Below are 56,662 nucleotides of genomic sequence, written 5' to 3'. Positions count from 1 at the left end.
CGAGAAGGCTGGCTGAAACTGTTCGGAGATATGGGAGCCTGCTGTATGCTGCTCCCATTATGAAGAAGTTTGTGTGCGGCTTTCTTCTGGCGTCTCTCTACAGTTATGCCCAGCAACCGTCGGAGGGCAGGCATCCGGTGGTTCTGCATGCGGCACGTCTGCTTGACGTTGTGGGCGGAAAGATCATTAGCCCAGGCGAGGTTCTGGTCGAGGGCAACAGAATACTTGCCCTGGGCAGCACCGTAACGCGCCCTGCGGGAGCTGAGGTGATTGACCTTGGCGATAGGACCCTGATGCCGGGGTTGATTGATGCGCATGTTCACCTTTTCCTGCACCCTGGCGCGGAAGATCTGCAGACGGTAGAGGAGAGCGTTCCGGAGCGGACGCTGATTGCTGCCGATGCTGCAAAGCAGGATCTTTTTGCCGGCTTTACCGCCGAGCGCGATATGGGAACCGAAGGCGCGGGCTGCGCCGACGTCGCGGTTCGCGATGCGATCAACAAAGGCTTGATTCATGGGCCGAGAATGCGTGTGAGCTGCAATGCCGTGGATCTTCTTGGCGGGCACGAGGATGCGATTGGCTATAACCCTGCGCAGAAGGTTCTTTCCAATGCAGACTATGCGAACTCCGCCGAAGAGCTGGTGCGCGTGATTCGGGAGCAGCGAAAAGGCGGCGCTGACTTCACGAAGATCTATGAGACGGGCAAGGATTCGATGGAAGACGGGCAGTTTCGAACACCCTATCAATACACGACGGAGCAGCTCAGGGCAGCGGTTGCGGAGGCGGAGCGTACGGGCGGGGATAGAAACTCGGGACGAGGCATTGCGGTGCATGCGACGGGAGAGCCCGGGGCCGGATTTGCCGTGTCCGCGGGAGTGAGCTCAGTGGACCATGCCTATGTGTTGAGCGATGCCACCATGAAGGCGATGCATGAGAAGGAGATTTACGCCGTGCCGACATTCGCGATAGGGGAGTACTTTGCCGACCATGCGGCGACTCCAGAGCGCGCCGAAAGGCTGAAGGCGGAGCAGGCCCTGCATGCGGCGGAGTTCAAAAAACAGATGGCTGCGGGAGTTCCTTTCGCCGTAGGCAGCGATGTTGGACCGTTTCCGCATGGGACGCAGGCTAGGGAGATGGAACTGATGGTCCAGTTCGGTATGAAGCCTGTGGAGGTGCTGCGAGCAGATCTGCTGAACGGCGCGAAGCTTCTTGGATGGTCAGGGAAGATCGGTGAGCTTAAGCAAGACTACTTCGCCGATATCGTTGCGGTGCAGGGGAATCCGCTTGAAGATATAGGCGCGCTAAACAGAGTGCAGTTTGTGATGAAGGACGGCGTGGTCTATCGCCGTCCCTGAGTTTATTTCGGTGACCACTGCTCGTCCGCGGACGGACCATACAGCGCGGGTACAGGAATATCGTTGAGTCGCAGGTAGACGCCCAGTTGAGCCGTGTGATGAACCAGATGGTTGAAGCACATCTGGCGGAACGCCAATGAGCGAGGGCCATGCGAGATGATGTGTTCGCCGTAACTGAACTTCCAGGGAGCTGCGAGAGCTTCGTCGGAGGAGGCGGCGATGGCATCCCGACAGGCTTTGGCGCTCTCGTCGAACTGTTGAAGACAGGTATCGCGCGATGTGAATTCAAGCGGCGTCTTCGGCCGTTTCGGAGCGGCCATATCCATGCCGTCGTCGAGGATGATGTAGGAGCCGAAGAGGGGAAGCGTGGCGCAGTGCATGGCCAGCTTGCCGAGCTCCATGGACTTGCCGTGACACTTCCAGTCGTTTTTGCCCTCGGGCACGCGCTCGAGAGTGCGGCGGGTGTTGGAGATTTCGACGTCAAAGTCCTGAAGCAGAAGTTCCGAGATCTTCATGGTGGTTCCTTCCTGTCAAAAGCGCTGTCTGTTTTGCGAAGGAAGCCATGGTAAGACCCTGCCGACTCTCCTGTCAGCAGGGAAGATCGCGAAGAGATATTAAAGTCCGGTTACGTTGTAGCCGCAGTCTACGAAGGTAATCTCGCCGGTGATTCCGCTGGAGAGATCGCTTGCGAGGAAGAGCGCAGTGTTGCCCACCTCGGCGGTTTCGACGTTGCGGTGGAGCGGAGCGCGCTCCTCGACTGCGTTGAGGATTTTGGTGAAGTCGCTGATGCCTCGAGCGGCGAGAGTTTTGATGGGGCCGGCGGAGATGGCGTTGACGCGGATCTTTTTACTGCCCAGGTCGGCGGCGAGATAGCGGACGGCGGCCTCGAGCGCAGCTTTGGCGACGCCCATGACGTTGTAGTTGGGGAAGACCTTCTCGGAGCCGTAGTAGGTGAGGGTGAGGATGGAACCGCCTTCGGCCATGAGAGGAGCGGCGGCACGAGCGAGCGCGATGAGCGAGTAGGCGCTGACGTCGTGGGCGACGCGGAAGTCCTCGCGGGCGGTCTCGAGGACGGTGTTTTTGATATTCGGGGCGAAGCCGATGGAGTGGACGAGGATATCGAGCTTACCGTAGGCGGAGGCGAGCTGGGAGAAGACGGCGTCGATATCGGCGTCGATGGAGACATCGCATTTGAAGGTCTTGGCGGAGGGAAGCTCGGCGGCAAGCTCGTCGGCGTCGCGCTGAAGGCGTTCGTTCTGATAACAGATGGCGAGGGTTGCACCGGCTTCCGAGAGCTTTTGGGCGATGGCCCAGGCGATGCTGCGCTTGTTGGCGAGGCCGAAGACGACGGCGACTTTGCCCTTGAGATCGATCATGTTTCCGGTATATCTCCTGTAATTCCCGTTGCTAAGGATAGCAGCGACGGAGCAGGAGAGGGAGTCTGGGCCGTGAAAGTGACGAAAGGGCAATAAGTTGGCAGGATGCCAGCCATGATCTGTGCAGAGGGTGCGGAGATGGTAGGGCACAAGCGCGCTATGGATAACAAATTCTATTGGATGATAACTGTTATTATTTTTTTCGGGTAGACTAATTCTCATGCGGCGGACCTCCTCAAGCTTTCGCAGACTTTGTGCCGAACATGGGATCGCGATGATCCATCAAAGCCATCGGCCGCAAGATCGAGGAAATTATCAAGGCGGATGAGCTGGTCGCCGCCAAGTAATCTCTTCCTCGAAGTCGAAATTTTTCACCCTCGAAGCGGTACGTTGCAGCCTGGATTCGGGCTGCAGCGCACCGCTTTATTTGCTTGTAAATAATTCAATACATTAGACTTACGATTTGCGCGACGTAGCTCTTCCATGCTAAGATCAGTCATGCGCTTCATTCGCGATTTAAGCCGTCGTGAAGCTACGGAATTGATTAACCGCCAACCCTAAGAGGAGTTATTGAACATGCTGCAAATTGGAGAGAAGTTTCCCGACTTCGAGCTTACTGCCACCGTTTCGACTGAGAAGGATGAGGCCAAGGCGTTCAAGACGATCACCGGCGACACCTACCCCAGCAAGTGGAAGCTCTACTTTTTCTGGCCCAAGGATTTCACGTTCGTCTGCCCGACGGAGATCGCAGCCTTCGGAAAGCTGAATAGCGAATTTGCTGATCGCGACTGCCAGGTTCTCGGCGCGAGCACGGACAATGAGTATGTTCACGCAGCGTGGCGCACTCATCATGCAGACCTGAAAGACCTTCCTTTCCCGATGCTGTCGGATATCAGGCGTGATCTTTCCGGTCAGCTTGGCATTCTGGATGAGAAGGCTGGCGTGGCGCAGCGCGCTACGTTCCTGGTGGATCCTGACAACATCATTCGCTTTATCTATGTGACGGATCTGTCGGTGGGACGCAATCCTCAGGAGGTTTTGAGGGTTCTCGACGCTCTGCAGACCGATGAACTGTGCCCCTGCAACTGGCAGAAGGGTGAAGCCACGTTGAACTAACCGCATCGATGCAAAATTTTCGGGCACGGATGCAGCTGGATCCGTGCCCGTTTTGCGGATGAGGAGGAGACAAGAGATGAGAATGGAAGATCTGATTGGTGGATTGCCACCTTACGCGAAGGACATGAAGCTGAACTACTCTTCGTTGGTCAAGCAGAATACGGAGTTGTCCTCGCAGCAGCTGTGGGGCACGGTCGTAGCTTCTGCCATAGCGACGAGAAATCCTGAGTTAACCGCAGCGACGATAGCAGAGGCTGAAGCTGCCGGGTTGACGCCGGATGCCCTGGATGCGGTAAAGGCAGCAGCGGCGATCATGGGGATGAACAATATCTACTATCGGTTTCATCACCTGACGACGAACGAGAAGTACGCGACGCTGCCAGCGCGATTGCGGATGAATGCCCTGCGGGGACATGGCGTCGACGCGGTGGACTTCGAGCTGTGGTGCCTGGTGGTAAGCGCCGTGAACGCGTGCGAGAAGTGCGTGGATTCGCATGAGCGCGTTCTTCGCGAGAAGGGTGCGAGCGAAGAGCTGATCAACGCAGCGATACGCGTGACGGCAGTGATTCATGCGATTGGAGTGGTCCTGGATTCAGAAAAAGCAGCCCCGACAGCCGTGGCTGCTGTTGCGTAAGAGAGAAGCGGAAGACAGGAAAGGCGCGGGCGTGCTCCGCGCCTTTTTCTTTTAGGGGATTCTTACTGCCGGGTTGCGGGTGGGGAGAGTTTTGGATTTCCTCCGGGATTCCACTGTGGCTTGAATTCGGAGTTGGCGAGCCAGCGAATGGGACCAAGCATCGAAGAGATGGCGTTGGTCATATGGGTAAAGTCGATGGTTCGAATCTCGTCGGAGGGCTTGTGGTAGTCGTGATGGAGCCCGAAGCTGGACACCGTATGGGCGATGATTCCCTGGCGCGCGAGCGCGTAGTTATCCGAGCGCTGGAAGAAGAGCTCCTTCGGACGAGGATCGTTGACGAGGTGGGCTCCGTGACGGACCAGCTCCGGGCCCAGGTCGGAACGGGTGAAACCGGTGAGCCAGAGGGTGCCAGAGGGGACGGAAGGATCGGGGCGGCCGATCATCTCGAACTCGAGGTTGGCGACGATCTGAGAGAGCGGTACTGGTGGATGGGCGAGGAAGGCGCGGTTTCCGAAGCCGCCAATCTCTTCGGAGCCAAAGAGCGCGAACACAATTGTGCGCCTGGGGTGTTTGCCGGTTGCGAGCAGGTGGGCAAGGGTGAGTACGGCCGTGGTTCCCGAGGCGTCATCGTCGGCACCGTTGTAGATCGAGTCGCCCTTTTTATTGGCCGCTACGCCAAGATGATCTAGATGCGCAGTGAGGAGGATGACTTGATCCGGGGCGGAGCTGCCACGGAGAATTCCGATTGCGTTCCAGGTCTCGGTACGCGGTGTGTTTTCGTAGTTCGCGAGACGTTGCTGCAGGGGCGGGGGGAGTGGATTGGGGACTGCTGCCTTTTGCACGTAGGTTCCATTGTCACCTCCAGGATCGAGGCCGAGGGACTGGAAATGCGAGGCGGCGAACAGCGCGGTGATATGTTCATCCCGCGTGGCGGAGCCTCGACCATGCAATTCATCGTCGGCGAGAAAATTCATATCGGAATGGATCTCCCTTTCGAGAGACGCGGATGCCATTTTTGTTTCTGTGGCGTCGAAAGAGTGGGCAGGTTTCTGTCCGGCGATCCAAAAAAAACAGAGAAGCGCTGCGGTGCAGAAGTGTCGGCGTTTATCTGCGGGCATGCGGGCGATTATAGATGAGGGTATTGTTGAATTTAGCGATACTTTAGAGGCGCAAGATTGAGGATGGGACAGGGCGTGTTCAGAGGAAGCTGGACGTTGATTCGAGCGGCGGCGATTCTAGCGGCTGCGATGGGTTCCATAGGCTGCGGCGGCAATTTTTTTGTTCCCCCAGATAACAGCGGTGGCGGCGGTGGTGGTGGTGGTGGTGGAACCGGCACTGGTCGAGTTTATGTAGCAAATGCGACGTCAGGCCCAAACACGACGACGGGTTCGATCGCAGGTTTTACGATTGGTACCGGAACGTTGACGGCGGTTCCGAACTCATCCATGGCAGTTTCCTATCAGCCACTGGCTGCCGTGGTCTCACCTAATAATTCATTTCTTTATGTGACGAGCGGGAGCGCCATCACTGGTTATGCGATCAACTCGGACGGCTCGCTGACTCCGCAGAGCAACGGTGTGGTTATTAACGTTGTGTCCCTGGCCGCATCTCCGGATGGGAAGTGGCTGTTCGGCCTGGATTTTTCGGGCGCTCTGGATAAGTTCCAGATTGATCCTTCCTCGGGTGGACTGAGTGCTCTGAAGCCAGACACCAGCTGTAACATATCGAACGGCGCAACCCCTCTTCCTCAGGATGTCAAGGTATCTCCCGTGGGCAACTTTGTCTTTTCGGCACTGGGAAGTGCAGGAGATTGTGTCTACTCGCTGAATACGGCAACGGGAGACACAAACTCTACCAGCTTTCTCTCCGTGAGCTCCTCGTCCAGCGACAACAGCCTCGCGGTCGATAGTGCGGGAACGACTCTGTACATCGCACGCTCTGGAACGAACGGTGGCGTTGCGGTGTACACGATCAGCGGGGGAGGAATTATCAATCCGATTGCAGGATCGCCGTTCGCGGCAGGGAACCGGCCATTTTCTGTTGTCTTAGACAAGACCGGCACGTATCTCTATGTGGCGAATCGTAATGACAACACGATCTCAGGCTATTCCATTGGTGCAAACAAGGCGCTGACGTTGTTGTCGGGATCTCCGTTCACAAGTGGACAGGCGGTCAACTCGCTGGGAATAGATCCAGGCGGAACCTATCTGCTGGCGGGAGCCAATGGCGGGAGCCCGGATCTTTCGATGTATAGCTTCGATGCGACAACGCCGGGCAAGCTGAATCTGGCGAAGAGTGTGGCCACCGATACGGATCCAACCAACGTTACGGCGATTGCCGTTACCCATTGATCGGGGTGTTTGAGGGGGTAACAGTCCGTTGATTTGCAGCTATGAGCGAGAATTGTTTCGTGAAGTGCCGCTAATATAAAGAGACGCTGTCCTGAGTGGCGCGGCGGAGTACGAGGGTTATCTTTTCATCATCCAGACAGATCGGTGAGTGGCGGCGAGGCATAACCGCGATGCTTTGCATCGTGCTTTTAGGTGGATGTCTTGCGCTTGCTCTAGGTGGATGTTCGAAGTTTCGTCCCGGACCGCCGATCCAATACGTCTACGTTACGGTGAAGCAGACCTTTCTGCGGGATCGTGTGGCGGCGGTCTCGAACCGCACTGGAACGGTACAGAACGGTGACAGGCTCGAGGTTCTTGAAAGAGGCCGGCGATTCTTAAGAGTTAAGACCGGCAAGGGCGAGCAAGGTTGGATTGACGAGAAGGCTGTTGCAACCCAGGAGATCTTCGACCAGTTTGAGGCGTTGAAGCGGGACCATAAGGATGGTCCTGTTATCGCGAACGGGGTTGTCCGCGACGATGTCTATCTGCATACCAAGCCTGGTCGCGATTCCGATCGCCTGTTTCGGCTGGTCGAGGGAGAAAAGCTGAAGCTGCTGCAGCGTGCGACGTTGCCGAAGCCGCTTCCTCCGGGGCAACAGATCGCAAGGCCACCGGTGGCTGCCCGGGCAGATGCTGTGAAACCGGTTTCCGGAGCGAAACCGCCGGCGACGGAAGAACCCGCCGCTCCCTTGATGGAAGACTGGTGGCTGGTTCGCGACTCCAAGGGCGATACGGGTTGGCTGTACAGCCGCATGATGGATGTGGATGTTCCGGATGCGATCATGCGCTACTCCGAAGGCCAGCGGATCGTGGGAGCTTATGTGCTGACCCGGGTCAACGATCCGGAGGCTCCCCAGGATGAGAAAGACGTTCCGGTGTATGTAACCGTGGCCAGTCCTTACAAGGCTGGACTTCCGTACGATTTCAATCAAGTGCGGGTCTTTACCTGGAATGTGAAGAAGCATCGCTATGAGACGGGCTTTCGGGAGAGAAACATCGAAGGATATCTCCCGGTTGAGATCAAGATGGCAAAAGACCCATACGGAACGGCTCCGACCTCGATGGCGGTGGCGCCGACGTTCAGCTATCGAGTGCTGTCAGACGAGGCCGGGCCGGTGATTCCGGATCCAATTACCGGAGCTATCGTTCCGGGAAAGACGAACCTGAAGACCTATCGGCTGGAGGGGAACCTTATTCGGCGGGTTGTGGATCCCACGGCAGCTCCGGCTGGGGATGCGCATCCGGAGCCGGTGACGGAAAAGAAGAAAAAGGCTGCGGCCTCCAAACGGCATGGACGGCGTTGAGCCCGTTTTGAGGCGAGCAAAGCATTGCGGGCTGGGAAGTTGGCGTGCCGGTCGTGATCCTGCAAAAAATACAGGGATTCCCATTCGCCTTCGCTCAGGGCAGGCTTTCGCTTCGCACAGAATGCCGAAGTGTGGCCAAGATTTGAGGACCGTTTGCAGTCTTTTTATCGGTAGAAGGCTCGAATGGCTTCCACTACGGTTTGCTGCTCGTCGTCACGAAGCTCCGGGTAGATTGGCAGCGCAAGCACTTCATCCGCGGCTTGTTCGCTGATGGGGAAGTCTCCCTGACGGTAGCCGAGGTTTGAGAGGCTGGTTTGCAGGTGGAGAGGGAGCGGGTAGTAGATCTCACTTCCAATCTGGCGTTCTGAGAGATGCTGGCGAAGCGAGTCGCGTCGCGGCGCGCGAATGACGTATTGGTGGAAGACGTGGGTGGCACGCGGATCGGTGATGGGCAGAACGATGCCTTCGCTGGTATTGGCTGCGATGAGGCCAGCCTGGGTGAATAGCTGGTCGTAGCGATGGGCGAGGTGGCGGCGTTGCTCGTTCCAGCGGGGAAGATAGCGCAGCTTGACCTCAAGGATTGCCGCCTGCAGCGAGTCCAGGCGAGAGTTCCAGCCCACTTCATCGTGGTAGTAACGACGGCGCATTCCATGGGCCCGCAGTACACGGGCGTGCTCGTTGAGCTCCGGGGAGGCGGTGGTGAGCAGGCCGGCATCTCCGAACGCGCTCAGATTTTTGGTGGGATAGAAGCTGAAGGAGGCCAGATCTCCAAGGCTGCCTGCGGGCTTGCCGCGCCAGGCGGCTCCGAAGGCCTGAGCGGCGTCTTCGATGAGAAGCAGGCCATGGCGTTGCTGCAGGTCGCCGAAGGCGTCCCAATTGGCGCACTGGCCGTAGAGATGGACTGGAAGAATGGCTTTGACCTTCGAACCGCGATGGGAGCGGATGACCTGCTCCACAGAGCTGGCAGAGAGGTTGAAGGTCGCGGGATCGATGTCCGCCAGCAGCGGCTGGGCGCCGCAGCGAAGGATGGAGCTGACAGAGGCGAAGAAGCTGAAAGGTGTGGTGATAACGGCATCGCCGGGGCCTATATTGGCTGCGGCGAGCGCCAGCCAGAGGGCGTCGGTTCCACTGGCGCAGCCGATGGCGTGCGGAGCCTGGCAGGCTAAAGCCGCTTTTTCTTCGAAAGATTCGACTGCGGGGCCGAGGATGAACTGTTGAGAGGCGCAGACCTGTTCGATTGCGGCCAGTACTTCATCCCGAAGGATGGAGTATTGCCGGGAAAAGTCGAGCATGGGAACGGGCTGAAGGGTTTCTGCTGGCACTGAAGCTATGGTAAATCCTTGTGTAAGAGAGAAGAGTCCCAGCGGGAGTTTGATGCGTCTAACGTTTTATGGAGTGGAAGCTGCATTGCTTGCGGTAACCCGCAAGTTGAAAAATGTGGTGGATGCTCGTATCGTGGAACCTCTTGGCTTCAGACTCAGCGAAACGGCTGTCTGGACGTTCGACTGAAGGGCATGAAGTTTGGCGGAATCTTTATTATTTTGGAAATCTACAAGCTAAGGAGATCGGCACCATGGACTCAAAGCCGGCACAGAATATTCAGGATACTTTTCTCAACACGGTCCGCAAGGACAAGAGCCCGATCACAATTTATCTTGTGAGCGGGGTCAAGCTGACTGGAAAGATCCGTTCATTCGATAAGTACTCCGTTCTGCTCGAAAACAACAGCCAGGAACAACTGATCTTCAAACATGCGATTTCTACTGTTGTAAGCGGTCGCATGGGTGGAGGGCATGGAGATGCGAAGGGAGATCTTCGCAGTTCAGCACCATCGCAGGCTGCAGTGGGAACTGCCGCAGTTCCTCCACCTGTCTCTGAGGTCGCTGGGGCATCACCAGCTCGTTGAATTCATCTTGCTGGCGATCTTAAAGACTTTTCATGAAAAGACTCGTGAGGGTGTCCAGATCGCTTCTGTGAAGACCTCGAAACCGAATCGCCGTACGCTTGCGGAGGCACAGAGCGCCTTAACGGAGTTAAGTCGTGCTTCCGCGGAGCGCGCGGTGCTGGTGGCGGTGGAGTTTACCGCTTCCCGGCGTCGGCTGACGGCCACGGCGGCTCAGGCTCGAAAGGCTGCGACTCTGCTGGCCGAAGCTGAGGCGGAGACTTCTAAGTCCGAATCTGAAGCTGACGACGGCGCAGCTTCGGGACTCAATACCGAGCCCATGGAGTTGGACTTCGATGTGTCTCTTGCGGAGTTTCAAGAGCTCACTCGAAGCGCTGGGGCGGAGATCGTCGCGACTCTGGTGCAACGCCGAGCCAAGCCCGACGCCGCAACGCTCATAGGCCAGGGCAAGCTGGAAGAGATCGCTGGGGTTGCGGCCTCGGTGAACGCCGATATCGTTCTCTTCGACCATGACCTGACTCCTTCGCAGATGCGGAATCTGGAGGCGAAGCTCGAGACACGGGTGATCGATCGAACCCAGCTGATTCTGGACATCTTCGCCCGCCACGCGAGGACGCGTGAAGGTCAGTTGCAGGTGGAGCTGGCGCAGCTGGAGTATCAGCTGCCGAGGCTGGCGGGCCGGGGAAAGGCGATGAGCCAACTTGGCGGCGGCATTGGTACTCGCGGCCCCGGTGAGACCCAGCTGGAGACAGACCGCCGCAAGATCGGTTTGCGCATTCATCACGTAAAGGAACAATTGGAGTCAGTCAGGCGTATCCGGCGGCAGCAGCGTCAGCGCCGGGAGGCGGTGCCGGTGCCGGTGGTGGCTCTGGTCGGATACACGAATGCGGGAAAAAGCACGCTTTTCAACGCTTTGACCGAGGCTGGTGTGCTGGAATCGTCACGGATGTTTGCCACGCTGGACCCGAAGCTGAAGCAATTGCAACTTCCATCACGCCGAAAGATCCTGCTCTCGGATACCGTGGGATTTATCCGCAATCTTCCGCACACCCTGGTGACGAGCTTTCGGGCGACCCTCGAAGAGGTACAACGTGCGGAGCTGTTGCTGCACGTTCGCGATGCCTCAAGCCCGATGCTGGAAGAGCAGAAGGTTGAAGTAGAGAAGGTGCTAAGCGAACTGGAGGTGGCCGGCAAGCCTGTTATTGAGGTGATGAACAAGGCCGATCTGGTTTCTCCGGAGGGGCAAGAGGCGCTGCGGCGTAAGGGACGTGTCTGGGTCTCGGGCCTTACGGGAGAGGGATTAGACGAGCTGCTTCTGGCGATTGACGATCACCTAGTTGTCGACCCTGTGATCGAGACGGATTTCAGGCTGCCTCAGTCGGAAGGAGCAATCCTTGCGGCTCTGGAAGCGGGCGCGGTTTTACGGGAAAAACGGTTCAAGGGAAATTTGGTGTATTTGGTTGTGAGAGGACCGGCCTCCCTGCTGAACCGCTACAGGAGGTTTCAGGTACAGCGGGCAGGTTGACTTTAGAGGGTGTTAATTAGCATAGGCCGCCTGATGGGGAGCGGAGGTGGTGTCCCCGATCACGCGACCTATGTGACCCAGAAAATAGGGTCCGGGTGGTGGTTAAAGTTTACGAGATTCAAAGAGAAAGTCAAAGCGAGATCGGCCGGAAATGAAAGGTCGATGAACGCCCATCCGTTCGTTTATCGCCATATCAAGGTTTGACACTCCACCGAACGCTTTGCTAAAACTAGTTGTACCGCAATCTGCATAACAGGCCCCAACCTGTAACGCTTCGAAGACAAAATATGCTTGCCTGAACGGCTTCATCAAGAAAAGACTCGGAGCGGTTGCGACCGAACCCCTACATGGACCAGATACTTAACGAACTCGGTGGACTTGTGCTCGGCGCTGTGCCGACCATGCTCCTCTTCATCCTTTTGGTGATCGCGTATGGGCTGCTAGTTCGCCGGCCGCTGGAGCGCATTCTGACGGAGCGCCACGCGCGCACGGCGGGTGCCATGGAGCAGGCCAAGGGTGCGATTGCAGCCGCCGAGGCGGAGACGGGTGCCTATGAAGAGAAGCTTCGCAAGGCGAAGGCTGAGCTCTTTGAAGCCCGCGAGCGCAGGATGAAGCAGTGGGCCGCAGAGCGCGAGACCGCTCTCGAGCAGGTGCGACAGGCTGCGCAGGAGCGCATCGGATCGGCGCGCCGGGAGGTTGAGCAGGGCGCGGTTGAGGCAAGAACCCAGATTGAGAGAACGAGTGCAGAGTTGAGCGCGAAAGTGATTGCCGCTGTTCTGCCTGCGAACGTTGCCGCTGCGGAGGTGGCACGGTGAAGAGCTTCGGAATTACATGGAAGGCTATTTTCCCTGGGCTGGCGCTCGCTGTTCTGCTGGCGGGGCCTGTACCGCATCTCCGAGCGGTGGAAGCTGCACCGGCTGCGGCGCAGAGCGGAAGTGAAGCCGCGCCGGAGGCTCCTCTTTCCGAGAAGCAGGAAGAAAACAGTGACGAAGAGGCCTTTCGGCACTCTGCCGCTGTGAAGTCGCTGGGTGCAAAGTTCGGCCTCGGTCCAGATCAGGCGGCTACGGTCTTTACGGTTGTGAATTTTGTCGTTCTCGCTCTTCTGGTGGGATGGTTTCTGCTGAAGACTCTGCCCAAGACGTTCCGCAACCGGAATGCGGCGCTTGAGAAGCACCTGGTCGAAGCGCGTGCGGCGAGCGAAGACGCGAAGAGCCGTCTCGGCAGCGTGGAAGCCCGGCTTAGCAAGCTGGACGAGCAGATTGCCGCCATGCGCGCACAGGCTGAGAAAGATGCCCTCGCCGATGAGCAGCGCATGAAGGCCTCCGTTGAGGAAGAGAAGCAGAAGATTCTGGCTTCGGCTGAGCAGGAGATCACAGCAGCCGCCGCGCAGGCCCGGCGACAGATTCAGCAATATGCTGCGGACCTGGCCATCGACCAGGCGGCGAAAAAGCTGGTGGTGACGGCTGAGACGGATCGTGTCCTCGTCCAGGAGTTTGCTCGCAGGCTGGGTTCGGATTTTGAGGGAGGGCGTAACTGATGTCAGTGATTGCACTCCGCTACGCCCATGCATTCGCCTCTGTCGTCGTTTCTCAGAAGGTGGATGCCGAGGCTGCCCAACAGCAGCTTGGCGATTTTCGCGCGACCTTTGAAGGAAGCCGTGAGCTTCGCGAGGTTCTGTCGGACCCGGCGATCGCCCGCGACCAGAAGCTGAAGGTGCTTGACGCCATTGCGGGCAGGATTGGTATGGTTCCGCAGGTCAGGAATTTTATCGCGGTCATCATGGACCACGACCGGCTGGCCGACCTGGGAGAGATTCTTGACGAGTATCATGCGGTAGCCGATGAGGAAGCGGGTTTGTCGGAGGCTGAGATCGTCAGCGCGCATGTTTTGAATGCCGAAGACAGGTCTGCACTGGAAGCGCAGGTGGCAAAGCTGGCCGGAGGCCGGATTCGCGCTACCTACAGCGAAGACGCGTCCCTGTTGGGCGGTGCGGTCGTTCGGATCGGATCGACGGTTTACGACGGTTCCATCCGCGCTCAGCTGGAGCGGTTGAAGCAGCGGCTGGTTAGCGCTTAGTAAGCTGAAATAAAAAAAGATTGATACGAAGGCGAGTAGAAGGAAGACATGGCACAGATCAACGCAGGTGAAATAACAGAGCTGCTTCGCCAGCAGATCGAGAACTACGAGCAGAAGATTCAGATCGACGAGGTGGGTACGATCATCTCGCTGGGCGATGGTATTGCGCGCGTTCACGGTCTCGACAAGGTCATGGCCGGCGAGCTGATCGATTTTCCCCACGGCATAGCCGGGCTGGCGATGAATCTCGACGAAGACCAGGTGGGCGCCGTACTTCTGGGCGATTACACGGTGCTGAAAGAGGGCGACCAGGTCAAGCGCACCGGGCGCATCATGTCGGTCCCGGTGGGCGAAGCGATGATTGGCCGCGTGGTGAACGCGCTTGGCCAACCCATCGACGACAAGGGCCCGATCGATACGGACAAGTTTCTTCCCGTCGAGCGGTTGGCGCCGGGCGTCATCTCTCGGCAGTCGGTTCGGGAGCCGATGGCGACCGGAATCAAGGCCATCGACACGATGATTCCGATCGGCCGCGGCCAGCGTGAGCTTCTGATCGGCGACCGCCAGACCGGCAAGACGGCAATCGCTCTCGACACGATCATTAACTCGGCGAAGAACGATCTGATCTGCATCTACTGCGCGATCGGTCAGAAGCGCTCATCGGTAGCCCAGGTCGTGCAGACGCTCGAAGAGAACGGCGCGATGGCCTACACCATCGTCGTCGCCGCGACTGCGTCTGAGCCTGCTCCGATGCAGTACCTGGCTCCGTTCGCTGCTACGGCGATCGGCGAGTACTTCCGCGACAACGGAAAGCACGCGCTGGTGATCTATGACGATCTCTCAAAGCACGCGGCATCGTATCGCGAGATCTCGTTGCTGCTTCGCCGTCCTCCGGGCCGCGAGGCATATCCCGGAGACGTCTTCTATCTCCACTCCAGGCTTCTCGAGCGCTCCTCGAAGCTTTCCGACCAACTTGGTGGCGGCAGTCTTACGGCGCTCCCGATCATTGAGACCCAGGCCGGCGACGTTTCGGCTTACATTCCGACCAACGTGATCTCGATTACGGACGGCCAGATCTTCCTTGAGACGGACCTGTTCAACTCCGGCGTTCGCCCGGCGGTCAACGTGGGTCTGTCGGTATCGCGCGTAGGTTTTGCGGCTGCGGTGAAGGCGACCAAGCAGGTGGGCTCGACCCTGAAGCTTGATCTCGCGCAGTATCGCGAACTGGCTGCCTTTGCCCAGTTTGGATCGGACCTTGATCCGGTGACCCAGCGCCAGCTGAATCGTGGCCAGAGGCTGACGGAGTTGCTGAAGCAGCCTCAGTTCCAGCCGCTTCCCTTCGAGAAGCAGGTTGCCATCATCTTTGCCGGAGTCAATGGCCTGCTGGATGACGTGAAGGTCTCGGATCTTCGCGCGTTCGAGGATGGACTTTATCCGTATCTCGAGTCCTCGGGATCGAATGTGCTGTCGGATATCGTCACCAAGAAGGCGATCGACGATGACATCAAGGGCCGCTTGATTGCGGGCATCAACGACTATAAGTCGACCTTCCTGGATCAGCGTAAGGATCAGCGCAAGGAGAAAGAGACGGCTCAGGCCAAGTAAACCATGGCAAACGTACTCGATCTACGGCGTCGCATCCGCAGCGTGAAGAACACGCGGCAGATTACGAAGGCCATGAAGATGGTCTCGGCTGCGAAACTACGCCGTGCGCAGGAGCGTGCATTACAGGCCCGACCTTATGCCCAGATGATCTCGAGCGTGCTCGAATCGCTGGTGCGGCGCTCGGATATGTACAGCGATGATGGAGATGTCCGGCACCCTCTTCTGGTGGAACGTGAAGAAAAGAATGTCCTGGTGGTAGTGATCGCCGGAGACAAGGGTTTTGCCGGCGCCTTCAATTCGAACATCACAAAGGCGGCACGGTCTTTTATTCTTGAGCGTCAGTCGCAGGGCCAGAACATCGATATCGAGCCAATCGGCAGGAAAGCTCGCGACCTGGTAGGGAAGAGATATCCTGCTGCGAACTACGAGAAGAAGGAAGAGCACTACGACAACGATCTGGCGACTCACTACGAGGTGATTCGTCACCGGGCAGCGCAGATTGAGACAACGGGCGATCATCCCGGACTTTTGAACAAGGTGGATATCCACGAGGTGAGCGAGATGGCTCACTCCATCGTGGATCGCTACACGCGGGCGGAGATCGATTCGGTTTACATCGTCTACAACGAGTTCAAATCGGTGATTGCGCAGAGAGTCGTGGTGGAGAAGCTGCTTCCGATCCGCAAGCTGGGATCGCACGAGATTACCGTTGCAGAGGAGATGACCGAGGAGCAGAGGGAAGCGGCTGCTCATGCGGCGAAGAGCTCCGGGGTGAGCCTTACAGTTCCCGAGGAGTCTGTAATCGAGTCGGAGGCCAAGAAGTTCGGCACCGCCGAGGTGGATTACATCTTCGATCAAACTCCGGAGAGGCTGTTCCGTCACCTGATGCCGAAGTACGTGACCACGCAGATCTTTCACGCCCTGCTGGAATCGGTAGCTGCCGAGCATGCGGCGCGCATGACGGCGATGGATTCCGCAACCAACAACGCCGGTGACATGATCGACGCGCTCTCGCTTGAGATGAATCGAGTGCGTCAGGCAGCGATTACGAAGGAAATTATTGAGATCGTGAGCGGAGCGGCCGCTCTGTAAGCAAAGAGGCAACCGCGGAAGAGAAAAGAGACCTATGGCAGAGAATATTGGAAAAGTCATTTCGATCAGCGGCCCGGCCGTTGATATTCAGTTCGAAGAGGGAAAGATGCCGGCCATCTACCAGGCTGTGCGCATCGTAAGCGACGGCTTCGACGTTCCCAATCCCATGGACGTGGTGGTCGAGGTGCAGCAGCACCTGGGCGAAGGCCGCGTGCGCTGCATCGCGATGGTGGCGACCGAGGGTATGGTGCGCGGCATGAAGGCAATCGATACCGGTGCTCCCATCATGGTTCCGGTAGGGCGTGAGACGCTCGGCCGGGTTTTGAATGTGCTAGGCCAGCCGGTGGACGAGCTGGGTCCGGTAGCAGCGAAGAAATATCTGCCGATTCACCGGCAGGCTCCGGCGTTCGATGAGCAGTCGACGTCTGAAGAGATGTTCGAGACCGGCATCAAGGTCGTCGACCTGATCCTGCCCTTCTTGAAGGGTGGAAAGATCGGCCTCTTCGGTGGTGCCGGCGTCGGCAAGACCGTCGTTATTCAAGAGCTGATCAACAATGTTGCCTCGAAGCACGGCGGTTATTCGGTGTTCGCCGGCGTTGGCGAGCGCACCCGCGAGGGCAATGACCTCTGGCACGAGTTCCAGGAGTCGGGCGTTATCGATCCCAAGGACTTCAACAAGTCCAAAGCGGCCTTGATCTATGGACAGATGACCGAGCCGCCAGGAGCCCGTTTGCGTGTGGCGCTGACCGGTCTGACCGTTGCCGAGAACTTCCGCGACGAGGAGGGCGCCGACACGCTGCTGTTCATCGACAATATCTTCCGGTTCACCCAGGCAGGTTCCGAGGTTTCGACGCTGTTGGGACGTATGCCTTCGGCCGTGGGATACCAGCCGAACCTCGCGACCGAGATGGGCCAGCTGCAGGAGCGCATCACCTCGACGAAGAAGGGTTCGGTCACCTCGGTGCAGGCGGTTTATGTTCCCGCTGACGACATCACGGACCCGGCTCCGGCGACGACCTTCGCTCATCTGGACGCGACAATGCTTCTTTCGCGTCCGCTTTCGGAGCTTGGAATCTATCCCGCCGTGGACCCGCTGACCTCGACTTCGCGTATTCTCTCGGCGCGTATCGTTGGCCAGGAGCACTACGACGTGGCGCAGGGCGTGAAGAAGATTCTGCAGCGCTATAAGGATCTGCAGGATATTATCGCCATTCTCGGAATGGACGAGCTCTCTGAAGAGGACCAGACGACCGTCAAGCGCGCTCGCAAGGTACAGCGCTTCCTCTCGCAGCCCTTCCATGTTGCCGAGATCTTTACCGGTATTCCTGGAGCTTACGTGAAGGTGGAAGACACGATCCGCTCGTTCAAGGAGATTATCGAAGGAAAGCACGACGATATTCCGGAGCAGGCCTTCTACCTGAAGGGCGGTATCGAAGACGTTCTGGCCGCAGCCGAGAAGATGAAGGCGACTGCGTAATCATTCTGGATACCCACCCGGATTCAAACGGGTGGGTCTTCAACAGATTTACCTTTGTTTCAGTGAATTTCTGGAAGCGTAGAGTTTAGACGAGCATGGCAGATACAAACCAATCCGGCCTCCTTACTGTCCGTCTGGTGACGTCGGACCGAGTACTGGTGGACACGACCGCGGAAGCGGTTGAGCTGCCATCGATGTCAGGTTACCTTGAAGCTCTGTATGGGCATGCACCGTTGCTGGCGGAGCTGGGAGCGGGAGAAGTGCGACTGCACGGCGGCGCCTCCGGGGATCAGATCTTCTTTGTGGCATGGGGCTTCGTCGAGGTTTTGCCGGAACGGGTGACGATTCTGGCGGAGAACGCCCTTCACCCCGAAGAGATCAATGTAGAGAGTGCGCGTACGGAGCTCGCGGCGGGCGAAAAGATGTGGCAGGAGGCGGGCGACGATGGCGAGAAGTATGACGAGGCCAACGCGCTGACTCGTCAGGCAGAGGAAAAGATCGCTTCGGCCGAAGGCCATCACTAAGTTTAGTTTTTTAGTTTCAAACGATAAGCCACCCTGGTCTTGGGGTGGCTCTTTTTTTCGTTTCCTGCGATAGACGTCAGGAGGCCTTCTTACGCTTCGGGGCAGTTGCCTTGGCTGCCACGGGAGTCTCTGCGACCGGGGCTTCTGCCTGTTGACGAAGGGCGTGGATGACGACTCGAAGCATCTCTTCCTCAGGGGCTGGCTTGCCGGTCCAGATTTCGAACTGGCGAGCTCCCTGCTGGACAAACATCTCCACCCCGGTGATGAAGGCGATGCCCTGTTGACGGGCAAGGCGGATCAATGGGGTTTCGAGCGGGTTATAGACCAGATCAAAGACCAGCCTGGTATTGAGGTCCTTTGCATCGAGGAGCGGGGCCGCCTTTTGGCCGGCCATACCAACCGGGGTGGCATTGATGATGACGTCGAAGGAGGATTTGGCCAACGCGTCTTTTTTGATGGACTTGGAGCCGGACTGCCGGGCGAGCTTTTGTGCCGCCTCGGCGGTGCGATTGAGGATGAAGACCTCTGCACCTTTATCGCGCAGGCCAAAGACAGCGGCGCGAGCGGCGCCTCCTGCACCCAACACCAGCACTTTGGCGTCCCGCAGAGACATCCGCTTCTCGAGAGGCCCTACGATGCCGGCGACATCGGTATTGAAGCCGTAGAGCTTGCCATCCTGAGCGCGCAGAACGGTGTTGCAGGCTCCAATCTTGGCCGAGAGGGGATCGGTGTGCTCCAGGTGCGCCATGATCTCCTGCTTGTGCGGCATGGTGACGCTGAGCCCCTGGATCGGAATTTCCTGGACAAGCTTGAGGAGATCGCTCACCTTGGCGGCCTGGAGCGCGAGGTAGACGGCATTGACCGTCTCCCGGCGAAAGGCCGTATTCATCATGATGGGCGAGAGCGAGCTTTTAATGGGGTTGCCGGCGACACCGTAGACTTTGGTGGCAGCGTCGACTTGATCGATTCGATAGGTCTCGATCAGGGTTCGTGCGGCAATCTGGCCCGGACCGGTCTCTTCTCCCTGGGTGGCTGCGGCAAAGGTGAATGCGGAGCCGGCACGCAGTCCAAGCACGCGGGAGATGATTCCAGCGTCGCCCATGCAGATGCCGATGATGTTGGAGTTCTCATTCATGCGCTCCAAAAAGCGCATCAGGGTGACGTTGTCGGTGAGTGTCTTGGCGGTGGGGACGATCTTGATGAAGTCCGGCTGGAACGGCGTGATGCGCTCGTAGATCTTGTCGAGATCCTTGGTCGCCGAGAAATCGTGATGACTGATGATCAGCGCGATCCCGGTCTCCCGTAGTTTCTGCAGCTCGCCCTTTTTTAGGGCTTCGGCGGATTCGAGCTCGAGGTCGGCGATATGGAAGCCGGCCCCAGAGGCTTTGGAGAGAATCTCCATCTCGGCGGCGAGAGGACCGGTGAACTTTCCGCCATTGGCCGTTCGTCGACAGGTGGCGATGCCGGTGGCAGCTGTGTTGTCGGAGAAGAACTGCTTGAACTTCGGCAGCGCGTTGAGGGGTTTGTCAAGATAATCCAGCCGGAATTCCAGAAAAGGAGTTTCTTTGACGACAGCGCTCGCTTTTTCTATCATTTCGGTCGCGGTCGATCCAATAATGGCGACGCAAACCTTGCCGATGCGGGTACGGAGAAGTTGTGTAGCTGCTGTGGGAGTAGGCACTTTCGCTCTCATGTCTGCAATCGCGGTATCTTACAGACCCTTGATCCCAGATGCAAATTTTGTTGAAAGAAAAGGTAGTTAGCCTTCGTGGCGTCAGTCCGATGCATTCCTTCTTTGAGAAGACGTGAACCAGAGGGAAAGGTCATCGCCACTTTCGATTTTAGAATAAAAGAATTATGGCGGAACTAGACATCCTGCAGATTCCGGAGTGGCAGAAGATTCTTTGGCTGCGTCATGGGTTCAGCGCTCGCGCGAATGGGATGTCGGTGGCCTATGGCGGTCAATCCTTGAACCTGGGTTGGACCAAAGAAGATGACCCGAGCGTAGTTCGAGAGAATCGCAGACTTCTAGTGGAGATGATCTCCAGAAACGATCTCGCACGAACGAAATGGAAGCTGGTAACTGCCCGGCAGGTGCACGAGAACCAGGTTGTCCGCATCGAGGCTGAAGATGCATTTGCGGGACGCCTGGAGACGCCGGAGGGCAAGGCGGTCCTGGAAGGAGATGGCTTGGTCACCGACAGGCCTGGGGTGCTGCTGGGGGCAGGCACGGCGGACTGTGTCCCGGTTCTGGTCGTCGATCCGCTCAGGCGGGCAGTAGGGGCGTTTCATGCGGGCTGGAGAGGGACAGCGGCACGGATCGCAGAGCATGGGGTTGAGACGATGCGGCGAGAGTATGGCTCGAGCCCGGAGGATCTGCTGGCAGCGATCGGCCCGAGTATCGGCGCGTGCTGCTATACCGTCGGTGAAGAGGTGAGAGAGACGTTTGAGGCCGAGTTCCCGTATGGGGCGGAGTTGTTTCATGCGAGCAAGGGGCCGGATGAAACAACTCCGGCTATGCGAGTCGATCTGTGGGAGGCGAACAGAAGGCAGTTGCTGGATGCAGGACTCTCATCAGAAAAGATTACGATCGTGGGAGAATGCACCGCCTGCACACGGGATCTCTCAGGAAAGCCCAGATATTTCTCGCATCGGGCCCAGGCGGGAAGGACCGGGCGGATGTTGAATGTCATTGGAATCGCCGAAGAGGATTCGTCATTCGGTCCCGTCACAATAAATTGAGACCATTTGGTTTCTTTATCATCATGAAAGAGAGCCATGAATAAGGGAGAAGAGACACGGCAGAAGATCATTGCAGCAGCGGCCCCTCTTTTTAACAAGCAGGGTTATGCCGGATGCGTGATCAAGGACATTATGGCCGCGACCGGACTCGAAAAGGGCGGCATCTATCGGCACTTCGAAAGTAAGGAGGAGATTGCCGCAGAGGCGTTTGACTATGCCTGGATGGTGTCCACCGCGCTTCGGCGTCAGGGCCTGGATGAGATTCCCGACCACGTCGACAGGCTGAAACATCACGTCGCTGGATTTGTTCATCGATCAAGCATTCCGGGTGGATGTCCCCTGTTGAATACCGGAGTGGATTCCGACAATGGAAATCCGATTCTGCGAGAGCGAGTCCGGAATGCCTTAAAGGGATGGCAGAAGATGTTGCGAACGATTCTGGCAGATGGAATTGCGGCTGGAACGGTTCGAGACGATGTTGATATTGAGAAGGTTTCGAGAGTGATCATCTCCGGGCTTGAAGGCGGGATGCTCATAAGTCGTATTGAAAAGAACGATCAGGCCCTTCAGGATGCGATGGAACACCTCGACGCTTATCTGGAAACACGCGTCCGGGCGCATGCGGCGAAGGGGAAAAGCCTACAGTCCTCAGCGCGATAGAATTCTCGCCGGTTTAATCGAATCCACAAGCGCCTCAATCGCATCACAACTGTGTTCCTAAAGAGACCAATCGGTCTCAATTCTTGAAGCAGAAGGGGCACAATGGGCGCGGTTCAAGTACTGCCTCAGCAGCAGGCTGCGAAAGTCGCTAAGGCGGTGAATCCATGGGTCGTCGCCCTGACAGTTACCCTGGCGACTTTCATGGAGCTGCTCGATACGTCCATTGCGAACGTATCGCTTCCTCACATCGCCGGTGGGCTGGGGCGCAGCTTCGACGAGGTTACCTGGATCCTTACGACGTACCTGGTGGCCAATGCCGTCGTTCTGCCGATGAGCGCTTGGCTGAGCCGTGTCTTCGGGCGCAAGAACTATTACATGGCGTGCGTGGCGCTGTTCACGCTGACCTCTTTTTTCTGCGGAATCGCACCCAGCCTTGGAGTGATGCTGCTGAGCCGTGTCTTGCAGGGGATCGGTGGGGGAGGGCTCGCTCCAGTGGAACAAGCCATCCTGGTCGACACCTTTCCCCCGGCGAAACGAGCTTCGGCCTTCGCGCTCTATACGGTGGCGATCGTGACGGCTCCGGCGATCGGTCCTGTCCTTGGCGGGTGGATTACGGACAACTACAACTGGCGCTGGGTCTTCCTGATCAACATTCCGATCGGGCTTCTGTCGCTCTATCTGACGAACCGGTTCGTCAGCGATCCCCCTGCGTTCAAAGAGGAGCGCGAGAGCGCCCGCAAGGGCGGAAGGTTGAAGATCGATGGGGTGGGGATCGGCCTGATCGCGCTGGGTTCGGCAGCGCTCGAGATCATGCTCGACCGAGGCCAGATCGATGACTGGTTCGGCAGCAGCTTCATCTGCTGGCTATTTGGGATAGCGCTGGTGTGTTTCGCCGTGGCGATCTATTGGGAGTTCAAAGTGGATGACCCGATCCTGGAGCTTCGCCTGTTGCGCTATCCGAATTTTGCGATTGCCTCGGTGTTCTACTTCACCTTTGGCTTCGGGCTGTTTGCGACGACGACGATGATTCCGCAGATGCTGCAATCGCTGTATGGCTATCGCGCTATCGATGCAGGGCTGGTGCTGGGGCCGGGAGCCTTTGTCATCACGCTGCTTGCTCCGGTAGGAGCAATCTTGGTGCAGCGTGGGATCGTAGGTTCTCGAACGCTGCTGACCTTCAGCCTGGTGACGGTTTCTGCTTCGATGATTTATTACAGTGGCCTGACTCTTCAAACGGACTATCGGCACTATGCGCTTGCGCGTGCATTTCAAGGATTGGGGTACGCTTTCTTCTTCGTCCCGTTGAGCATTTTGGCTTACTCTCAATTGAAACCGAATGAGAACAATCGCGCGTCGAGCCTAACCAACCTGTTCCGTAACTGGGGAGGAAGCTTCGGGATCTCCTTTGCAACGACGCTGAGCGAGCGGCGCCAGAGCTTTCATCAGAACGTGATGTCGGCGAATCTACCTGCTTCGGGCGCGTGGTTGCAGGATTCGATTCACAGGTCCACGAACTACCTGATGAGTCAGGGATTCTCCCACGCGGACGCAGTAAGAGCCTCTTACCTCCGTTACTACAATCAATTGACGGCGCAGACCAGCCTGCTTGGCTTTCTGGATGTCTTTCGCGCGATTGGCTGGGTGACCCTGGCGGTTACGCCGCTGGTCTTCTTCATCCAAAAATTCAAAGCCGGCGGCAAGCCCTCGGGAGGACACTGAGCTCGGATTACTCCGTCTCAGTGTCCGCACCGTGCATGGGCGAGCGTCCAGGGGGGCGACGCAGCAGCAGAGGCATCACGAAGAGGATGGCGATGATGGTCGTCGCCATGCCTCCAACAACGACGCGTGCCAGCGGTTGCTGTGCCTGTGCTCCGATTCCGTTGGAGACGGCGGCGGGAAGCAAGCCGAGCCCCGCTGCCATGCAGGCCATGACGACGGGACGCATCTCGTCGACGCAGCCATGCTCGAGGCCGGTTCCGTCGACGCTCTCGCGTTGAGCTCGGCGGACTCCCGACATAAAGACGACGGCTCCCAGCGTGGCTACGCCGATCAGGGATGTGAACCCTACCGCAGCCGAGATACTGAAGGCGGTATGAGTGAGGAAGAGAGACACCGTACCGCCTACGGCAGCGAAGGGAAGGGTGGCGATTACGATGAACGCATCCTTCCATGTGCCAAATTGCATGTAGAGCAGGATGACGATGATTGCCAGTGAGATGGGAATGATGATGGCAAGCCGTGCCTGCTCTTTGCGGAGGGAATCGAACTCACCGGCCCAGGTGTAATCGTAGCCAGTAGGCATCGGAACCTTCTGTTTCAGCTTCGCCTGGAGATCGGTGATTGTGGTCGCGAGATCCCGTCCGCGAACGGAGAATTTGATAGGGATATACCGTCGGCCTGCTTCGCGGAAGATCTGGAAGCTGCCTTGGCGAATGGAGACATCGGCGATCTGAGCCAGCGGAATACGGCTTCCGTCAGAGGTGGGAACAAGAATGGCCCGAATGGCCTCTGGCGTCGAGCGATTGTCCTCGGGATAGCGTACGGTAAGGTCGAAGCGTCGATCGCCCTGGATGACCTGGGTGACTGGAGCACCACCGACAGCGGCTTGTACCACGGCGTTGATATCTCCGGAGAGGATGCCGTAACGAGCCGCTCGTGCGCGATCGATCTGGATAACCAGCGATGGCTGACCGCCCACCTTGAAGACACCCACGTCGGCAACACCCGGAACGGTCTCCATGGTCTTTTCGATCTTGCTTGAGAGTGAGGTGAGCGTGTCGAGGTCGTCACCGAAGAGTTTGAGTGAGTTCTCTCCTTTGACGCCCGACATTGCCTCTTCGACGTTGTCCTGGATGGCCTGGGAGAAGTTGAGCTCGATGCCTGGGAAGCGCGAGAGACGCCGATTCATCTCGTCGATCAGCTTTGCCTTTGTGAGTCCCGGGCGCCACTCTTCCTGCGGCTTAAGCGCGGCGGAGATTTCGATGTTGTTGAAGGTGGAGACGTCGGTGCCGTCGTCAGGCCGTCCCATCTGCGAGACAGTTTGGGTTACCTCGGGAGATCTGGCGATCTCGGCGCGTAGTTGATCGGCGAGGTGGGCTGAGGTGTCGAAGGAGACATCCTGTGGAAGTGTGGCTCGAATCCAGAGGTTTCCTTCTTCGAGAGGAGGCATGAACTCACCGCCGACCAGCATGAAGCAGAGCACGCCGATGCCGAGCATCGCTGCGGCACCGATCCATACCAGACGCGGGAAGTGAAGCGCGTGGTGCAGGGCCTTTTCATAGGTGTTCTTGAGGCCGCGGCTTAGCCAGGTGTAGCCGTCGCCTACCTTCTGTTCAGCCGGTGCGGTCATGTACCCCAGCACTGGAGCAAAGATGAGCGCGAACAACAGAGCACCCATCAGGGCGAATCCATAGGTGACCGACATGGGCGAGAAGATCTGGCCGGCCACGCCCTGCATGGTGAAGAGTGGAATGAAGGCGATCAGAATGATCGCTGTCGAGAACAGCACGGGACGAGCGGCATCGGTGACACCCTCGACGATAAGGTCGCCAGTCTGCTCGCCCGGCAGCCGGCGTGTGAGCTTGCGGTAGATGCTTTCGAGCACGATGATCGACGAGTCGACCAGAATGCCGAAGTCGATGGCGCCGATGGAGATGAGATTTGCCGAGCGTCCGCTGAGCACCATCATGCCGAAGGCAAAGAGCACAGCGAAGGGAATGGTGACTGCGGCGATGAAGGTGATACGCAGATCGCCGAGCATGGAGAGCAGCACCAGCGTGACCAGCACAAGGCCGGTGAGGATGACCTCGCGAACCGTATGGGTGGTGCGGTTGATGAGATTCGTACGGTCGTAGATCGTGCTGATGTGCATGCCCGGAGGAAGGAGGCTACCCGTGTTGAGGCTGGCGATCTTTTCCTTGAGGGCCTTCAACGCTGGAAGAGACTTCTCTTCCTTCTGAAGGAGCACGATTCCGAGAACGATATCGTTCTCCTTATTGCGGCCGACCTCACCGAGACGAGGCTGGGAGCCTTCCCGGACTTTGCCGATGTCTCCTACCGTGATGGGGGCGCCGTTCTTTTCAGCGACTACGATGTGGGCGATGTCGTCGGTACTATGGACTTGTCCAAGGGCGCGAACGTTGACGTTCTGATTGCCGAGCTGAAGGTAGTTTCCTCCTGCGTTGGCATTCGAAGACTGAATGGCGTTGAGCACCTGCGGCAGCGTGACTCCATAGCTGAGCAGACGGTCCGGATCGGCTTCGACCTGATACTGGCGCGTGCTTCCGCCGAAGGTCGTGATATCGATGATTCCCGGAACCTGCTTAAGCTCGCGGCGTACCAGCCAATCCTGCGTGGCCTTCAGCTCATTGAGCGTGTAGCCACGGCCGGTGAGCTGGTAGCGGAAGATCTCGCCGATAGGCGACCACGGAGAGAGCTGTGGTTGCAGGGCATTGGGAAGCTGCAGCGTCTGGAGGCGGTTGAGGACCTCCTGACGGTCGCGGAAGTAGTCTGAGTCGAAGCTGAAGTAGAGCTTCACATCGGAGAGTCCGAAGATCGAGATAGAGCGGACCTGATCGAGGTGTGGCGTTCCGTTCAGTGTTGTTTCGACCGGGACCGTGACCTGCTGCTCCATCTCTTCTGCAGACCAGGATGGGTTCTGAGTGATGATCTCGACCAGCGGTGGCGAGGGATCGGGATAGGCCTCGATGTCCAGGCGCGACAGGGCGAAGCTTCCGGCAGCCAGCATCACTGCGAAGAGAATGAGGATGATGGCACGATAACGTATGAAGAGGCGAATCAGTCCTTGCACGCGTCACTCTCCATTCGTGGGACGGAGGAGTGCTCCGCCGACTGAGACGACTTTTTCGCCGTCGTTGAGTCCGGTAAGGACTTCGATGTTCTTGGTACTGCTGGACTCGAAGCTGCGGCCGATGGTGACGGGGCGCTGCTCATACTTGCCCGAGGCATTCACAACGAACACGGAAGTTTTTTCACCCTCGTGAAGAACAGCAGTGGACGGAAGAATGACGGCACTGCGGTCTGCGCCGGGAATACGAATGGTAGAAAACATCTCTGTCTTCAACGTGTGCTTCGGGTTTGGAAGAACCACACGCAGCTTGAGGGTATGCGTGTTGGGGTCGAGAGCATCGCCGATGTTGGCTATACGACCCGTCAAGGTGAGTCCCGGATAAGCGGGAACAAGGACCTGTACCTCTCGTCCCGGCTTCACGCTGGCAAGGTCGCGTTCGAAGACATCGCCGACGACCCAGATAGAGTCTATGTTCGCAATGGTTGCGATGGGAGTAGCGTTATCAAGCGAGCGTTCCATCTCCCCTGTTGCAGTTCCGATATCGAGAACCACACCGGAGATGGGAGAACGCAAAGAGATCTCATCCGAGGCACTGTCCTCGGAGAAGCCGAGTTCGCGAATGCGTTGACGTGCGCGGTCGAGTTCAGAATGGGCTGTCTCATCGGCCGCCTCGAGTTCGAAGTAGTCCGCCTGCGAAAGGACTTCATGGTCAAGAAGAAGCTTGCCGCGGGTCAGCGCACGGTCGGTACGCATGACTTCGATCTTTGCTTTCTGGAAGTCGGAACGGGCGGCCGCAATATCGCTGCTCTGAAGCTGCGCGATCACATCGCCCTTTTTCACCTCTTGGCCAGGAAGCACGCGGAGTCCCAGCATCCGTCCACTAAGCGGAGGGAAGATTCGTACGACGTGAGATGGATCGGCCTCAACGTGCGCGGGGATCTCGAGATAGTCGGTGCTGTGCTGGACATGAGCCACGGTCGTCTCGATTCCGGCATTGGCGGGCTGCGTGGCCTCGGCGGGTGGTGGTGCAGATGATTTGCACGCGGTGAGCGGCGCCGCAACGAGCGCGAGCAGGAGCAGGGATTCGGTTCGTATCTGGATCGTGTTCATGCGGTCCTTCATGGGAGGATGTCCGTAGCGGCGGCAAAGCTGAGCTGGTGGATGGCGAGCCAGACCTGCGCATTTGCGGCAAGGCTGCTGACTCGAATGGCGCGATAGTCACGCAGGGCGGAGAGGTAATCAAGCAGGGTCGAGTTGCCGTTGCGATAGCTGAACTGAAGATTGTCGCGAACGTGTCCGGCTTCGTCGAGATAGTGGCCGTTGTAGCGTTGAGCCAGCCGTTGCGCAGTATCGAATGCCATCCAGGCCTGGTCGACGTCGGTGACGACCTGATTGCGAGCAGCAGTTACTGCCAGGCGGCTGGATTCGACCTCGTAACGAGTTCTTTCCTTTTCGCCCTGATTGCGATCGAAGATGCGGACCGGTATAGCAACGCTGACGCCGAAGGAGTTGTCGACGCCGTTGCGGTCATATTCGGTTGAGAGCGTCGGGTCCGTGGTGCCGCCTGCGATCGCGAGTTTGGCGTTGGCTTCTGAGGCAGTGAGGGCCTGACGAACTGCGAGGTAGTCGGGCCGTGAAGCGAGACCCTTGTCCTCCGCCTCGCTCATGGTCAGAGGAACCTTAGGCGGATCCAGGGTGCCGGTGATGTCGAGAGTTTGGTTCGGCCTGTCCGCTCCGAAGAGAAGCTGAAGCTGTGCCGACGCCTGCTGAAGAGCCAGCTGGGCGTTGTCGGCATCGGTCTCGAACTGCACCTGCTGCAGGTCGATGCGCTCGAAGTCGGTAGGGGTGATGTCTCCGGCGTCGAGACGCGAACGGCTCAACTGAACTGTTCTGCGATAGTCGGAGAGATTCTCCTGTGCGACCGCGAGCGATGCCTTGGCGAGCAGCATATTGGTGAAGGCATCGCGGACAGCGAGCACGAGCTGGCGCTGCTGATCACGATAGAGGCTTTGCGTGGAATCGGCCGTGGCATTTGCCGAATCCAGCCGCCAGCGCCGCTTTTCTCCACGTTCGAACAGACGAGAGACGTTTGCCGAATAGAAGAATGGATTGCCGGAGGGAGCATTCGGGACTTCGGGCAGAGTTAATCCCTGTCCATAAAGGGTGAGGTTCGGATTCTGCCGCAGCCCTGCTGTAATCTTATTGGCTTCAACCGCTGAAACATGCTCGCGGGCTGATTGCAATAAGGGATTCGCCGCTAGGGCGCGAGCCTCCGCCTGCTGCAGCGTGAGCGGCGCAGCAAGCGGTGGAGTAGGAGGTGGCGTCTGTGCCACAAGTGCCGACGCCATAGAAAAAAATACGGCGCCGACAGCACGAAATGCTTTCGGGATCATGCCTACCTTCAGGTTGGAACGAGAGGGGCCGGTTTAAAGCGATTGCTTTCCGGAAAAACGACTTTAGCTAGACTGCGAGGGCAGCAGCCGAAGGAGGAGGGCGCACTCCTCTGGTTCGGAGAAATCCGTCCATAAGCCTGCGGCGAGGAATACGCAAGGTGAACCGCGACAGACGTGAAAAGAAAAGAGCAAAGCCGATCAGAAGCGATACGACAAGCATTCTGGCATCCAGAAGCGCGGCGGTATCGTGGGCCAGATGCAGCAAGGGCATCTCGCTGCGCCGGACTACATGCTCCACCTCTGTCTGGTTATCCATGGCGACCAGGTCGTCCGTCATGGATATGACTGGAAGTAGAAGAACCAGAAGAAGGGCAAGCGCAACGAGGGCGCTCCATGTGGGCTTCGTGTGACCGTGCCGCGCTGCCCGTATCCAGGTGAGGAAAAGGGCGAGGGAGAGGGACAGCCACAAAAAATTGAGAAGCAACTCCACGTTCAACCAAGTATAGAGCATTCGGCAAGGTTCGGCAGCTTCAGGCATTTTCTGACAGACAGGCAGAGTTCGTGGCCTCCGAATAGGGCGGCCACGATTTGTCTAGTGAAAGATTTTTAAATGAGTTACATCGCTGGCGGATGGTGGGGGTCTACTTTGTCATGGCTCTCCGTTTTCGGAGAGGATTTTATGCCTGAGGGATTCACGGAATCTCGAAGTTCTTTCGACGGCTTAAAAAAGGGAACTCGTTTTGCAGGAACGTCGACCTTCTCCCCGGTTTTGGGGTTGCGGCCTGTCCGTGCATTGCGCTGTCGTGTACGAAAGCTGCCGAATCCACGAATCTCAATTTTGTCACCGGCTTTTAATGCACCGATGACGGATTCAAAGAGGGTATCGACGATTACCTCACCATCGCGCCGGGTAAGGTCGCCGAGGGCGGTTACTTTGTCGACAAGATCAGCTTTGGTCATGAGCGGTCCTTTCAAATCAGGGAGGCCGAGCGGCTATATCCAAAGTGCCGGCATACTGGCTTGATTATAAATGGGATGCATCTCGAGCCCGAAAGGAAACCCAGCCTTTTGAACAAGAAGAGGAATAATCTTCAAACCCCGGCCCCCCGCTTAAAAGGGGAATATTAATTTGTCGCTCACGAAAAGGCTGAGGTGTTCAGAAGCTGGTTGACCCGGCCGTCCGGCTAAAACCCGATTGATCGGGACTTACTTCCACATGAAATAAAAGCCCGGGGTTCGGTTCAGCATCTGGCTCGGGTTTGGAAACAGGTCTTCTCCGTCATCCGTGAGGATGGTCAGTAGCCCGCGCTTGTTCTTCGAGGGCCGAACAATAGAGGGCTCGCCCTGGATACCGGCTTCGCGGGCGGTGTCCATCAGGGCTATGCGGAAGCCCCCGATCCGGTCGATCAGCCCAAGAGCCAGGGACTGCTCCCCCGTCCATACCTGTCCAGTAGCCAGCGGCCTGATCTTTTCGTCAGTCGTGCGGCGCCCTGCGGCGACGTCGTGGACAAACTGGGAGTACATATTGTCAACCAGGGACTGAAAGTAAGCCTGTTCCTTCGGGGTCAGATCCCGGCTTGGGTCGCCGGCGTCTTTCAACTCCCCGGCGGTGATGGTGATGTTCTTCAATTTGGCCCATTTGAGCAGATCGCCATAGTTCATCCATTCCATGATGACTCCGATCGACCCGACTACGGAGGCTTCGTTGGCGTAGATCCTGTCGCAGCCGCTCGCGATGTAGTAAGCGCCTGAGGCTCCCACGCTCTCTACCGAGGCGATGACCTTCTTATGCTTCTCCTTCCGGATGCGGAGGACCTCGTGATAGATCTCCTGCGAAGCGGCAGCTCCGCCGCCGGGCGAATTGATATGCAGAATAATGGCCTTTACGGACGAGTCATCCCCGAATTTTCGCAGCTGGGTGTCGACTGTCTCTGGAGAGAGAATGACGCCACTGATGTCGATCACAGCGATCTGATTCGTTGCCAGGCCGAGCCCTGAGCTGTTTCCGCCCTGGATCGAGCGCATCATGAACCAGAACATGCAACCCAGAACCAGACCTATTGCGGCGAAAGATCCACCAATGGTCGCGACATAAAACCATGGCGAGCGGTTGACGCGAGGAGCAGGCCGATATGCAGGTGGGTAGGGGGCAGGAGCATAGGAGTGCGAACCGGGAGCGGCGTATCCGCTGAATTGCGGAGGTGGTGGCGGTGGAGGTGGCTGCTGCGCAAAATCGTCCGGCATGTTGTGGAGTTTAGCAGGGAGTTCCTGAATCGTCTTGCCAGGAAATTCGTTGCGTCCCAGGGAGAAACGAGCCTAGCTAAGCCGCACAATTGAAACGGAACTGGGTGTTCAAACGTCAAATAATTGCAGTATGATGAACGGCGTTACCGTCTGACGTACTGAATCAACAGGACTCCCCCAGGAAGGTCGGCCCCGCGCGATGGCGCACCCTGAGCTAAGTATTGTTATTCCCGCTTTTAACGAGCGTGCACGGATCGAGCATGCGCTGGATCGTGTCATGTCGTGCGTAACAGAGCAGGGGTGGGATGCAGAGGTACTGGTCGTGGATGACGGCTCTACCGATGACACTGCAGCAATCGTGCAGCGCTGGATGGAGAGATATCCCCGGCTTCACCTGGTTCAGAATCCTGGGAATCGAGGCAAAGGGTACTCGGTCAGGAATGGGTTGCTGCAGGCTGCAGGAGAGATCGTGATGTTTACCGATGCCGATCTCTCGGCTCCCATGGAAGAGGCGGAGCGATTGTTTGCCGCGATTCACGAGGGAGCAGACGTAGCGATCGGGTCGCGCTGGCTTGACCGTAAACGTCAGACGATTCATCAGCCGCTCTACCGGCAGTTCTTCGGGCGTTGTTTCAATTGGATTACGCGCGTGATCATGGGACTTCCGTTCCGGGATACCCAGTGTGGATTCAAGGCATTCAGGCGCTCTGCCGCGCAGGTGATCTTCCGCCTGCAGACGATCGAGCGTTGGGGATTTGATCCGGAGATTCTGTTTATCGCGCAAAAGCTGGGCTACGAGATCCAGGAGGTTCCCGTGACCTGGGGGCACGACGAGCGCAGCCGCATGAGTTATTTGAAGGACGGCATGAAGATGCTCGAGGAGATGGCCGTGATCCGCCGTAATTCCATTGCGGGACGCTACGACAAGGCGATCGCGGAGATGCGGGATACTACCGCGATGGTGACCCGGCCGGTAAGGAGTCCCTCCAAGGTCAGCGTTCACCCCACTGCCCAGGACTCCGGCCTGATTAAATAATCAGACAATTGAACGAACTCACTCAGGCAAAAAACGAAGGATCAAAAGAAGGAGGAGCTCATCGCTCCTCCTTCTTTCTGCACTCACCTTTCTGCACTCCACGAAGGTGGGATATGCAGAGCATTCTTCTGTACACTAACTTCATTCTTCGAATGGATGGAAATGCGTATGCAGCGGCCCATGGGCTGTTTCGCGCTGCTCCTCTGATCCGCGATGTGTCTCGCTTCTTCTGGTCATTGTCTGATCTGTCGTACTTGTAGTCCTCACTGAATCGCCTTGAACGATAAGACGAATTAGCTAAGGAGCGTTATGCATTTGAAAGTGTCCCTGCATGGGATGAGTGTGTGCGCAGTCGTTGCAGGTTTAGCGCTTACCGGTTGCGGATCCGGTGTTTTCCCCGGCACTTCCTTTACTTCAGCAGGTTCGATTCCGACGGGGACAGGGTCCTCTCCGACGACGACTCCGCCTGCGACCGGAACCACGAATCCACCGGCGACAACGACTCCTCCGGCCACCGGAACCGCAGCAGGGAATCCTCCCGCTTCAACCGGCTCCGCCACAACACCTCCTACTACAACATCGCCTTCAACGGGAACTACGACTCCTCCAACAACCACGACTCCTCCGACAACGACTCCTCCGATAACGACTCCTCCGATAACGACCCCTCCGACAACTGGAGGAGGCACGACGCCGGTGGTTACGCCTCCTCCCGCAACGCTGTCCGGAACCGTGTATAGCGGGCAGAATCAGCCGGTGAGTGGAGCGAAGGTGTCACTCTATGCCGTGGGCGGTTCCGGCTACGGTGCGGGTGCGAAGACTCTTCTGAAAGGTTCAGGGTCGGTTCTTACTGACAGCCACGGTGGCTTCACCTTTGCGGGAGCTTATGTATGTCCTTCCGCGGACACAGAGGTCTACGTTGTTGCTTCGGGCGGCAACGCCGGCGCCGGCGCAAACTCCGGAGCCGTGCTGATGTCAGCGGCAGGGCTGTGTGGAAAGATCGCTTCTGCCCCGCTTGTTGTGAATGAGATCACAACCGTTGCCAGCGTCTATGCGCTGGCGCAGTTTATAACTCCGGGTAGCATCGCAGTGGGAACAAGCAGCACAAACCATACCGGCATCGTGAATGCCTTCCGGTCGGCAAGTAATCTCTACGACGGAGCGACGGGACGGCTGCATGCGAAGACTCCGGCAGGAAATGGTACCGTGCCCGAGAGCAAAATCAATTCTCTGGCAAATGTGCTGGCGGATTGCGTCGAGTCGGCGTCGGGTTCGGTGGCTTGCTCCAAGTTGTTTCAAGCCACAACGGTCGGAGGAGTCACTCCCAAAGACACTCTGGTCTCCATTCTGAATGTTGCTCTGCATCCGGGACTCAATCTTCGTTCCTTGACGTTGAGCGGTCCTTATCAGCCGTCGCTGGCCGGCGCTCCGAATGACTGGACATTGAGTGTTGAGTACACGGGCGGCGGCCTGAACCTCGGACAGTTAATCGCCGCCGATAGTGCGGGCAATATCTGGGTTCCCAACGCTGTGAACCCTGGAACCCTGAGCAAGTTCGGCCCGGCGGGTGAGCCTCTCTCCGGATCGTCGGGGTTCAAGGGAGGCGGGTTGAGTTATCCGCAGGCGGTGGCCGTGGATCAGGGCGGCAACGTGTGGGCTTCGAATATGGGCAACAACACCGTGAGCAAGCACAATGCAAGCGGCGTTGCGGTCTCAGGCTCCGGTTATACGGCGACTGAGTTGAAACTGCCTTATGCCCTGGCGATCGATGGTGACGGAAACGCGGTCACGGCGAACGGCAACAACACGGTGACGAAGCTGAGTTCGTCCGGCTCCCTGGCGGGGCAATTCCAGCAGGGCGGCCTCGATTTCCCTTATGCGATCACGGTCGATAAGGCAGAGAACATCTGGGTTGCAAACTATGGGTACGGCAACAGCGTCACCCGGTTCTCCAGCAGCGGGACGGCGGCAGCAGCGCACGGCTTCGCCGGAGGCGGGGTGACCGGTGCAGTTGGCGTTGCCATCGATGCGGGCGGAAACGCCTGGGTCGCCAGCTTCGACCGTCCGGTGGTCAGCAAGATCGGCTCGAACGGATCACCCCTTTCGGGATCGGGTTATGCGATTCCGGCCGGGGCTGCATCGATCGCGGTCGATGGAGACAATACGGTGTGGACGGCGAACTCGGATGGATCGGTCAGCCGGTTTTCCGAGGCTGGAGTGGCGATCTCTCCGGCGACCGGGTTTGTCTCGAACGGCGCGACAGCCGAGGTTGGAATCGCCATCGATCGTTCGGGGAATGTCTGGACCTCGGACAACTATGTGAACAGCGTCTTCGAATACATTGGCGCGGCTGCCCCGACGGTGGTACCTCTGCAGGTTGCGGTGAAGAATAATCTGTTGGGCAAAAGGCCTTAGTTGGAGCCGCAACATGGGAAAATAATCAGTGCGGCATGGTGGTCGCGCTGAGGTATTCGCACTTTGCTTCGATCTGTCTTTATTGCTCTCTCGCAGAACAGAACCCTTAGAAGTTTCGCCGAACGCTCCTCCATCGGACGGAAGATGTCGGGCCGGTTCGTGGCCGGAATGTCAGTGGACGAAGCACTCGGCGCCTGTGAGCGAATGAACCGCGAGGGCATCGCGGTCACGCTGGACGCATTAGGTGAGAGCGTGACGACCGAGGCTGAGGCGCGAGCCTCCGCAAATGTCTATCACCAGATGCTGGACGCGATCGCGGCTCGCGGTCTGAACGCAAACGTGAGCGTGAAGCTGTCGCAGATGGGCATGGACTTCGATCCTGCGCTCGCCGAGAGGATCGTCGGCGAGATGGTGGAACATGCCTCGCGGGTGAACTCCTTCGTGCGCATCGATATGGAAGGTAGTCCTTATACCGAGGCTACGATCGCGATGACGGAACGTCTGCAGACCCGGGGCGATGGCGGATCCCGCGTGGGAACCGTGCTGCAGGCCTATCTCTTCAGAACGGCCGCCGATGCAGACCGGCTGCTGGGGCAGGGAATTCGCATACGGCTGTGCAAGGGAGCCTACAAGGAGCCTGCCGAGATTGCGTTTCCTCTCAAGACCGATGTGGATGAGAACTACATCAAGGTGGCTGAACGCCTGATGACTTCAGGCGTGTTCTGCGGGATCGCGACGCATGACGAGGCGATCGTGGAGAAGCTGCTGGCGTTTGTGCGCGAGCGCGGCGTTCCGAAGAGCGCGTTCGAGTTCCAGATGCTGTATGGAATTCGGCGCGACCTACAGCGGCAACTGGTGAAGCAGGGCTTCGGCGTCCGAGTCTATGTTCCGTTCGGACCGGAGTGGTATCCGTACTTCATGCGACGGCTGGCGGAGCGTCCGGCGAATGTGTTCTTCCTGGTGAAGAACTTCCTGCGGAGCTAGGTCCACCCCATATGTATCTTTTTTGCGCAAAGTCTTCATTCATAAATATTTAGCTCTGGACTTGCGTCCGGATTCCATTGCAAAGTATTGAAAATAAAGGGCAAGATCGGAATGATTTTGCAAAGTCTTCATTCCATTGGTATTAGTGGGGATCTTTTTTGGTGTTTCTTACTTCTTGTTCGTTATTTCTTCCTGGTTAAAGGGTACCAATTAGAACGTATCTAATCGGCAGCGATTATCTCCTTTTTTATGAGTGAATTGCGCGGAAAGTGGGCTTGACATTGCCGGTGCCTGACCTAAAGACCTGATGCCTTCGGAACCCGGAGAATTTCTGGTCACTGCTCAAGAGGGGTCCGCCTCAAAACCTGTGAACTGCGCAAAGTCTCCCTGAGCATCCACGCGGCGGAAAGGTTAATCTGCGCAAAACATTCCAGGTTTCACCGTTGATAATGTTTTGGACATGCTGTTCCCGGATCACTGAGGGCAAGACGGAGTTTTGTGCGTGATTTATGAATGCTTTCTTGATGACAGCAAAGATGCCACTCAAGCTTATTCTTATGTCTGCGGAGGGTTCATTGCACGTGCATCAACATGGAAGAAGTTTCGTGTTGATTGGGATGCTCAGCTAAAGGCTGAGGGAATCGGATATTTCAAAACTAGTGAATATCGAATGTTAGAGGGGGAGTTCGCTCGCTTTCGTCTTCTGAAAGAGCCGTATGGCAGACAAGCTGCGGACGCTGTTAGGGATCGTTTAGTCTCCGTCGTGGCTAAGTATGAAGGCATCCATGGCATTGCTGTCGCGATTCCTGTACAGGTTTTTTCTTCCCTAAAAAACCATCCTTCAGCGGCGATATTAAGCAATTTGCAAATTTATGACGCGGCATTTCAGGAAGTTCTTAATCTAGCAGTTCTAAAGATTGATGTCGGATATGTTGCCTTTACTCATGATGATGGCCCCGATTTTGACCGTCTGCGGGCTATCTACAATGTATTCTGCAAAACCAACCACAGGTATAGGGCACCAAAGATGGGGGGATTTATCTCCTTGGACGACACGTTACATGGGCCACTTCAAATATCCGACATGTTGGCTAATTCAGTCATGCGTAACCACACTGAGATGCAGGTCGGGAAAAGTAACGGTCATTATTTCTCTTTGTGGGATAAGTCGGACTTGCGGGTTATGGATGAAAACGAGGCTTTTAAGATTTTGTCTCATGAGCTCAGAAGGCGAGGGCATGAAGTTCCAGTAGATCTAGTGCCCTACCTTCCAGAACTGATACCGGATAAATAAGGGGATCAATAACCTCTTAAGGTCAGTCAAGTATATTGTTGGTGAAATAAGTGCCTCCACTCTGAAATCATGGATTGGCATGGCAGCGCATTGGGTCACAGAGCAAAGGTCGCCGCGAACAAGGTTGCACTCGACCAGGCTTTCGCGCGTCTTGTTACATTGCTAAAGCAAATGCTATCCCGTTAAATCAGGTGCAACTGATACGCAGGAGGAGAACATCATGCCTCACTATGAGCGAATCAAGGACCGGATCGCCGGACCCTTCAGCACGAGTCTTATTCCGGAGCGCCTCAACGCTGGATGGCAAATGGTGTCCATTGAGTGGCGCCGAGAACTTCCAGAGTCAGAGACGGCTCGTGAATCTGATCGTGCAGAAGAAATTCCTTATGGGCTTCGGCTTTCCGACGATTGTATGCGCCTGGAAATTGACCCTTACGAAAATTCGGTTTTGATGCAGATGATGGACTTGCTGGTCCAGGACTTTTCCTATTCACGAATCGTTAGCGACCTCAATGAGAGAGGTCTGCGAACTCGGGACAATAACCCGTGGGATCGGGTGAGCTTACACAGAATGATGCCACGGCTGATTGAGGTTGGACCCCGACTCTTTGCCGACGACGAATGGAAGAGTTTACAAAAACACTCCCGATAGTTTGAAGATACTGCCAGACCCACAGTGGGTTATGCGGCACGATGTAATGGCGAGTCACCGCGTCTGAGGCGTTCAATGTTTTCCGCGACGACCTCCGCAATCATGCCGAACGAAGATTCCGTGACGCCTCCGATATGTGGCGTGGCGATAACATTCGACAGTGTCAGGATTGGATCGTCCGTGGGCAAGGGCTCCTTCCAGAACACATCAAGCCCTGCACCGGCAAGATGCCCCGAGTGGAGATGCGCGTACAACGCTTCTTCGTTGATCACTCCTCCACGCGCAACATTGATCACGTAGGAACCTGCTCTCAAGGAGCCGAGTTCGCGAGCGCCGAGCATCCCACGCATCTCCTGCGTATAGCGCATGCAGAGCACAAGAACGTCCGTCTGCGCGAAGGCCTTGTCGCGCTCCTCGACGGAGAAGCACTCGGATAAATGGAAGTCGGCAGTTTTCGCCGTACTCACCTGACGGCTGATTCCGATGAGGTTCACATCGAACGCACGCAGCCGCTTTGCAAGCGGCATGGCGATCGCGCCCAATCCGTAGAGGCAGACGGTGCGGCCCGCCAGGATCTTGCCCAGCGGAGCACCGAGGACGCCGGACCTTACGTGAGCCTGCGCCTTTGGCAGGTCGCGCAACAGCGAAAGGATGAGCAGCATCGCGTGTTCGGCGACCGACTCCGCGTTGCCGCCTGTAGCCGGTACATTGGCGACGAAGACTCCTTTGCGCCTGGCAGCCTCTACGTCCACTCCTTCGAGCCCCGCGCCCCACTGCTGCACGAGGCGAAACGTACCGGCGTCGATGGCCTCAGCCCCAATCCGTTGCATCTTAGGAATGACAACGTCGACATCTTCAAGGTGAGGCAGGATGTTTGGATCGGGGCACACGATGATCTCATCGTTGGCGTCTGGATCGAGTCTTTCACGCAGATACTGTTGCGCCTCGGGAAACGTATCTCCGCAAAACAGAATGCGCACTAAGCCACCTCCAGGGCCAGGGTCTGTTCACCAGCCTCAAGTGTGTCGGCACCATAAAGTTCGTCCCGTCCGCGGCTGCGGACCTCGTCGAGGGTCATCATGGTCGCGGAGACGCGGGCCATGAGCCGGCCACTTTCATCGGCGATGTCGCACTCATAAAAGCTCAGCGTGCGACCCTGCTTCACCGTTCGTGCCGTGGCACGCAATGTGCCGGAGAGCGCCGGACGCATGTAGCGAATGCTGCACTCAATGGTTGTTGCGGTCTGGTCATGGCCGATTGAGGCGAGATGAGCGATGCCGATGGCGGTATCGGCGATGGAGAAGATCGCGCCTCCGTGGGTGTAGCCGAAGACGTTATGCATTTGCGTCGAACACGCGAGGCTGACGACAGCCTCTCCCGCGGCTAAACTCTCGACTTTGAACCCGAGTGTCTTCCCATAAGGCATCATCGCCTCGTCCTTCCGCTGTAGTCGCTTGAGCATCTCCTGCATTTTTTACAATCCCCAGAGATCATTCGATCTCCACATCCAGAGTAGGGTTAATCTCTTGATACCGTCCAATATCTGAAATGGCCAGAGTTGATATTCTTTTTCATATATATGAAGAACGAGTTAGAACTGCGCCAGATGCGATACTTCCTCGCGGTTGCGGAGACGCTCCACTTCGGACGCGCCGCGAGTCAGCTGAGAATCGCTCAACCGAATCTCAGCCTGCAGATCAAGAAGATCGAGCAGGCCCTCGGACATGCACTCCTGACGCGAACAACCCGAGGCGTAGCGCTCACGCCCGCCGGGCAGTTTCTTGCCGCGCGAGCTGCAACACTCCGTGGCAGCTTCGATGACGCAATACGGACCGCGAGGCGCATCGGCAACGGAGAAGAAGGGACGCTCTCTGTCGGCTTCAGCGGGTCTGCGATGTATGGCCGCCTACCCTTTGTACTGGATCGCTTTCGAAGACAGTATCCCAAGGTGCAGGTTCAACTGCGGGAGATGTATGCGCATGAACAGCAACCCCTTCTGCTGGACGGAACGCTCGATGTCGGCTTCATCCGCGATGGTTCTCGCGTTCAAGGCTTGAAGATGTCTTCACTCTCGAAAGAACCCTTCGTGGCGGTTCTTCCGCAATCTCATCGTCTCGCCAAGGGAAGCGGCGCGATGTCTCCAGGTGCATTGCAGGATGATCCGTTCGTTCTCTTCTCCCCGCGCATAGCGCGACTGGCATTCGAGCGTACGCTGGCTGTCTGCACGGCGGGCGGCTTTACGCCGAACATTGCGCTGGAAGCTCCGCAGTGGGTCACCATCGTCAGCCTGGTCGCAGCAGGCATGGGGGTCTCGGTGGCGCCCGAGAGCGTGGCACGTCTCAACATCCCCGGGGCCGTCTTCCGCCGATTGCGTTCGCGAGGATCGTCTTCCATCGATCTCTGGACGGAGGCTGCGATCCGCAACCCTGCTGCCGGTCATCTGGTGAAGATCGCAAAGAACGAGTTTGGCCAGAACGTTTCCGCCGCGTCATTGGCTGAACCGGACAGCTAACCGCTCTTCTCGTCAGTAGAGTGTTCACTATCCAGAGTTACTTTGAAGATGCCTGCGGAGGGAACAGATTGAGAACGGTAATGTTGAAGATAAAGATCGGCCCTGAGGTACGAAGCTGGACGCCGAACTGGTCCTCATAGCGCACACCGTAAGCGAGATGATGTTTTATATCCGTATATTTCCACTCCGCTCCTACCGCGAAGGCACGATCAAGTTCGCCCCTAATCGCTGGATTGATGCTGCTGCCGGAGTCAGCCGAAAGTTTCTGCGATGCGTACCCGACGATGCCTGCATTCATCTGGTATTTGAAGAAGCGTCGTCCAAAGCCGTACTCCCCGGTGAAGATCGGACCTGGTTTTACATCGACGCCGGACTTGCTGTGATTGATCTCCCAGGTGGTGAGACCGGACGCATTCCAAAGCTTCTTTTTATCGAGATTCAGGGTCAACCCTGCCTGAATCTGGTGCTCCCAAAAACCCAGACCAGGGTTGAGCGCAAGGTCGGGGTCGAAATCACCGGTTGGTGCATAGAAGCTGTAGTTGACCGTGTAGTTGGCACGACCCTTGACCCAGCCGAGGTTGACAGGCTCAAAGAGGATGTCGGAGACACCGGCGGAGACGTCCGATACGTTGAAGATGTTTGAGTTGAATCGTGTATTGAGGACCGGAACCATGAAGGCCAGACCATAATGGGCACCGAGAACCTTCTTCTCAGTGGTGACGCTGTAAGCGGCTATAGCGCCGCCAACGGAGATGTCGGGACGAAGCGCTGTATTGCCGTTCGGCCCCTTGATCGTTTGAACTTGTTCAACCATGCCAAAGTTCGCAATGTAAACCCCAGGAGGGGCCGAGGAGCCGTTTTCAAGGCCGGTAAAGCCTCCGATATAGTGACCGATTTGCTGCGCGAAGATGGGGAACGAAAAGGCGGCTAAAAAAATCAGAACGAGGAATCGCTGAAGCGCGCGAAGGGCTGACTTCATGTAGGACTCCAAAAAACGAAGATTCAGACCTTAATTCAGACAGTTCAAACAAGCCCCGCAAGCGGACATGATTCTACTCCCTATCCGACCGCTGCGTCGGTCAAAACTCGTTCTTCTAAGTTGGCATCCGATAGGGCGACTTTCGGCAAGTGCTATCGAGAGCATACTGTCAGGGATGCATCGCTACCTGAACTCACGGAAAGAACCGACAGTGAGATTCCTTTGCTTATACGCGTTGTTTCTGCTCGTGAACGTTCTGGTCCTTGGCGCGGGAACGAAGGCGACAAAGAAAGTTCTACAGGAAGGTCCAAGCGACGCGCGTATCAACTACGAGGAGTTGGGACCTCCAAATGCAGCGGGGTGTCTAATCCTTCTGCATGGAGCCAGCGGCCCGGGTGGGTTCTACAAAGATCAAGCGACGTTCTTCGGTTCGCAGGGGTACCACGTCTTGATGCCTCATTACTTCGATGTGGCCCGCTCTACCAATGCCTCCGTTGAGAATTACAGGAAGTGGGCGGGGGTTGTTGCCACCTTTGCTGCTGAGTGCCGTAAAGTGCCTTCCACAGAGCGTGTGTTTCTGGTTGGATATTCGCTTGGCGCCTCCGTCGCTCTCGCGTTTGGCTCTCAGCGCGGGCCTGTTGATGCAATTGCAGACTGGTATGGCAGTTTGCCCGATACTTTCTTCGAACAGATCAAGGAGATGCCGCCTCTTTTGATTCTTCATGGAGAAAACGACACGAATATACCGATTGTGAACGCAAAGCAGCTCGTTAAGCTGTGCGACATGCTGCGGGTGCAATGCGACCATCACTTCTACCCTGACGAAAATCATGGGTTCTCTGAAAAAGCGATGGAGGACGCGGAACAACGAACGCTTGGCTTTTTTGCACGCTTCATGCCCCCGAAATGAGGGCCTGGCTTGAGTTCGCGCACAGATCTGGAGTAGCTCATTTATGCGGATCGACCCGTTCCGATTCATCCTTCTCAGGTGGGTCGATCCGCTTATTCGGCCTAGTTGGAGGCTTTTTGAGTTGCGGCGGGTTCGGCGAGGAGTTTTTCGACCAGTGTCGTGACCTCGTGCTGGAGGGCCTGGTGGGCGGGTGGGTTGGCGGGACCGGCGAATCCGGCGTGGACTTCGCGAACGCGACCGTCGCGGCCAAGGATAAAGGACGTGGGCCAGCAGTTGAGATTGTCGGCCTGGGTGATCTTCTCGGTAAGTTGATCGGGCGTTCCGGCCACGAGGACTGGGTAGGTGATGCCGTATCGCTTGATGAAGGCGCGCAGGCCGGCGGGATCGTGAAGCTGGTCCTCTTCTTCGAAGCTGAGATTTACGATCTCAAGTCCCTTGCCGTGGAATTGCTTGTAGAGGCTCTCGAGGAAGGGGGCTTCGTCGTGGCAGTTGGGGCACCAGGAACCGCCGATGGCGACGATGACGACCTTATCGCGAAACTCAGGATCGCTGTTTGAAACCTGCTTGCCGGCGAGATTGGGAAAGCTAAAGGTGAAGGGAGCGGAGGGGTCTTTGACGCGGGTCTGCTCGGTGGACTCGGTGGGGGCAGCGAGATTTTGTTTGCGAGCCTCTGTGGGGCGACGAGCGACGAGATCGGTGACCTTCGCCTTTTGAGCGTCGGAGGCGAGCAGGTTGGAGACGAGGAGGGTCGTGCCGGACGAGCCTTCAGCCTGCGGAACGACGGAGTAGAGGGCAGGGCCGTGGGCGTCGAAGTGGCTGAGAAGGTACTGATGTCCGTCCCAAGCGCCGTAGAGGGAGCCGGTGTCGCCGTCGATGCGCTGGATGACGGCGCGAACGGCGTTGTTGGGAGTGGGGTCGATACGGAGTTGCCACGCAGATTCGCCCTTGGAACTGGCGACGGCGATCTCCCAGTCACCGTGGATGTCGGGTCCAGCGGCGGTGGCGGAGGGTGCGGGGGCACGATGAAGGGTGATTGGAACTCGTGGAGTGGAGTGGGGGCCGGTGGCGGTTGAGCCGAAGGTTCCGGTGAGCTGATCGTCCGCTAGATTCGCCTCAAGAGTGCGGGCGAAGTAGTTGAAGTTCAGCAGGAGCTTGTTGTCCTGGAGGGATGCGGACGAGGCTGCGGCTTTTTCCGGTCCATTAAGAAGCGAGGCGTGGAGATTGGAAGTGGTCCCGGTGATCTGGAGGCGGAGGGGGACCTCGTGACCGCGGACGGTGGCGGTTCCCTCCCAGATGCCGTCGACCGGCGAGGTCGCGGCAGCGTGAAGGGCGATGGCGAACAGGAACTGGCCTGCGAGCAGAATGGGCGCGGCGAAGAGCTTCCCAGCAAAGACTTTCATGGAGGGCTCGATTCTCTTAGTTTTAGGTGGGGGTGATGCAGGGCAGCACTTTAAAAGTGCGAAACACGCCTCTGCGCTGGCCGGCTTAGGAGCGGCGACAGCGACAACAGAGAATGTGACGCGTGTTCATCTTTATTAAAGTAGGACGGGAGCGGCCTTGCGTCAATAGAAGAATTTCTGCAAGGGAACTGCAGGGAGATTATCTCTCCGGGGACTCTTCGGTCTTCCGGTTGGGCATGATGACGTGGTAGGACTCGACCGAGAAGAGTCCGGAGAGCGCGTCGCGCTCCTGGGGGGTAAAACGGCCGCGGTAGCTTTCGGAGTCAAGGAGAGCTTGGCGCTGCGGCTCGGGCATATCCCGAAGCTGGCGGAAGGTGCGGGCGACCTCGTGGCGACGATCGGGAGGGAGGCTGGCAAACTGCTTGACCGCTTCGCGAACCTGTTGACGCTGCGGCGGGCTGAGGCGAGCCATGGCTTCGTTGTGATCGAGCAGCCGCTGGCGTTGCTGGGGCGACATGCTGTTGAGCTGTGTGAGATGGTTGCGCAGCCGCTGCTGGGTTTCAGGGGGAAGGCTGCGGAAGCCGGGTTCACGCTCGAGCGCTTGTTGCTGCTGCTCAGGGGTAAGGTTGCTATGGCTTTGCATCCACTGCTTGAGATGGGGGCCGCTTCCGGGATGATTCATGCCCGGGGGGCGCTGCCACTCCACACGGGGAGGCGGGGGGGGAGCGCTCGGGCCGGCTTTCGGCGGCTGTGCATCCGCAGAAAGATGCAGGACAGCCAGCATCAGTCCCGCAAGCACTGAAGTGTAGGCACGGCGGGTTGGAGCGAGCAGAGGCATAAAACCAAGGTTTTTTAGCGGGTAAGTGAGACTGATAAAAGCTTACTTCGTCCTGCTCCTTTCAGCGAAAGTTTTGTGGCTACCAGTTTAGCTGTTAGCTGGAAGGAGGCACCCCGGCTTCGTCCGCAGAGCCGTCCTCCAGCAGGATCTGGTCCATGGTCTGGAGGGCCTGATCGTTTTTGTCGAGGATTTGCAGGTCTTCGACGATCGCAGAGGACTGGGGCTTCGTGATGTGGAGGTTGGAAAGGTCGGCGAAGGTTCCTCCTCCTATGAGCAAGGCGAGGGCAAAAGCTCCGGCGAGAACCGGACGAAATTGGCGGCCGGTGTTGAAGAGCAGGCGGGAGCGCATGCGCTCGAACCATCCGGCAGGAGCCTTGGCTTGTTCTTCACGAAGAAGAACGGCGAGCTTCTGATCGAAGTAGGGGGATGGATCGGGCGCTTCCCAGGTATCGAGCAGCGACATGGTCGCCTGAAGGGCTTCAAGCTCCTGTCGGCATTCGCTGCAGGAATCGATATGCGCGCGCGTGGTAGCGTTCGACGAGGCAGCTGGGTCAAGCAGTAGATCCGGAAGCGCGGATTGGCAGTCGTGGCAGTTCATGAGACTCTCTCCAATTCCTCTTATCTTTGCGGCACCGAAAGGATGGTGCGAATCAAGGTCCTCAAGGGACTAAATAAAACCTTTGAGCTTCCCGCGCAAGGTCTGGTAGGCGCGGAAGAGCAACGATTTGGTGGCGGATTCGCTCAGTTTGAGCACATCGCCGATCTGCTTGTAGTCCATTCCTTCGTATTTGTGCATGAGAACGGCCATCTGTTGACGTTCGGGCAGAGCAAGGACGTGTTCGCGGATGGCATTCATGCGTTCCCGGCGGAGCATGTTGGTCTCGGCACCCGGGGTGGAATCGGCGAGATCGGGAGTCATGCCGGTGTCGGAGTCCACCTCGTCGAGATAGACGGTCGAAGCGGCGCGTTCGTGCCGGGTGTCGCGTGCATGATTGACGCCCAGGTTGGTGGCGATGCGGTACAGCCAGGTGCTGAACCGGGCCTCGGCGCGGTAGGTCTCACGGGAGCGATAGACGCGAAGGAAGACTTCCTGGGCAAGCTCCTCGGCGACGGCCTGGTTGTGAACCATGCGGTACATAAAGTGAACGATCGGTTTCCTATACTTTTGAAGCAGGTAATCGAACGCGACCATATTTCCGGCGCGCAGCTCAAGCATGATGGCTGCATCGTCCATTTGAGCGAATTCACCTGGCAGGTGATGTTGCTCAGCCATTTCAAGCTTGGCCAGAAGGGGCGGGTTGACTGCGAGCGTCGCCATATCAGTGCTAACACCGTCTTCGTCGCCGGGTTGCGCTTCTGCCTGGGTTTGCGAGGGATCTTTTGGGGGGGCCGTGTCCGGAGGGTGCGGATTGTTCGTCAGGGGGCCGGAATGGGGAGGTTGAGCCATGCTGAAGCGGTTGTGGTGATTGTATCGTTTGGGGAACGAAGATGTTTCCCGTACTGAGGATGGGCAAGGGGTTGGGAGAGACCCGTCAAGATGGTATTCTTTCAGGTAGGGTCCTCGTCGGCTTACCTCGCCGTCCTGAGGGACATGGGGCGCATAACTCAGCGGTAGAGTGCCACCTTCACACGGTGGAAGTCGTAGGTTCGAATCCTGCTGCGCCCACCATAGAATCAACAACTTAGAGCAACCTGCGTGAGGGACTTGATGCCATTTGATGCCAAACTTTACCGGCTCGCATCAAATGTACCGGTTATACCGGCTCAAACCCCTACCCTGCCTGCTGCTGCTTTGTTGCCGTCGACGTGAGCATCGCGTAGACCGTTCCTACCATCTGCTGCACACTCTCAGGAAGTTCCTGCATGTACTCGTTTGCGGTGGTATCGGCTCGTGAGTGCCGCAGGTGCGATTGAACATTGCATCGTGTCAATCTTGGGCAGGAGTTTGTGATCGGCGGCTACACTCCTGGAACCCATGGCTTCGATGCCCTCGTGATCGGCTTCTACCGAGGCAAAGATTTGTACTATGCTGCGCGCGTGCGAGCCGGGTTTGTTCCCGCGATTCGCCGCGCTGTCTTTGAACAGATCAAGCATCTGAAGACGCAGACATGTCCCTTCGTAAATCTTCCTGAGAAGCAGGCCGGTCGCTGGGGACAGGGATTGACCGCCGAGAAGATGAAAGACTGCGTTTGGCTTAAGCCCGAGACTGTAGCTAATTTCGAATTTCTAGAGTGGACAGGAGCGGATCATTTGCGGCATACCCAGTTCACGGGGATGCGAGACGACAAAGATCCGAGAAAAGTTGTGAGGGAGACATAGACGATGTGCGGACGGTTTAAGCGGGGCTCAGACAAACAGCATGTTGCGGAAGTCTTCAAGGTAACGGCAGGATTGGATGAGTCAGTGTTCGACGACGGTGATGACCTGCGCCCTCAGTCGATGCAGCCAGTCATCTACTTGAACGATGACGGTGAGCGGCAACTAGAACTGATGCATTGGGCGTTCAAGCTACCGGATCGTCTTCTCTTCAATGCGCGCTCTGAAGGCATCGAGCGTTCAAAGTTCTGGAAGGACGCCTTCATGACTGGGCGCTGCATCCTCCCAGGGGATGCCATCTATGAATGGCAGGAAGTCGAGAACGGTAAGAAGCCGAAGTACGAGTTCACCATTCCAGGGCAGCAGCCTTTCGGAATGGCCGTAGTCTGGAAGTTATGGAAGAACCCGAAAACAGACCATTTGGAAAAGACGTTTGCAGTGCTCACGGGTGAACCGAACGAATTGATGGCCCCGATTCATGACCGCATGACGACTTTTCTAGAGCTACGGGATTACGAAGAGTATCTTTCGCCGACGGAGCGCCCTCCCGTACATCTACTGCGCATTCTTCCTGCCTCAAAAATGAAAGCGCGGCTCGTTGACGCAACACCGATCAGCAATCGGCAAGTGAATCTCTTTGACAGCCATTAGGCGACAAATCATTTGCAGACCTGCTGTCACACGGCTTTTCATCCTTGAGGACAAATTGAAAACGTGGCTGGCTTGAGTGGCCATCTGGTCATGCGCGTCACTTTCCTCTGAAGAGCTTGTCCAAGAATGAAATCACCACTGTTCTAAAGTCAGCATCCGTCAATTCAAGTCCGCCGAACCGGTAAAGCTCATAACCTTGCAGTCTCAGCGTTCTATCTTCGGATACCATCTGCGCATATAACCGCGGACTGGGACGACCGTCCTCTGAGTAGTGCTGTTGACCGTCGATTTCCATGACAATGCGGCGTCTACCGGGCAGTAGCAAAAGAAAATCCATTCTTTGTCGGCGCAGCGCACTCCCGTTGGGAAGTTCTCGAAGGGTGTAAGGATCGTAATGCAGGTAAACCTGCGGAATCAGGGCAGGTAGGTTTCCCTGTGACTTCGGTCGAAGATGCTCGAAATAGCTCTTGAAAAAATTACGTTCCGCCTCGGAGTCGAGCGATTGATAGAGGCGCTTATACAGATCTCGTTCGGCATCCTTGGAATCTGGATGCAGCCCGAGCCACCAATCAACCATTTCTGTCCATGCCAACCCATCTATCCCAATGGGGCGATCGTAGACCAAGCAAAACTCTTCGTTCCTCACGACGCGTAGATCGTTGTTGATCGCATCAGCCAACACGATTTCTGGCTTCGGACCAATCGCTGCAAAGATCAGATTTTTGCTCCGTCCCTCAACTCCTCCAGTCTTCACTAAGCGAAATACTGGATATCCAGACATCTCATCGACGGGACGAAGCTCAAAACCTTCACGCTGCAGAGGCCTATTTAGAACATCCGCGACAGCTCGTTGACTCTCACCACTACGGACTTCCGGATGAACGCATTCTTCGAGAAATCGTCTAAATCTATCCTCGGAAATATCTAGATAGTTGACTTCTTCCATAAAGCTCTTCCAAGAAAGATCCTCAGGATTATTAACCATGTGTTGAATAACGTAGTCCTGAAGGTTGAGGCTTTTAAAGTCAAATGTTGGAGGCCGCAGTTCCGTGAGCGGGAAAATGCGAGATGCAAATTGGACAACCCCAAGCCTGCCGGGGAGATTATCGATCTGATCTAATTCATCCACGATGTCGCGCCGACAAATCGCAGAAATGACACCGTCTCGTGAAGGTCGTGATAGCTCAAGCGCCTCCTCAAGTTCATACGAGGAACGCCATTTCTTCACCTTTTCAGCAGTTTCGATCAGCGCATCGTTGCAGAGGTTCCGGACAAGGCTATAGACATACCGCTCTTTTCCGGACCATGCGTCACCTCCATCTGGAGGCGTTAGACCGACCTGCACGCAACGCTCCTGCACGTCGTAGGCCTTCTCGGTGCTGAGCACTGAAGAGATTGCCTTCCTCAACCGCTCAAGATTGTCCATATACGCAGGGTCTCTCTGTTCTTCTTTTCTATAGTTGAACTTTTACACCACTTCAATCAGTCCACATGATGCTTGCTAGGACAGATTGTCGGCTCAGGCAGATAGAGGCGAAAAAAGTCTCGCCAAAACCGGAGAGAAACCTCTAATAGATTCGCCGCGTAAAGCCAACGATGTTCGGCTGCCTCTTCGCCGAGGTCAATCAGCAGATATCCCTTGCCGTCCTTGCCGAGTGGGGTTGAGCTCTCGACATAGCGAACAGGGCCGTCCCATGTCCCTTCGTCGAGTGCCGTGCGCGCTGTATCGAAACTGAACGGCCATGAGACGACGCGCATGGAATCAAAGCTCTGTTTATTCCGAACGTGCTTTGTTCCGTTTGCAATCTCACTCGTGAATCTCATCCATACGGAGTGCGCATACACCCAATCGGAGAAAGCAGTCAGCGAGCCCACTCCCAATCTCTGTCTCAGTTCTTTGCTCGCGTCAAGTTTCCCGTGCCATACCCAGTCTTTAAGATGATGTGCTGTGATGGCGCAGTGGAGAGCCAGCCGGGCAGAGGATGGCTCCTTCATGAAGTCGTCGAAATCGCGCACCAACATGGCGTAGAAATCGTGTGCCGTTACAACATCGAACATCATGCTCTCCGAGTCGTTCTTAGGTACGTGTTCTTATGGGTGAATACATACCTACCCACACGATTAGGCGTTACATAGTTCGCACGTCCTGTAATGCCCTACGAATGCGTCCCATTCAGGAATGCCGGTAAAGCCCGAATTGTCTAGATCGGCAAAATCACCGCGTTTAAGAAATGCGAAGTCAGATGGACGTTTGTCTGCAAAGGCCCTTAAGAGTGCCGTCCCCTCTGGGCAAGGCAACCCCTCATCCACTTCAAACAGACCTTCCAATACCGCATTCGGTACTGCTTCATGCATCTAGCACCGTCCACGCCCCCTGTTTCCTGCAGCTACGAATGCGTATTCAGGATTTCCGAGGAAAACCATCTGTTCCCATTTGATCTGTCCAAGAGTATTGTTTTTGATCACGATGATCTTGATGTTCAACTTGTATGCGGCAACGGTAATCAATTCGCCAAGAAGCATGCTTAGCCCACCGTCGCCAATAATGCAGTAAACCGGCCGGTCAGGAAACGCGACAGCCGCGGCAATCGCATACGGAAGGCCACAGGCCATCGTAGCGAGGTTTCCCGAGCAACTTTGTTTCTGCCCACGCAAGGCGGGTACGTAGCGTGCCCACCATGTCGTGATCGTTCCGGAGTCAGAGGTAACGATAGCGTTCGACGGGATCCGCTTGCCTAGCTCCCACCCTACAATCTGAGGTTTCATCGGTTTATCAGGTCGCGTCCCCCGCTCTTCCATGAGCTTCTGCCACTCTGCCTTCGCTTTTTGGGCTGTTTCAAGGAACCCCTTCTCCTGTTTTTCGAGCAATGGAAGCAATGCGCGAAGTGTGCTTTTTGTATCTCCCACCAGACCAACATCGGCAGGATGACGAAGACTGATGCGCTGCGGATCGATATCGATCTGTACACATTTGATTGATCCCGGCTCGGGTAGAAATTCGATATAGGGGAAAGATGTTCCAACCATCAAGAGGGTGTCGCACCCTTCAATCGCGTCTTGAGATGGTTCTGTTCCAAGGAGACCGATACCGCCAGTTGTATAGGGGCTGTCATCCGGCACAGCAGCTTTCCCCAGCAGAGCTTTAATGACCGGGGCACCGAGCGTCTCTGCAAGCTCCTCAAGTTCCGGAGTTGCATGCAAAGCGCCCTGACCAGCCAGGATTACGATCTTCTTCCCGCGATTGAGAATATCCGCTGCATGCTCCAACTCGCTCCGGGCCGGAAGCTGATCGAAGTAGGCTGGGACTGCCGAAGTGTGATGGATAGGGTTCCGCTCCGACCGTCCCTTCTTGATCTCCTGACGCTGGACGTCTACCGGGATTGTGATGTGTGCCACGCCACGGGAAGCCAGTGCTGTGCGGATTGCCAAATCGGCTACGCTCTCCATATGCGCTCCGCTCATGATTCGCTCGTTATAGACCGCTACGTCGATAAAGAGCTTATCCAGAGCAACGTCCTGTTGGGTAAGGGTGCCAATCAGATCGCTATGCTGCAATCCCGTAATCGCGACGACCGGCGCATGGTCCATTTTCGCGTCGTATAGACCATTCAGGAGATGGATTCCTCCCGGTCCGGAGGTCGCAATACACACACCCAACTTGCCTGTGAATTTCGCGTAGGCGCAGGCCATGAATGCGGCGGCCTCTTCATGTCGCACATGAATGAACCGTATCTGCTCTTTCTGCCTTCGAAGAGACTCGAAGACTCCATTGATGCCATCTCCCGGCAGACCGAATATGGTATCAACGCCCCAGGCAAGCAAGCGTTCTATGAGTATGTCCGACGCGTTACTCATCTTTATCTCCGACAGGTTTGTCCATTTGACTGGACACAAGTTATGACGCGTGTATGCTCAGTGGGGTTTGACCGCGGGACAAATGATCAAAATAGGGCCGTTTTCTGAGAGGACCTTGACAACAGACTGAACGCGTTCCGAATCATCCGCATCAAAAGCCGTGAGGGCGTGATGCGTTCGAAACAAATTGCGGAAGATCCATTGACTTTTGTAGTCATTCTCGACAACGGGGATGAAATCTTGTCGTCTCTCAAATCCTTTGCCCAATCGCAACACCTAGCTGCAAGTAGCTTTAAGGCGATCGGCGCACTGAGCGATGTCGAAGTCGGTTGGTTCAACTGGGAAACAAAGAAGTATGAAACAGCGTTCAAGCTTCAGGAACAGGTCGAACTACTCTCGCTCATTGGCGATATCGCGCTCAAGAATGGCGAGCCGCAGGTTCACGCGCACCTTGTCATTGGACGCGAGGATGGTTCAGCTCACGGCGGTCACCTTTTGAGCGCGACTGTTCGCCCTACCTGCGAAATCGTCATTACCGAAAGCCCCGAGCATCTGAAAAAAGAGATTGACCCTGAATCTGGTATTGCGCTCATTCGCTTATGAGCAAGTGATTGTTGAATTACTTCACTAAGAATCTGAAATCGGAGAAGAGCATTATGGGAATCAAAGAGTTGATCGGATTGGAGACTAAGCCCAAGGTTCGATACGCGATTGTCGGACTCGGCGATATCGCGCAGGAAGACATGATGCCGGGAGTTGATCACACCGGAAACTCAGAAATCACTGCGCTCGTTACCTCAGATCCGGTGAAAGCCGGTGAACTCGGGAAGAAGTACGGCGTTCAAGCAGTCTTCAGTTACGAACAATTCCAGGAAGCCCTCGCCTCGGGGACATTTGATGCCATCTATTTGGCAACACCGAACTGGCGTCACGCAGAGTTTATTGTTCCCGCGCTGAAGGCCGGGATACACGTGCTCACCGAGAAACCGCTCGAAGTCTCAACGGCCAAGTCAAAGGAGATCTTGGACGTGGAGGCAGCATCGAACGCCAAACTCATGGTCGCCTACAGACTTCATTTCGAACCGGGGACGCTTGACACAATCGATAAAGTTCGATCAGGTCTACTCGGTGACGTTCATCTATTCGTATCAACTTTCTCGCAGTTGGTCGATCCTGACAATCATCGAGTGAAGAATGGAGAGTTAGCCGGTCCGGTCTTCGATATGGGACCTTATCCGGTCAATGCAGCACGTTATGTCTTCGAAGATGAGCCCACCGAAGTTGTCTCCGCAGTAGGCACAAAACATCCTCAATCCAACTTCCCACAGAACTTCTTCGACACCGTCGCAGTAACGCTGCGATTTCCAAACAACAAGCTTGCCCAATTCAACTTGTCCTATTTTGGTAATCCCTCGAACTCGCTCATCGCGGTTGGAACCGCGGGGACAATAGAACTCGATCCGGCTTATACCTTCGGCAAGGGACTAGCGCAGACCATCATCATCGGTGAGAAGAAGGAGGAGCAGACCTTCAAGAACACAGATCACTTCGGCGGCGAGCTGAAGTACTTTTCCGAATGCATCCTGAATGATGAGAGTCCAGAGCCGAATGGAGAAGAAGGGTTCGCCGACGTTCGCGTACTTGAGGGCATCATGGCGGCCCTTGAGAGCGGAAAGGCGATAGTGCTCCCTCCCTTTGAACGGTCACAGCGAATCGACACAGAGCGTCAGAAGATCTCTTTACGGGCTGTTTCCACACCAGAACTCATCAACGCAGTTAATCCAGGCAAAGGTGCGGAAAAGAAGCCAAAGAATTGACCGATGTTTGTCCATTGTCCCGTCCAGCTTGCCAACGATGCGGCTCCTCGGTGTCGCATATGTAACAGATACCGCATCTTATCTCACACACTAGTTCGGGGTTTAGACGGGTTTAGCTTCAGTCGTTGGCGATCTTGTATCGGCGCTCTTAGGACTAAGGCTCAACCGCCTTTGCCGATTCATCCCACTCAGCATCGAACCAAATATGCTCACCGTCCTGGTCTTTAAGCCCGGAAGATAAATATGGATCCACTAACTCTGCTTCTCGGCTAGCTGGTATTTATAACTCGTGTCGCTTGTAGTGTGACATCCAATGATAAGAAGAGGTGGGCGTCATTGTTGTGTAATAGTGCGCCGCCAAGTTCCCTCACGGACAACTCGAGCTGGGCTTTCTTCCGTCCCAATAATTACTGAGCTTGGTGTGATCCATCGTCCGTGATTCGGGACCGTACACCCCCCAGTCGAAAGGTCACTTTATGAAATTGATTGGAAGCACGCTCGCGGCTTCTGCCGTCCTTGCTGTTGCTTGCTCCGTCTCCCCTGTGCTTAGCAGTGCACAAACGGGGCAAGAAGCATCTCCCGATAATTCCAAAACCAATGCCGACCACAAGAAAACCGCAGATGATCAGCCGAACGCCTCCAACGATCGCCTAACCACGGCTAAGGTCCGTAAGACGATCATGGCGGATAAGGAGCTATCGTCCTATGCCCACAACATCAAGATCATCACAACGAATGGGCAGGTCACTCTCAAAGGCCCAGTGAAATCAGAAGAAGAAAAGCAGCGGATAGCCAATGACTTAGCTGGTATTGTTCCGACCGGCAATATCACGAACCAACTCACGGTCAAGCCCTGATGGTTAAGTCGAAACCACACTCACGTTAATTCCATAGGAGTTTTCCCCATGTCTGACAAAAATATCGCAGTCTTCGGTATCTATAAGACGCCAGGTACAGCTGAAGCAGCCGTCGACCACCTTCTATCAAGAGGGTTCAGCAATGAGTCCATTTCGGTCTTGCTTCCGGATGACGAGAGCACACGCGCGTTTGCTCACGAAAAGAGCACCAAGGCCCCAGAAGGTACTGCAACGGGCGTGGCAACCGGCGGAGCCGTTGGAGGGACGTTGGGACTTCTTGCCGGGATAGGCGCTCTCGCGATTCCGGGCGTTGGCCCCCTCATCGCTGCAGGACCCATCATGGGCGCACTTGCGGGTTTAGGTGTCGGTGGTGCTGTCGGGGGGATTGTAGGTGCACTCGTCGGCCTAGGTATCCCGGAATATGAAGCAAAACGCTACGAAGGTGCAGTGAAGGGGGGAGGAACTCTTCTCTCCGTCCATTGCGCCAGTTCCGAACAGGTCGACGTCGCCAAGGCGTCTCTCAAAGAGACGGGAGCGACTGATATCTCTTCTGCGCACGAGTCGGATGCTGACGATAAGAGTGGCGGCAGAAGCACATTTGGGAAGATCTCTGATGGAGATCAAATCGTACAGAGGTCTAACGAAGATAAATCGGTCATAGGGAACAAGACCTTGACCCCATGACTGTAACAGATGAAATCTATGAAGCCCGCTAACAAGAAGCGGGCTTCACGATTTAAGTGGGGGGTGACTTAGGCGCCCAAATTAATCGCTATGTACAGTCCGCATAGCGACCGTCCAGGGCGGCGGGTAGTGATTGGTTAGAGGCCCAACCGATAAGCGTGGGGTCTGGAGTCGCGTACAGATGTGTAATGCCGTTGTCGATCGTCGCCAGGCCCCGAATCAACCATCTGATGGTTTCATTCGTCCCTCCTTTAGAGGCTTTGATGCCACACTCTCTGGGGTGACAGTTTATTGCTGTGCGTCTGCCCATCCACGAAGCCGCTCTCGCGTCTCGCCATCGCAGGGCTTTCCTTCTGTTCCAGCATCGAATCTGTCCACCTTCGGCAGATCGTAAGTTTCGGGATTGAAATCGCTTACCGTAACCGGGCTCAATTTCATGCTTCCAGCTACTCCGGTAGCTGCTCGGTGAGGTCCTCTTCGCTGTTATCTGAAAGGCCGCCGTCTTCTGACGGCTTGGCCCTGACGACGACCTCCCAGGCTGCGCCTTCGTACTCGATGTTGAAGGTGTGGGGAATGCTCGGCGTATCCCACACCAGCTCGACAAGCGATCTGGCAGCAGAGAGTTTGGCTTTCTCTATGGGATCCGAGGGCATTTTCGAACCCTCCTGCAATGGTTGGATGCTCGCTGATGGGCGGAGGGCTGCGTGACGCTACTCCTCCATCAATCTTTCGATCGCGTCTATGCTTCCTGCCCGCTTGTCTCGGTCGCGTCTGCGAATTCGTCAAGCGGGCCGCCGGCGGACACCCCCTTGCTGCGCAGCCACTTCTTCAGCGCGGCGACCTCTCCCTGCAGGTGCTCAACCATAGAGTGATGGATTGCCACGAGGTGTTCGCGAACCTCTTCGTGTATTAATCTTTGGTTTCACAGGTTCCTTCGGCTTGGCGGGACGCGGGCTGTTGACAAAGCTCAGGTCAGAAACAGGAACACGGAATCGCTCGAGCTTGGTATTGGGAAAGTCCAGACCAACTTCTTTGCCGCTGTAAGAGACGGACAGGATGGTCCAGACGGTCGAATCGCTGCTATTGTGACCGGCCTCCCGGAAGAGGCGCTCGTTCTTCGGACATATCAGTCGCGTCAGCCAGGCTCTCGGCAAAGTCCAACTCACCGACCATCGCGAGGATGTTCAAGCACAAACCACGCAGGCGACGTTGAGTAATCAACCGCTGTCGCAATCTGCGCTACACATGAAATGACTAAATCTTGAGCATTCCGTCTGTTGGTTGGCAGTTATGCAGCTCCTTCTTCCTAAATAGGTGATTCCCCGAAACCGCTTGTTTGGTGCATGACTCTTTCATACCGTCAGCAACATCGGAGGCGGAATCCAGCAACGACCACCAAATTTGCTAAACGGACATCCTAATAACCGGTGGTGTCTGCGCAAGGCCCGCCCTCGAGCGCCTCAACTCAAGAGCGTGCGCTCCGTCTCAAGGGTCTCGGGGAATGCCGGGGAGGCCTCTCCGAGGCCCATAATAAAAATATAAGTGCCAACGCTTAGTCCTCGACCCAAACAGGACTTCCGCGAATCACCTTGTTCGATGCATGAGTCTTCCATATCGTCTGCAACACGGCAGGGGAATCACACTCGCGATTGCACGGTCAATCTGACTCGGGCTCTCGCCGCTCTAGCGGAGGCTCGCCAAGTACAGTCCTAACAGCTGGGTTGCATCGTATCCTCAATGGCGAATCACGGGGACACAAATGCACGAATGGAGGGATACGGGCATCGGAAGGGCAATCGTGGATTGGGAGGAAATGTATCTACTGAAACTTATGCGTGATGTTCTAAGACTCACCGCAGCTTAGACCGGTAACGAAGGCCGTAAGTCGTTCCGGTAAGAGGGACGAACTTCCCCAAAATCCTCCGGCGCACGGCCATGACAGACATCCGGCAGAGGGGGCCAAAGACCGCTCAGGCCTCTTCCGAAAAGAAGGTAGACGCCAATTAATCCTGGAACCAAACTGAGACCACCGCGAACGGATGCAGAGTAGCGATGCGGTAACCTTCGGCTGGTTGGATCTGCCCATGAGGCGATAATGAGCCTTTACGGATTAGAATGAGTGCGTGCGCGGGAGATGATGAATCGAAAACCATCCAAATCGGGTGCCCCTGTCAGAACGAGCTCTCTCAAAAAGGATGCCGCTATAGAAGGTGACACTTTTCCGGTTGTGGCCATC

At 56.6% G+C, this 56,662-nt stretch carries 55 protein-coding genes and 1 tRNA gene (1 of these 56 cut by a window edge); 33 read left to right on the top strand and 23 right to left on the bottom strand.

Translation table 11 applies throughout. The features are described 5' to 3' along the window. On the top strand, positions 1-16 hold the 3' end of the coding sequence (locus AC5S26_RS27260) for an ABC-F family ATP-binding cassette domain-containing protein (RefSeq protein WP_494188109.1). It extends 1,805 nt beyond the left edge of the window; only the last 16 of its 1,821 coding nucleotides appear in the window; its start codon lies beyond the left edge, outside the window; it ends in the stop codon at positions 14-16. Between the two features lie 43 nt (positions 17-59). Next, positions 60-1,355, top strand: coding sequence for a metal-dependent hydrolase family protein (locus AC5S26_RS27255; protein ID WP_494188108.1), 1,296 nt, complete (start codon positions 60-62; stop codon positions 1,353-1,355). Between the two features lie 2 nt (positions 1,356-1,357). Here AC5S26_RS27255 and AC5S26_RS27250 read toward each other — a convergent pair whose 3' ends face one another. Both AC5S26_RS27250 and AC5S26_RS27245 read right to left on the bottom strand, forming a co-directional pair. Then, entirely contained in the window at positions 1,358-1,870 is a 513-nt protein-coding gene (locus tag AC5S26_RS27250) for a DinB family protein (RefSeq protein WP_494188107.1), read from the bottom strand. Between the two features lie 99 nt (positions 1,871-1,969). Beyond that, positions 1,970-2,731 (bottom strand): enoyl-ACP reductase FabI, encoded by a 762-nt coding sequence (locus AC5S26_RS27245; RefSeq protein ID WP_494188106.1) that lies wholly within the window; start codon positions 2,729-2,731, stop codon positions 1,970-1,972. Positions 2,732-3,307: 576 nt separating this feature from the next. Between AC5S26_RS27245 and AC5S26_RS27240 the strand changes: the two genes are divergently transcribed. After that, a complete protein-coding gene (locus tag AC5S26_RS27240; protein ID WP_494188105.1) occupies positions 3,308-3,847 on the top strand; it encodes a peroxiredoxin in 540 nt (179 codons plus the stop codon). Between the two features lie 76 nt (positions 3,848-3,923). After that, on the top strand, positions 3,924-4,481 hold the full coding sequence (gene ahpD / locus AC5S26_RS27235) for an alkylhydroperoxidase, AhpD family (protein WP_494188104.1): 558 nt from the start codon (positions 3,924-3,926) through the stop codon (positions 4,479-4,481). Between the two features lie 62 nt (positions 4,482-4,543). Here ahpD and AC5S26_RS27230 read toward each other — a convergent pair whose 3' ends face one another. Then, positions 4,544-5,455, bottom strand: coding sequence for a M28 family peptidase (locus AC5S26_RS27230; protein ID WP_494188103.1), 912 nt, complete (start codon positions 5,453-5,455; stop codon positions 4,544-4,546). A gap of 240 nt (positions 5,456-5,695) precedes the next feature. On the opposite strand from AC5S26_RS27230, the gene AC5S26_RS27225 reads away from it, so the two are divergent. Together AC5S26_RS27225 and AC5S26_RS27220 are read left to right on the top strand one after the other, a co-directional pair. Beyond that, the gene (locus AC5S26_RS27225; protein WP_494188102.1) at positions 5,696-6,832 is read left to right on the top strand and encodes a lactonase family protein; all 1,137 of its coding nucleotides are present in this window, start codon (positions 5,696-5,698) and stop codon (positions 6,830-6,832) included. 170 nt (positions 6,833-7,002) lie between these two features. Next, on the top strand, positions 7,003-8,175 hold the full coding sequence (locus AC5S26_RS27220) for an SH3 domain-containing protein (RefSeq protein WP_494188101.1): 1,173 nt from the start codon (positions 7,003-7,005) through the stop codon (positions 8,173-8,175). 164 nt (positions 8,176-8,339) lie between these two features. Here AC5S26_RS27220 and AC5S26_RS27215 read toward each other — a convergent pair whose 3' ends face one another. Continuing rightward, positions 8,340-9,497 carry a DegT/DnrJ/EryC1/StrS family aminotransferase gene (locus tag AC5S26_RS27215; protein ID WP_494188100.1) on the bottom strand — a complete coding sequence of 386 codons (1,158 nt, stop codon included), beginning with the start codon at positions 9,495-9,497 and terminating at the stop codon, positions 8,340-8,342. Between the two features lie 251 nt (positions 9,498-9,748). Here AC5S26_RS27215 and hfq point away from each other — a divergent pair, with 251 nt between their 5' ends. The 9 genes from hfq to atpC all read left to right on the top strand — a co-directional run bounded on the left by hfq (position 9,749) and on the right by atpC (position 18,377). Beyond that, a complete protein-coding gene (gene hfq / locus AC5S26_RS27210) occupies positions 9,749-10,081 on the top strand; it encodes an RNA chaperone Hfq (RefSeq protein WP_494188099.1) in 333 nt (110 codons plus the stop codon). A 67-nt stretch (positions 10,082-10,148) separates the two neighbouring features. Further along, the gene (gene hflX / locus AC5S26_RS27205) at positions 10,149-11,603 is read left to right on the top strand and encodes a GTPase HflX (RefSeq protein WP_494188098.1); all 1,455 of its coding nucleotides are present in this window, start codon (positions 10,149-10,151) and stop codon (positions 11,601-11,603) included. 347 nt (positions 11,604-11,950) lie between these two features. Then, positions 11,951-12,418 (top strand): F0F1 ATP synthase subunit B family protein, encoded by a 468-nt coding sequence (locus tag AC5S26_RS27200; protein ID WP_494188097.1) that lies wholly within the window; start codon positions 11,951-11,953, stop codon positions 12,416-12,418. Next, on the top strand, positions 12,415-13,140 hold the full coding sequence (locus AC5S26_RS27195; RefSeq protein WP_494188096.1) for a F0F1 ATP synthase subunit B: 726 nt from the start codon (positions 12,415-12,417) through the stop codon (positions 13,138-13,140). Before AC5S26_RS27200 ends, AC5S26_RS27195 begins: the two co-directional genes overlap by 4 nt. Next, positions 13,140-13,679, top strand: a complete 540-nt coding sequence (gene atpH, locus AC5S26_RS27190; RefSeq protein ID WP_494188095.1) for an ATP synthase F1 subunit delta — start codon at positions 13,140-13,142, stop codon at positions 13,677-13,679. The genes AC5S26_RS27195 and atpH overlap by 1 nt, the downstream gene beginning before the upstream one ends. 48 nt (positions 13,680-13,727) lie before the next feature. Then, positions 13,728-15,284 carry a F0F1 ATP synthase subunit alpha gene (gene atpA, locus AC5S26_RS27185; RefSeq protein ID WP_494188094.1) on the top strand — a complete coding sequence of 519 codons (1,557 nt, stop codon included), beginning with the start codon at positions 13,728-13,730 and terminating at the stop codon, positions 15,282-15,284. A gap of 3 nt (positions 15,285-15,287) precedes the next feature. After that, complete coding sequence (locus tag AC5S26_RS27180; RefSeq protein ID WP_494188093.1) at positions 15,288-16,376, top strand: F0F1 ATP synthase subunit gamma; 1,089 nt, start codon at positions 15,288-15,290, stop codon at positions 16,374-16,376. Positions 16,377-16,410: 34 nt separating this feature from the next. Continuing rightward, complete coding sequence (gene atpD / locus AC5S26_RS27175; RefSeq protein ID WP_494188092.1) at positions 16,411-17,853, top strand: F0F1 ATP synthase subunit beta; 1,443 nt, start codon at positions 16,411-16,413, stop codon at positions 17,851-17,853. Positions 17,854-17,948: 95 nt separating this feature from the next. Then, complete coding sequence (atpC, locus tag AC5S26_RS27170; protein WP_494188091.1) at positions 17,949-18,377, top strand: ATP synthase F1 subunit epsilon; 429 nt, start codon at positions 17,949-17,951, stop codon at positions 18,375-18,377. 76 nt (positions 18,378-18,453) lie between these two features. Here the strand turns inward: atpC and aroE are convergent, their stop codons facing one another. Beyond that, positions 18,454-20,058 carry a shikimate dehydrogenase gene (aroE, locus tag AC5S26_RS27165; RefSeq protein WP_494188090.1) on the bottom strand — a complete coding sequence of 535 codons (1,605 nt, stop codon included), beginning with the start codon at positions 20,056-20,058 and terminating at the stop codon, positions 18,454-18,456. Between the two features lie 176 nt (positions 20,059-20,234). Here aroE and pgeF point away from each other — a divergent pair, with 176 nt between their 5' ends. The 3 genes from pgeF to AC5S26_RS27150 all read left to right on the top strand — a co-directional run bounded on the left by pgeF (position 20,235) and on the right by AC5S26_RS27150 (position 23,498). After that, positions 20,235-21,119, top strand: coding sequence for a peptidoglycan editing factor PgeF (gene pgeF, locus AC5S26_RS27160; protein WP_494188089.1), 885 nt, complete (start codon positions 20,235-20,237; stop codon positions 21,117-21,119). A gap of 36 nt (positions 21,120-21,155) precedes the next feature. After that, on the top strand, positions 21,156-21,779 hold the full coding sequence (locus AC5S26_RS27155) for a TetR/AcrR family transcriptional regulator (protein WP_494188088.1): 624 nt from the start codon (positions 21,156-21,158) through the stop codon (positions 21,777-21,779). Between the two features lie 102 nt (positions 21,780-21,881). After that, positions 21,882-23,498, top strand: a complete 1,617-nt coding sequence (locus AC5S26_RS27150) for a DHA2 family efflux MFS transporter permease subunit (RefSeq protein ID WP_494188087.1) — start codon at positions 21,882-21,884, stop codon at positions 23,496-23,498. Positions 23,499-23,505: 7 nt separating this feature from the next. Here AC5S26_RS27150 and AC5S26_RS27145 read toward each other — a convergent pair whose 3' ends face one another. From AC5S26_RS27145 to sppA, 6 genes are all read right to left on the bottom strand, one after another. Continuing rightward, positions 23,506-26,589, bottom strand: coding sequence for an efflux RND transporter permease subunit (locus AC5S26_RS27145; protein ID WP_494188086.1), 3,084 nt, complete (start codon positions 26,587-26,589; stop codon positions 23,506-23,508). Between the two features lie 3 nt (positions 26,590-26,592). Then, positions 26,593-27,699: an efflux RND transporter periplasmic adaptor subunit gene (locus AC5S26_RS27140; protein ID WP_494188085.1), complete on the bottom strand. Its 1,107-nt coding sequence runs from the start codon at positions 27,697-27,699 to the stop codon at positions 26,593-26,595. An 8-nt stretch (positions 27,700-27,707) separates the two neighbouring features. Beyond that, positions 27,708-28,982 (bottom strand): TolC family protein, encoded by a 1,275-nt coding sequence (locus AC5S26_RS27135; protein WP_494188084.1) that lies wholly within the window; start codon positions 28,980-28,982, stop codon positions 27,708-27,710. A 67-nt stretch (positions 28,983-29,049) separates the two neighbouring features. Beyond that, entirely contained in the window at positions 29,050-29,493 is a 444-nt protein-coding gene (locus tag AC5S26_RS27130; protein ID WP_494188083.1) for a hypothetical protein, read from the bottom strand. A 104-nt stretch (positions 29,494-29,597) separates the two neighbouring features. Further along, positions 29,598-29,942: an HU family DNA-binding protein gene (locus tag AC5S26_RS27125; protein ID WP_494188082.1), complete on the bottom strand. Its 345-nt coding sequence runs from the start codon at positions 29,940-29,942 to the stop codon at positions 29,598-29,600. 246 nt (positions 29,943-30,188) lie between these two features. Next, positions 30,189-31,226 carry a signal peptide peptidase SppA gene (gene sppA, locus AC5S26_RS27120; RefSeq protein WP_494188081.1) on the bottom strand — a complete coding sequence of 346 codons (1,038 nt, stop codon included), beginning with the start codon at positions 31,224-31,226 and terminating at the stop codon, positions 30,189-30,191. Between the two features lie 199 nt (positions 31,227-31,425). Here sppA and AC5S26_RS27115 point away from each other — a divergent pair, with 199 nt between their 5' ends. From AC5S26_RS27115 to AC5S26_RS27090, 6 genes are all read left to right on the top strand, one after another. After that, entirely contained in the window at positions 31,426-32,262 is an 837-nt protein-coding gene (locus AC5S26_RS27115) for a dolichyl-phosphate beta-glucosyltransferase (RefSeq protein WP_494188080.1), read from the top strand. Between the two features lie 344 nt (positions 32,263-32,606). Further along, a complete protein-coding gene (locus AC5S26_RS27110) occupies positions 32,607-33,002 on the top strand; it encodes a hypothetical protein (protein WP_494188079.1) in 396 nt (131 codons plus the stop codon). Further along, positions 32,959-34,677: an NHL repeat-containing protein gene (locus AC5S26_RS27105; RefSeq protein WP_494188078.1), complete on the top strand. Its 1,719-nt coding sequence runs from the start codon at positions 32,959-32,961 to the stop codon at positions 34,675-34,677. Before AC5S26_RS27110 ends, AC5S26_RS27105 begins: the two co-directional genes overlap by 44 nt. Positions 34,678-34,845: 168 nt before the next feature. Continuing rightward, complete coding sequence (locus AC5S26_RS27100; protein WP_494188157.1) at positions 34,846-35,661, top strand: proline dehydrogenase family protein; 816 nt, start codon at positions 34,846-34,848, stop codon at positions 35,659-35,661. A 502-nt stretch (positions 35,662-36,163) separates the two neighbouring features. Next, positions 36,164-36,955 carry a hypothetical protein gene (locus AC5S26_RS27095; protein WP_494188077.1) on the top strand — a complete coding sequence of 264 codons (792 nt, stop codon included), beginning with the start codon at positions 36,164-36,166 and terminating at the stop codon, positions 36,953-36,955. 220 nt (positions 36,956-37,175) lie between these two features. After that, complete coding sequence (locus AC5S26_RS27090) at positions 37,176-37,607, top strand: recombinase family protein (RefSeq protein WP_494188076.1); 432 nt, start codon at positions 37,176-37,178, stop codon at positions 37,605-37,607. 29 nt (positions 37,608-37,636) lie between these two features. Here AC5S26_RS27090 and AC5S26_RS27085 read toward each other — a convergent pair whose 3' ends face one another. Both AC5S26_RS27085 and AC5S26_RS27080 read right to left on the bottom strand, forming a co-directional pair. Beyond that, complete coding sequence (locus AC5S26_RS27085) at positions 37,637-38,587, bottom strand: 2-hydroxyacid dehydrogenase (RefSeq protein WP_494188075.1); 951 nt, start codon at positions 38,585-38,587, stop codon at positions 37,637-37,639. Further along, positions 38,587-39,078 (bottom strand): PaaI family thioesterase, encoded by a 492-nt coding sequence (locus AC5S26_RS27080; protein ID WP_494188074.1) that lies wholly within the window; start codon positions 39,076-39,078, stop codon positions 38,587-38,589. Before AC5S26_RS27080 ends, AC5S26_RS27085 begins: the two co-directional genes overlap by 1 nt. 108 nt (positions 39,079-39,186) lie before the next feature. Between AC5S26_RS27080 and AC5S26_RS27075 the strand changes: the two genes are divergently transcribed. Then, complete coding sequence (locus AC5S26_RS27075) at positions 39,187-40,119, top strand: LysR substrate-binding domain-containing protein (RefSeq protein ID WP_494188073.1); 933 nt, start codon at positions 39,187-39,189, stop codon at positions 40,117-40,119. A gap of 37 nt (positions 40,120-40,156) precedes the next feature. Here the strand turns inward: AC5S26_RS27075 and AC5S26_RS27070 are convergent, their stop codons facing one another. Beyond that, complete coding sequence (locus tag AC5S26_RS27070) at positions 40,157-41,098, bottom strand: SphA family protein (RefSeq protein ID WP_494188072.1); 942 nt, start codon at positions 41,096-41,098, stop codon at positions 40,157-40,159. Between the two features lie 211 nt (positions 41,099-41,309). Here AC5S26_RS27070 and AC5S26_RS27065 point away from each other — a divergent pair, with 211 nt between their 5' ends. Beyond that, positions 41,310-42,008 carry a dienelactone hydrolase family protein gene (locus AC5S26_RS27065; RefSeq protein ID WP_494188071.1) on the top strand — a complete coding sequence of 233 codons (699 nt, stop codon included), beginning with the start codon at positions 41,310-41,312 and terminating at the stop codon, positions 42,006-42,008. 101 nt (positions 42,009-42,109) lie between these two features. Here AC5S26_RS27065 and AC5S26_RS27060 read toward each other — a convergent pair whose 3' ends face one another. From AC5S26_RS27060 to AC5S26_RS27045, 4 genes are all read right to left on the bottom strand, one after another. Further along, positions 42,110-43,408, bottom strand: coding sequence for a TlpA disulfide reductase family protein (locus AC5S26_RS27060; protein WP_494188070.1), 1,299 nt, complete (start codon positions 43,406-43,408; stop codon positions 42,110-42,112). Positions 43,409-43,607: 199 nt separating this feature from the next. Continuing rightward, on the bottom strand, positions 43,608-44,246 hold the full coding sequence (locus tag AC5S26_RS27055; RefSeq protein ID WP_494188069.1) for a DUF3106 domain-containing protein: 639 nt from the start codon (positions 44,244-44,246) through the stop codon (positions 43,608-43,610). Positions 44,247-44,340: 94 nt separating this feature from the next. Next, on the bottom strand, positions 44,341-44,844 hold the full coding sequence (locus tag AC5S26_RS27050; protein ID WP_494188068.1) for an anti-sigma factor family protein: 504 nt from the start codon (positions 44,842-44,844) through the stop codon (positions 44,341-44,343). 69 nt (positions 44,845-44,913) lie between these two features. After that, positions 44,914-45,693, bottom strand: coding sequence for an RNA polymerase sigma factor (locus tag AC5S26_RS27045; protein ID WP_494188067.1), 780 nt, complete (start codon positions 45,691-45,693; stop codon positions 44,914-44,916). A 147-nt stretch (positions 45,694-45,840) separates the two neighbouring features. Between AC5S26_RS27045 and AC5S26_RS27040 the strand changes: the two genes are divergently transcribed. The 3 genes from AC5S26_RS27040 to AC5S26_RS27030 all read left to right on the top strand — a co-directional run bounded on the left by AC5S26_RS27040 (position 45,841) and on the right by AC5S26_RS27030 (position 47,213). Further along, positions 45,841-45,915: transfer RNA gene (locus tag AC5S26_RS27040), tRNA-Val, on the top strand. A gap of 248 nt (positions 45,916-46,163) precedes the next feature. Continuing rightward, the gene (locus AC5S26_RS27035; RefSeq protein WP_494188066.1) at positions 46,164-46,565 is read left to right on the top strand and encodes an ATP dependent DNA ligase; all 402 of its coding nucleotides are present in this window, start codon (positions 46,164-46,166) and stop codon (positions 46,563-46,565) included. 3 nt (positions 46,566-46,568) lie between these two features. Continuing rightward, positions 46,569-47,213, top strand: a complete 645-nt coding sequence (locus AC5S26_RS27030; RefSeq protein WP_494188065.1) for an SOS response-associated peptidase — start codon at positions 46,569-46,571, stop codon at positions 47,211-47,213. Between the two features lie 97 nt (positions 47,214-47,310). Here the strand turns inward: AC5S26_RS27030 and AC5S26_RS27025 are convergent, their stop codons facing one another. From AC5S26_RS27025 to AC5S26_RS27015, 3 genes are all read right to left on the bottom strand, one after another. Beyond that, positions 47,311-48,639: an AbiJ-related protein gene (locus tag AC5S26_RS27025; protein WP_494188064.1), complete on the bottom strand. Its 1,329-nt coding sequence runs from the start codon at positions 48,637-48,639 to the stop codon at positions 47,311-47,313. Between the two features lie 56 nt (positions 48,640-48,695). Next, complete coding sequence (locus AC5S26_RS27020) at positions 48,696-49,274, bottom strand: hypothetical protein (RefSeq protein ID WP_494188063.1); 579 nt, start codon at positions 49,272-49,274, stop codon at positions 48,696-48,698. A gap of 294 nt (positions 49,275-49,568) precedes the next feature. After that, positions 49,569-51,068: a thiamine pyrophosphate-binding protein gene (locus AC5S26_RS27015; protein ID WP_494188062.1), complete on the bottom strand. Its 1,500-nt coding sequence runs from the start codon at positions 51,066-51,068 to the stop codon at positions 49,569-49,571. Positions 51,069-51,239: 171 nt separating this feature from the next. Between AC5S26_RS27015 and AC5S26_RS27010 the strand changes: the two genes are divergently transcribed. The 4 genes from AC5S26_RS27010 (at position 51,240) to AC5S26_RS26995 (ending at position 54,426) form a co-directional block, all read left to right on the top strand. Next, on the top strand, positions 51,240-51,671 hold the full coding sequence (locus AC5S26_RS27010) for a PPC domain-containing DNA-binding protein (RefSeq protein ID WP_494188061.1): 432 nt from the start codon (positions 51,240-51,242) through the stop codon (positions 51,669-51,671). Positions 51,672-51,724: 53 nt separating this feature from the next. Beyond that, entirely contained in the window at positions 51,725-52,885 is a 1,161-nt protein-coding gene (locus AC5S26_RS27005) for a Gfo/Idh/MocA family protein (RefSeq protein ID WP_494188060.1), read from the top strand. A gap of 476 nt (positions 52,886-53,361) precedes the next feature. Beyond that, positions 53,362-53,742, top strand: coding sequence for a BON domain-containing protein (locus AC5S26_RS27000; protein ID WP_494188059.1), 381 nt, complete (start codon positions 53,362-53,364; stop codon positions 53,740-53,742). A gap of 48 nt (positions 53,743-53,790) precedes the next feature. Further along, entirely contained in the window at positions 53,791-54,426 is a 636-nt protein-coding gene (locus tag AC5S26_RS26995; protein WP_494188058.1) for a DUF3341 domain-containing protein, read from the top strand. Positions 54,427-54,714: 288 nt separating this feature from the next. Here AC5S26_RS26995 and AC5S26_RS26990 read toward each other — a convergent pair whose 3' ends face one another. Next, positions 54,715-54,864 carry a hypothetical protein gene (locus tag AC5S26_RS26990; RefSeq protein WP_494188057.1) on the bottom strand — a complete coding sequence of 50 codons (150 nt, stop codon included), beginning with the start codon at positions 54,862-54,864 and terminating at the stop codon, positions 54,715-54,717. A gap of 8 nt (positions 54,865-54,872) precedes the next feature. Further along, positions 54,873-55,079 carry a hypothetical protein gene (locus AC5S26_RS26985; RefSeq protein WP_494188056.1) on the bottom strand — a complete coding sequence of 69 codons (207 nt, stop codon included), beginning with the start codon at positions 55,077-55,079 and terminating at the stop codon, positions 54,873-54,875. Between the last annotated feature and the right edge of the window lie 1,583 nt (positions 55,080-56,662).

This window comes from Edaphobacter sp. FHG110511_03 (assembly GCF_059115365.1).
Note: the sequence above shows the minus strand (reverse complement) of the source record. Positions and strands in the feature narration are given on the sequence as shown.

What these genes read in the sequence shown, in the direction of transcription:
- AC5S26_RS26995 (WP_494188058.1), top strand. Translation starts at nt 53,791, where the DNA reads ATGTCTGACAAAAATATCGCAGTCTTCGGTATCTATAAGACGCCAGGT.
- AC5S26_RS27055 (WP_494188069.1), bottom strand. Translation starts at nt 44,246, where the DNA reads ATGCCTCTGCTCGCTCCAACCCGCCGTGCCTACACTTCAGTGCTTGCG.
- AC5S26_RS27060 (WP_494188070.1), bottom strand. Translation starts at nt 43,408, where the DNA reads ATGAAAGTCTTTGCTGGGAAGCTCTTCGCCGCGCCCATTCTGCTCGCA.
- pgeF (WP_494188089.1), top strand. Translation starts at nt 20,235, where the DNA reads ATGGCGGAACTAGACATCCTGCAGATTCCGGAGTGGCAGAAGATTCTT.
- ahpD (WP_494188104.1), top strand. Translation starts at nt 3,924, where the DNA reads ATGAGAATGGAAGATCTGATTGGTGGATTGCCACCTTACGCGAAGGAC.
- AC5S26_RS27070 (WP_494188072.1), bottom strand. Translation starts at nt 41,098, where the DNA reads ATGAAGTCAGCCCTTCGCGCGCTTCAGCGATTCCTCGTTCTGATTTTT.
- AC5S26_RS27115 (WP_494188080.1), top strand. Translation starts at nt 31,426, where the DNA reads ATGGCGCACCCTGAGCTAAGTATTGTTATTCCCGCTTTTAACGAGCGT.
- AC5S26_RS27245 (WP_494188106.1), bottom strand. Translation starts at nt 2,731, where the DNA reads ATGATCGATCTCAAGGGCAAAGTCGCCGTCGTCTTCGGCCTCGCCAAC.
- atpD (WP_494188092.1), top strand. Translation starts at nt 16,411, where the DNA reads ATGGCAGAGAATATTGGAAAAGTCATTTCGATCAGCGGCCCGGCCGTT.
- AC5S26_RS27010 (WP_494188061.1), top strand. Translation starts at nt 51,240, where the DNA reads ATGCGTTCGAAACAAATTGCGGAAGATCCATTGACTTTTGTAGTCATT.
- atpC (WP_494188091.1), top strand. Translation starts at nt 17,949, where the DNA reads ATGGCAGATACAAACCAATCCGGCCTCCTTACTGTCCGTCTGGTGACG.
- AC5S26_RS27240 (WP_494188105.1), top strand. Translation starts at nt 3,308, where the DNA reads ATGCTGCAAATTGGAGAGAAGTTTCCCGACTTCGAGCTTACTGCCACC.
- AC5S26_RS27075 (WP_494188073.1), top strand. Translation starts at nt 39,187, where the DNA reads ATGAAGAACGAGTTAGAACTGCGCCAGATGCGATACTTCCTCGCGGTT.
- AC5S26_RS26985 (WP_494188056.1), bottom strand. Translation starts at nt 55,079, where the DNA reads ATGCCCTCGGATCCCATAGAGAAAGCCAAACTCTCTGCTGCCAGATCG.
- AC5S26_RS27050 (WP_494188068.1), bottom strand. Translation starts at nt 44,844, where the DNA reads ATGAACTGCCACGACTGCCAATCCGCGCTTCCGGATCTACTGCTTGAC.
- AC5S26_RS27130 (WP_494188083.1), bottom strand. Translation starts at nt 29,493, where the DNA reads ATGCTCTATACTTGGTTGAACGTGGAGTTGCTTCTCAATTTTTTGTGG.
- AC5S26_RS27250 (WP_494188107.1), bottom strand. Translation starts at nt 1,870, where the DNA reads ATGAAGATCTCGGAACTTCTGCTTCAGGACTTTGACGTCGAAATCTCC.
- AC5S26_RS27090 (WP_494188076.1), top strand. Translation starts at nt 37,176, where the DNA reads ATGCCTCACTATGAGCGAATCAAGGACCGGATCGCCGGACCCTTCAGC.
- AC5S26_RS27100 (WP_494188157.1), top strand. Translation starts at nt 34,846, where the DNA reads ATGTCAGTGGACGAAGCACTCGGCGCCTGTGAGCGAATGAACCGCGAG.
- AC5S26_RS27155 (WP_494188088.1), top strand. Translation starts at nt 21,156, where the DNA reads ATGAATAAGGGAGAAGAGACACGGCAGAAGATCATTGCAGCAGCGGCC.
- AC5S26_RS27005 (WP_494188060.1), top strand. Translation starts at nt 51,725, where the DNA reads ATGGGAATCAAAGAGTTGATCGGATTGGAGACTAAGCCCAAGGTTCGA.
- AC5S26_RS27030 (WP_494188065.1), top strand. Translation starts at nt 46,569, where the DNA reads ATGTGCGGACGGTTTAAGCGGGGCTCAGACAAACAGCATGTTGCGGAA.
- AC5S26_RS27135 (WP_494188084.1), bottom strand. Translation starts at nt 28,982, where the DNA reads ATGATCCCGAAAGCATTTCGTGCTGTCGGCGCCGTATTTTTTTCTATG.
- AC5S26_RS27220 (WP_494188101.1), top strand. Translation starts at nt 7,003, where the DNA reads ATGCTTTGCATCGTGCTTTTAGGTGGATGTCTTGCGCTTGCTCTAGGT.
- AC5S26_RS27255 (WP_494188108.1), top strand. Translation starts at nt 60, where the DNA reads ATGAAGAAGTTTGTGTGCGGCTTTCTTCTGGCGTCTCTCTACAGTTAT.
- AC5S26_RS27000 (WP_494188059.1), top strand. Translation starts at nt 53,362, where the DNA reads ATGAAATTGATTGGAAGCACGCTCGCGGCTTCTGCCGTCCTTGCTGTT.
- AC5S26_RS27125 (WP_494188082.1), bottom strand. Translation starts at nt 29,942, where the DNA reads ATGACCAAAGCTGATCTTGTCGACAAAGTAACCGCCCTCGGCGACCTT.
- atpA (WP_494188094.1), top strand. Translation starts at nt 13,728, where the DNA reads ATGGCACAGATCAACGCAGGTGAAATAACAGAGCTGCTTCGCCAGCAG.
- hfq (WP_494188099.1), top strand. Translation starts at nt 9,749, where the DNA reads ATGGACTCAAAGCCGGCACAGAATATTCAGGATACTTTTCTCAACACG.
- sppA (WP_494188081.1), bottom strand. Translation starts at nt 31,226, where the DNA reads ATGCCGGACGATTTTGCGCAGCAGCCACCTCCACCGCCACCACCTCCG.
- AC5S26_RS27045 (WP_494188067.1), bottom strand. Translation starts at nt 45,693, where the DNA reads ATGGCTCAACCTCCCCATTCCGGCCCCCTGACGAACAATCCGCACCCT.
- AC5S26_RS26990 (WP_494188057.1), bottom strand. Translation starts at nt 54,864, where the DNA reads ATGAAATTGAGCCCGGTTACGGTAAGCGATTTCAATCCCGAAACTTAC.
- AC5S26_RS27230 (WP_494188103.1), bottom strand. Translation starts at nt 5,455, where the DNA reads ATGAATTTTCTCGCCGACGATGAATTGCATGGTCGAGGCTCCGCCACG.
- AC5S26_RS27140 (WP_494188085.1), bottom strand. Translation starts at nt 27,699, where the DNA reads ATGAACACGATCCAGATACGAACCGAATCCCTGCTCCTGCTCGCGCTC.
- atpH (WP_494188095.1), top strand. Translation starts at nt 13,140, where the DNA reads ATGTCAGTGATTGCACTCCGCTACGCCCATGCATTCGCCTCTGTCGTC.
- AC5S26_RS27020 (WP_494188063.1), bottom strand. Translation starts at nt 49,274, where the DNA reads ATGATGTTCGATGTTGTAACGGCACACGATTTCTACGCCATGTTGGTG.
- AC5S26_RS27150 (WP_494188087.1), top strand. Translation starts at nt 21,882, where the DNA reads ATGGGCGCGGTTCAAGTACTGCCTCAGCAGCAGGCTGCGAAAGTCGCT.
- AC5S26_RS27015 (WP_494188062.1), bottom strand. Translation starts at nt 51,068, where the DNA reads ATGAGTAACGCGTCGGACATACTCATAGAACGCTTGCTTGCCTGGGGC.
- AC5S26_RS27200 (WP_494188097.1), top strand. Translation starts at nt 11,951, where the DNA reads ATGGACCAGATACTTAACGAACTCGGTGGACTTGTGCTCGGCGCTGTG.
- AC5S26_RS27025 (WP_494188064.1), bottom strand. Translation starts at nt 48,639, where the DNA reads ATGGACAATCTTGAGCGGTTGAGGAAGGCAATCTCTTCAGTGCTCAGC.
- AC5S26_RS27180 (WP_494188093.1), top strand. Translation starts at nt 15,288, where the DNA reads ATGGCAAACGTACTCGATCTACGGCGTCGCATCCGCAGCGTGAAGAAC.
- AC5S26_RS27080 (WP_494188074.1), bottom strand. Translation starts at nt 39,078, where the DNA reads ATGCAGGAGATGCTCAAGCGACTACAGCGGAAGGACGAGGCGATGATG.